Origin of the sequence: Agrobacterium sp. AGB01 (genome assembly GCF_014851585.1) — a bacterium.
GTDB lineage: Bacteria > Pseudomonadota > Alphaproteobacteria > Rhizobiales > Rhizobiaceae > Agrobacterium.
This window is the reverse complement of record NZ_JACVAB010000002.1, coordinates 862,916-919,137: the sequence shown is the minus strand read 5'-3', so window position 1 is coordinate 919,137 and position 56,222 is coordinate 862,916. Positions and strand designations below refer to the sequence as shown.

Sequence of the window (56,222 nt, the reverse complement as noted above, 5' to 3'; positions counted from 1 at the left end):
GCCGATTTGCATGAGCCGTTTGGTGGTTGTTCTCGTCGTACTGGGCATCGGTCTTGCACTGCTTATTCTCAACAATGACACCGGCCAAACCTTCGGAATTGAAAACGACCAGTTCGGCCGCCTGCTCTATTTGCTGCCGATAGCCGGACTTCTGTCGGTCGGCGTCCTCAATGCCAGCCGCGGCAACCTGCCGCTTGTACTGCGCCAGATCGCCATCTGGCTGGCCATCATACTCGCACTGGTATCGGGTTATCTTTACCGCGATGATTTCCGCCGTTTCGGCGAACGCCTGCTGGCCGGCCTGATGCCGGGCCGCGCCGTTGTGGTAACCACCAGCGAAGGCGGACAGGAAATCATTCTGCACAAATCAATGAATGGCCATTTTGAAGCCAACACGCAGGTCAACGGCATCGCGGTACATATGCTGGTTGATACCGGTGCAAGCTCGGTTGTGCTGTCAGCCAATGATGCTCGCAAGATTGGCTTGCACCCGGAAAATCTGAATTATACCGTCACCGTCATGACGGCGAATGGACGCACCACTGCCGCCCATGCCATGCTTTCGGAACTGTCCATCGGTCCGATTTCCCGCTCCAACATTCCGGCCCTTGTCGCAGGCGATGGTCAACTTGACCAAAGCCTGCTGGGCATGAGCTTCCTGTCTACCCTCGGCTCCCTGCAAATGCAGACCGATGAACTGCGGCTTAGGGACTGGTAAACCGCAGAAGCGGGTTGTCAGTTGCGCAGCTTGTAGCCGGTGTGGAAAATCCAGCCGACAACCGCAAGGCATGCCGACAGGAACAGCGTAATCATCACAAGGCTGATGATAGGGTTCACATCGGCAATCTCATAAAAACTCCAGCGGAAGCCGCTGATGAGATAAAGCACAGGATTGAAGTGGCTGACCGTCTGCCAGAATGGCGGCAGCATATCGATGGAATAGAAACTGCCACCGAGGAATGTCAGCGGTGGCACCACCAGCATCGGAATAAGGTTCAACTGTTCGAAGTTGGTGGCCCATATGCCAATGATAAAACCGAACAGGCTGAAACTGACCGCCGTCAGCACAAAGAACAGCACCATCATGCCCGGGTGGGCAATCGATATATCCACAAAGAATGATGCGGTGATCAGAATGATCGTACCGATCATCAACCCCTTGGTGGCCGCCGCCCCGACATAACCGAGCAGGATCTCCACCATCGACACCGGAGCCGAGAGGATCTCATAGACCGTGCCGGTGAATTTCGGGAAATAGATACCGAAGGAACCGTTGCCGATACACTGGGTCAACAGCGTCAGCATGATCAGTCCTGGCGTGATGAAGGCACCGTAGGAAACGCCACCAACCTCTTGAATCCGCGAACCGATCGCCGTTCCGAAAACAATGAAATAAAGCGATGTCGAGATGACGGGAGACACGACACTTTGCAGAAGCGTGCGGCGAGTACGCGCCATTTCAAACAGATAGATGGATTTGACCGCTTCAAAATTCATTTCGCGTCCTCCAAAAGTGCCACGAATATATCTTCCAGAGAGCTTTGCCGTGTTGAGATATCGCGAAACTGGATGTTTTCGGCCGACAGCATCGACAGCAGGCCGGCAATACGCCCCTGCTCGCCATTGCCGTCATATTCATAAGTCAGGCAGGAGCCATCGGCAGACAGCAGCAGATTGAACGAACCAAGACTGTCAGGAATGACTGTTATCGGCGTCGTCAGTTCAAGCGACAGCTGCTTGCGGCCAAGTTTGCGCATCAGGGCCGTCTTTTCTTCCACCAGCAACAACTCACCGCCATTGATGACGCCAACCCGGTCGGCAATTTCTTCGGCCTCTTCAATATAGTGCGTGGTCAAAATGATGGTAACGCCATTGGCACGCAGTTTTTCCACCACCCGCCACATGTCACGACGCAGCGCCACGTCGACACCTGCCGTCGGTTCATCCAGGAACAGCACCTTGGGTTCATGCGCCAGCGCCTTGGCAATCAGGACTCGACGCTTCATGCCGCCGGACAGTTCACGCAGCATGTTGTTGCGTTTTTCCCAGAGCGACAGCGATTTTAGGATACTTTCGATCAGCTCCGGATTGCTTTTCTTGCCGTGCAAACCACGTGAGAAGCTGACCGTGTTCCACACCGTTTCAAACTGGTCGGTTGTCAGTTCTTGTGGCACGAGGCCAATCAGTTCGCGGGTCTTGCGAAACTCGCGCACCACGTCATGACCCGCCACCAGAACCTGGCCGTCGCCGGGGTTCACAAGGCCGCAAATAATGGAAATCAGCGTCGTTTTGCCGGCACCATTCGGCCCAAGCAGCGCCAGGATTTCACCTTCAATGATGTCGAGATTGACGCCCTTCAGCGCCTGAAACCCATTGGCATAGGTTTTCGTCAGGTTCCGGATCGAAACAATGGCATTCATGATGATTCTTTCGCAGGATAGATTGTCGATTGCCATATAGGGCTTCGTATCGCGCAAAACCACCCTGACACGAAATCATCGCATAGCGATCATCTCAACCATACACGCTGTAGAAAAACTGCGCCGCGACAACGACCAGAAACACGCCGAACGCGCGTTCCAGCTGCTTTTTGCTCAGCGCATGTGCCAGCCGCGCACCATAGGGTGCAACAATCAGCGTGATCGGGATCAGCAATGCCACCGCAATCCAGTTGATGTAACCGGTCGATAGCGGTGGCAAACCGGCAGCACCCCACCCCGCCCAGATGTAACCCGCAAGACCCGGCAGCGAAATCAGCACACCGACACCAGAAGACGTGGCAACTGCCTGATGGATGGAGCGACCATAAAGCGTCATGAAGGTGTTGTTGAGCACGCCGCCGCCAACCCCCATCAGGCCTGAGAGAATGCCGATTGATGTGCCGACCAGAAACTTGGCAGGATTTGGCGGCAGGTCATTGCCCAGATGCCAGCTTGAGCGGTTGGCAATCATGCGGAAGGCCAGCACCAGCGCAATACAGGCAAAGATCAGCCGCAGCGCGACACTGGACGCATAGGCAGCGATCGCAGAGGCAATCAGCGTGCCGAGCGGCACCGCGATAATCCAGCCTTTCAACAGCGCGGTATCAACGGCACCTTTCTGCTTATGCGTCATGAATGAGCGAATGGATGTCGGAACGATGATGGCCAGCGACGTTCCAAGTGACAGATGCATGCGCACCGCCTCCGGCACATCCAGCAGGCCAAACACATGGTAAAACACCGGCACCAGAACCGCACCGCCGCCAATGCCGAACAAACCGGCCAGCAAACCGGCAACAACTCCTGCCGTGGCGAGGGCTGCGGCAAACATGGCAATCTCGGTGACAGGCGGCACGGCACTCTCCTGATATTTGGAATTTTGAAAAACGGGTTTTCAAGGAAACGGGGCAAGGACTGTCATCAATATGTGATGCTCTTACCGTATAGAACACCCGTCGCAAGCACACTGATCAGGCTTGCGGTACGACTACAAGGTTTCAGTACGAAAATATATTCGGTGGCGAATGTGTTTTGAATATCGTCACGGATTATTGGTTTTATCATTTCAGCGGCAGCGACACCCCGCGTCACTGCTTCATCATGATGCCGGCCTCAGCGCCGGCATTTTTTTATAACCTCGAAAGCATGTCGTTATCGCAAGATCGCAGCACACTTCTTTGCCACATTAAGTTAGTCGCAGTGGCGATAACCGGATTTGCGGGTGCGTAGATCAAAGTGGAAATGGTTCCAGTGGTCCTTGTCACTGCCAGGCCCAAGCACCGTCGAGAAATATTTGCAGCTGTCGCTGCGTACCGCTTTCAACAGACCCTTTTCGCGGAAGGCAAAGAAGCCCTTTTTGCGAACATCGATTTCCTTGCCGTTCTTCAACGTGATCGTGCCGATATCGATGGCATTGCCCTTGGCATGTTCAGACCACGGATTGCTAGCACGCGAATTCATCTTGCGGCAGGAATAACCGCCCATCGGCGTAATGCGCCCGACACCGGACATGTAGCGGAAACGCGACGACGGCACGAGTTCGAACTTCACCCATTTGGCAAAGGCAAGCGTCACCTGGCAATTGAGCTTGACCGCAGGTTTGATCGCCACACCGCTGGCGAGACCATTGAGCTCCAGCGGGTAATCGATACCGCAGGTTGGGCCGTCGGCAATACGAGCAACGTCACGGAACGATACACCCAGACGACGAAGCTCCGACCGGCAGGCCACTTCCGACTGCGGCATCATGCCGGGAGGTGCGGAAGAACGGTTTGACTGCGCCGGGTTTTGCGGCATCAACATCGCCACGTCCTGTACCGGCTGACCAGATGATTGCGGGCGTGGAGACGCGGCACGTGATGGCATGCCCCAGCCCGCAGGCAAAACGTTACCACTCGTCTGCACCGGATTGTCGGTGCCAATGCCATCCACAACCGGCTGGTTGGTCATGCCTTCGGCCAGCTGATTGTCACGAATCTGGTTTTGCTGTTCTTCAGCAAGGCCTGTAACCGGCTCGCCCCCCAGCATCGCGTCCATGTTGACGCCATCCTGTGACGTGCGCAGCACGCCAAGCGACCCATTGCCGGGATTTCCATTCGACGCAGAGGAGACACCCATGGCCTCATCGCTATCGATGCGCGGCAAAGGCTGCTGCGTTGGCGCCGACATCAACTGCGGCTCACGATACGTGCCGTCATTCATGTGCATGGCCGAACCGGAAGAGGCGACACCATTGGCGGGATAAGCCTGCCGCGCAGGTTCACGGGATGGCTGAATCGCACCGACACGAGTGGTGCCGTCAATCGACGCAGGCGGCACCAGGCCCTCTGCCGAGCAGGCCGTCAATACCGTCGATATCATGAGCAACGCCACTGGGCGGCGCGGAAGGGAAATAAACGCCATACGATGACCACTTCTGCGGCCGCACAATGCGGCAATCGCTAAAATATTAACGAAACGAGGTAAACGAAACCTTTCACCCCCGACCGTAAATCCACCCGGCATAATTTAGGACAAACAAAAAAGGCGGCAAAAGCCGCCTTTTTGCTGTTTCGAAACCAGTGTCAGGCGGCGCGCGACGTTGCGCCATAACGTTCCTGCTCCAGCACAAAACCTGATAGCAGCGAGCGTAGTTCACGGCTTTCATTGGCCAGCGTCTGGCTTGCAGCCGTGGTTTCCTCCACCATTGCCGCATTCTGCTGGGTCATCTGGTCCATGTGGTTGACGGACGTGTTGATCTCATGCAGGCCGGTTGCCTGTTCGCGGGCAGCAGTGGCAATGGTGTTGACATGTTCGTCTACCCGGTTGACCAGCTTGACAATCTCCACCAGCGCCTCACCGGTGGAACGCACCAGCGACACGCCGTTTTCAACTTCATTGGCAGAGCTGTTGATCAGCGTCTTGATTTCCTTGGCAGCGTTGGCGGAACGCTGCGCAAGTTCACGCACTTCCTGGGCCACCACGGCAAAACCACGACCGGCCTCACCGGCACGTGCGGCTTCGACACCGGCATTCAGCGCCAGCAGATTGGTCTGGAAGGCAATCTCATCGATAACGCTGATGATCTGGTTGATCTGGCGCGACGAGCCCTCGATGCGGCCCATGGCATCAACGGCATTGCGAACGATATCACCTGAGCGACCAGCACTCAGCTTGGTCTCACCCACCATGGTGCGCGCTTCATTGGCACGGTCCGATGCGGTGCGAACGGTGGCGGTGATTTCATCCAGTGCAGCAGCGGTTTCTTCCAGTGCGGCCGCCTGCTGTTCGGTACGACGAGACAGGTTACCCGTTGCCTCATTGATGTCGCTTGCGCTGTCACTGACCACGTGGCTGGTGCGCGAAATCGACGAAATGACCTGATGCAAGGCACTGGACGCCTTGTTGAAATCGGCGCGTAGCTTTGCATATTCGACACCGATATCGTCGACATGCACAGTCAGATCGCCATTAGAAAGACGCTCCAGCGCAGAACCGAGGGCGTCCATGGCATAGGCCTGTTTCTCCGACACCGAGCGCAGCGCCAGCTCATTGCCGTGCCGGGCCTCTTCTATCTGCTTTTGCTGGGCGACTTCGCGTTGCTGCAAGGCGCTGCGTTCATTGACGGAATCGCGCAGCACCAGCAAGGTCTTGGCCATGGAGCCAATTTCATTGGTACGATCCAGGAACGGTACATCAACAGCGCCATTGCCGTCAGCAATGCTTGTCATCACGTCACGCACGCGGGCGATTGGCCCGGTGACGCTGCGGACGATAAAATAGGCGCCAGCAATGATGGCGGCCGAGCCGATGACGCAGATGGCAATATAAAGCTGAGCTTCCTTCCAGAAGATCGCAGCAAGGTCATCAACGTAAACGCCGGTGCCGATAACCCAGCCCCATGGCGAAAAGCCGGCCACATGTGAGAACTTCTCGACAGGATCAGGCGAACCCGGCTTTGGCCAGTAATAGTCGACAAAGCCCTGCCCGCTGGCCTGAACAGTTTTAACGAATTCCACGAACAGGAACTTGCCATTCGGGTCCTTGTCACCGGTCAGGTTCTTGCCATTCATTTCCGGCTTGATGGGGTGCATGACCATGGTTGGCACCATGTCATTGATCCAGAAGTAACCGCTGCCCTTGCCGTAGCGCATGGTGGCAATCGTTGCTTTGGCCTGTTCCTGAGCGGCTTCGCGAGTCAAAGCGCCGCTTTGCTCCATTTTGTAGTATTGCTCAAGAATAGCGATAGCGGTGTGGTTCAAGGATTCAAGTCCTGCCTTCCGCTCCCGCTCCATTCCGCGGTAACTTTCAAACAGGCTAAATGTTAAAGCAGCCGCCAGCAGTGTAAGAAACAAAGCGACAAGCATATAAAAGCGCATGGATATCGTTGTGTTTTTCATATGTCGGACCACTTGAATATATTTCGATAGATAAAGTGATCATCCGGAAACATTTATTATGAATAAATTTAAATTAGACATAAGTAATGCGCCACGGTCAAACAAACGCAAAAATAAACACTACAGAATGCAAGCAACTGTAAATATTAATACCGCAATGCACAAAAATACAAATTATGACAGGTAATTTTTACCTACGTCAAAACCGGGTAATTAGCACTCTAAGCGATCAGTCATCCACGATTGGAGGCTTATTTCTGTGCCAGACCGGCACAAAAGCCCGGCCTGCCCTGTCATCTAAAGACCTCGTTAATGATCCGCGCTTACGATGATGGGACGTAACTATTGCAAGCAGACACGAGTAATAAAATGGCAAAGCCAAGCTTCCGCTTTACCCATTACGACCTGAAAGAACTTCGCGCGGGTTCGACAATTGAAGTGAGCCTCAACGGCGTCAACAATGTCCGGCTGATGACAGCTGTAAACTACCAGCGGTTTACTGAACTGCTTGATTTCAAGTATCTCGGCGGTGTCGCCAAGAAATCACCTGTTCGCATTGCCATTCCCGAAAGCGCGCACTGGCACCTGATCGTCGACATGGAAGGCCATGCCGCCCTGGCGGAATCCTCGGTAAAAATGCTGCCTGCCATACCCCAGCAGGTACAGCGCAAGGCTTCCTGATGATCTGCCTGCGGCTAAGTGATCTGCCCAGCACAAAAAGCTGCCGGAAGAGCCACTCTTCATAAATTTAGCCTGTCCGGACGTGTCGCGTCGAACGCACCATTTTCCGTTAATCACGCTGCTACTCCGGTGGCGCTGGGTGGGACGTAGGATAAAGCGCATCTTGGAGGCCGGTTTTAGTGACGTAACACCTCACTCACCACTCGCCAGATGTCCATGTGCAGCAAGCTTCACGGGATGACAACCATCACCATCACAAGGCATTGCGGCGCGTACAAAAGCCTCTATTCTGCAACGTGAAACGCTAAGACATCGGGAGGTCGGCATGAAATTTATTCTGGCAGCCGCATATATCGGTGTGATCGTCACACCTGCCTACGCGGATCAAAATTGTGGCGACCTGACGGATCAGACGGCGATGAATGTGTGCGCACAGAAAGCCTTCGAAAAGTCAGATGGAGAGCTCAACAAACTCTACAAGCAGATACAAACCAGGCTGAAGGATGATGCGGACACGACAAAGCTGCTCGTGGCAGCACAGCGCGCCTGGATTGCTTTTCGAGATGGCGAATGCAGCTTCTCAAGCTCCATGGTCGCACAGGGAACTGTCTATCCATTCGTTCGGAATTCATGTCTGGACGGACTGACGCAAAATCGGATCAAAGACCTCAACGGCTATCTGTCATGCGAAGAAGGCGACATGAGTTGCCCAGTCCCGGCCAAATAAGTCAAACCGGGCGATAGCACTATTCAAACGACATGCGTCGTGAGTGACATTATCGGTAAAGGCCCGGTTTGAGCATTATTCAGGCTTCTGACTTTTGCGCCTGCTCCAGAACTGCACCCGCTTTAAAAGCTCTCGTTCAAAGCCGCGTTCATTCGGCTGATAAAACTCAAGATTTTGATCGCTCAGTTCTGCCGGAAAGAATGACTGGCCGCTAAAGGCATCCGGGTAGTCATGGTCGTATTTATACCCCTCATGATACCCCAGCTCCTTCATCAGCTTAGTCGGGGCATTGAGGATGTTTTTGGGCGGAGGCACAGACCCGGTCTGCCGGGCAAGCGCCGTTGCCGCATCAAAGGCACGGTACGCGGCATTGGATTTGGGAGCCGTGGCCACATAAACGATAGCTTGTGCCATGAACAGCCGTGCTTCGGGCCATCCGATACGCTCAAAGGCTTCCCATGCGGTAATCACCTGCTGCAACGCTTGCGGATCCGCCAGACCTACATCTTCAGACGCCGCACAGGCCAGCCGTCGGAACAGCACATTCGGGTCCTCACCACCCTCGATCATGCGTGCCGCCCAATAGAGCGCCGCATTCACATCGCTGCCACGCAGGCTTTTATGGAAGCAGCTCAACAGATTGTAGTGACCGTCATTGGCCTTGTCGTAGAGCGGCATTCTCTTTTGCAGAAGGGAAGCCAGATCGCTGCGCGACAGCGTTTGGCCGGCACCGGCCCGCAAAACCTCTTCGACCATACCGATGAAATAACGGCCGTCGCCATCAGCCAGATCAAAAAGGCTTTCCTTGGCCTCCTCATCAAGCGGCAGCGGTTTGCCGATATGCGCTTCGGCCCGTTCGAGCAGACGCGACAACGCCTCCTTACCCAGCGGGTTGAGGGTGAAGACACGGGCACGCGACAGCAACGCGCCCACAAGGCTAAAACTTGGGTTTTCTGTGGTGGCACCCACAAGAATGATCAGGCCGCTCTCAACATGCGGCAACAGCGCGTCCTGTGTTGAGCGATTGAAGCGGTGAAGCTCATCAATGAACAGAATGGTTTGCCGACCGAGCGTGCGTTCTTTCTTGGCTTCCTCGAACACCTTGCGCAGGTCGGCAACACCAGACATGACAGCAGACAGCTGCACGAACTGCGCCTGCGCATCGGCGGCAACAATTCTGGCGATGGTGGTTTTACCAACGCCGGGAGGCCCCCACAAAATGAAGGATGACAGCACACCTGACTTGGCCATGCGGCCAATCGGGCCGTCATCTGCCAACAGGTGATCCTGCCCGACAACTTCTGAAAGCGTGTTCGGACGCAAGGCTTCTGCAAGCGGTCGTGGCATTTCCCGATCAAAAAGCGACACCCGCACCTCCGAAACTGCGTTCATAAGGACGGCGGCCGAAGCCGCCAGTTATTCAACAACAGATTATCATCTCAAGCCCCATCGGGGCAAAATCCCCTCTCCGCTTGGCCGGATGTATCCGGGCGGTGACGTCAGTAAATTCGTCACCGTTCATAAGCGGAGAGGCATTTCATTTACCGCAGGAACTGCCGGATACGCTGGCCATCGCGCATGATTTCAACGCGCCAGAAACCGGGGTTCTGATCCATCGCGTCGGCAAGCGTCTTGGTGGAGGTAATGTCATTGCCGTTGATGACAAGCACAACATCCTTTGGACGGAAACCGACGCGGGACGCCGGCGAACCGCGGGCCACATCCGTCACCACCACACCGGTCGTCTGGGTTGGCATGCGCAGCTCATCCGCCAGCTTGGGCGAAAGATTGGCAATCTTTGCGCCAGCAAACGGATTGCGGCCTTCAATGATACGCTCATCGCGCGGCTTGGTTTCCGGTGCGGTATCAAGCGCGATTTCAATCTCGCGGCTCTTGCCCTTGTCGATAACGGTCAGCTTGGCAGACTTGCCGATGCCAGCCGTCGTCAGGCGATAACCCAGAGCGTCAGGATGTTCGACAGCAATACCATCGACCGCAATCACCACCTGCCCCGGCTCAATGCCGGCCTTTTCTGCCGGGCCATCCTTCACCACGCCGACCACCAGCGCACCACGGGCACGGTCGAGACCAAGCGCCTCGGCCACATCTGATGTTACCGGATCAAAGGTCGCGCCGACATAAGGACGCTGGAAGCTCTCGTCGCCCTTTTCAGCAGACGCCAGGAATACCCGCACGAGGTTGGCCGGAATGGCAAAACCGATACCGTTGGAACCGCCACCACGCGAGAAGATCGCGGTGTTGATGCCGATCAGTTCGCCATTCATGTTCATCAGCGCACCACCGGAGTTACCCGGGTTGATCGAGGCATCCGTCTGGATGAAGAAACCGAAATCGCCCTGTACGACCTGATTGCGCGCCAGGGCCGAAACGATACCGCTGGTCACCGTCTGTCCGACGCCAAACGGGTTACCGATGGCCAGAACCAGATCACCCACCTCAACCGCATCCGAATTACCAAGTGACAAGGCCGGGAACTGTTCTTTCGAATCGATCTTCAACACTGCCAGATCAAGGCGATCGTCCTTCAGGAGGATCTTAGAGGCAAATTCGCGACCATCGGCCAGCGCAACCTTGATTTCGTCCGCACCTTCAATGACGTGGTTGTTGGTCACGACAAGGCCGTTCGCCGCAAGGATCACGCCCGAACCAAGCGACGACTGCTTTTCACTGCGGTTTGGCAATTGCTGGCCAAAAAACTGTTCAAAGAATGGGTCGCCGGCAAAGGGCGAAGCCCGCCGCTGCACCATGCGCTCTGCATAGACATTCACCACCGCGCCTGCGGTCTGCTTGACCAGCGGAGCAAAGGAAAGCTGCATTTGCGTATGACTGGATGGCACCGTCTTGGTGTCTTGCGCATGAAGTGTGGCGGGAGCCAGCATAATAAGCGCAGTTGCCGTCAGACAGGCGCGTTTGAACATACGGTCCATTTGATTCCCTTGATGCTGTTTCAAACTGGTTTTAATGCCTGAAATTAAAAACGAAAATAGGCGGAAACATGGAAAATAAGGCAGGCGCGAACAGCGTGATTTTCACACGCTACACGGCCTGAATGATACTTTCCATAAGACCGTGCAACTGGTCGCGATAGCCGGTTCTGGCAGATGGCGCATCCTCGCGCGAGGTCATGACGACACTGAGCTTTCGTGACGGTACGATGTATAACATCTGCCCACCAAAACCCCAGGCATAGATTGTCTTTTCACCCGCCATATCGCGCATGAACCAGCAGTAACCGTAGCCATCGCCATTGAACACGGAATTGGTCCGCTGCGTCCAGGACTGGTCGATCCAGCCTTGCGAAACCAGCCTGTCACCGGATGGTGTCACGCCACCATTGCGGTACAGTTCACCGAAGGCCAGCAGCGAACGCGCCGTCATCGCCATCTGGTTTCCACCGAGATAGATGCCCTGGGGATCGCGGTCCCAGGCGCCGATCCTGAAATCATCAAGCGGCCGGAACCACTCTCGCGCCAGCGCCAGCGTGTTCTTACCCGAGGCCTTGGTCAAAATGGCAGACAGAAGATGCGTGGACCCGGTGGAGTACAACATGCCACCGCCGGGTTCACCGTCGAACCCGGACCCAAGTGCAGTTCTTACCCAGTTGCGGCTGGCAACCCACCGGCCGTAATTGGGGCCAGACATACGCGCCAGACCGGACTGCATGGACAGCAGATTGCCAATCGTCACCCGCTCCAGCCTTGGATCGGGGTTTTGTGGAAACTCGCTGCGCAACACACTGGCAATCGGCTGATCGGCACTTTCCAGCACCTTGCGATCAATCGCCATGCCGACCAACGCCGAGACGACAGATTTGGACGCCGACTTGATGTTAACAGAACCGTTTAGGGCGTTGCCGTTATAGGCACGTTCGGCCACCCGTCTTCCATCAACGCTGACAAGAACGGTTTTTAGTGTCGCAAGCTCCTGTGCCTGCCGAAGGACAGGGTCCAGACGCGACGAAGTGGCTGGACTGGCCAAGGCGGAAGCCGCCCCAGAGGACTGTGCCCGCACACTGTGAGCCAATGGGAGGGATGCGATCAATGCAAGAGCGGTTCTTCTTTTCATGGACTTTATCTATGTTGCGAAAATCGCTGTAAAAGAGGCACCACAGCATGTCACTCAAACGTGACAGGATATTTTATCGCATCACACTGCAATATCGCATGATGTCCACGTCCCTGCACTACATGAAAAACGCCGCTCCGGACTGTCCAGAGCGGCGTTTAAAACTTAACGAAGGAACCAGATTTTATTCCGGCAGAATGCGCACGGCACCCTTGTCGGCGCTAGATGCGAAGGCGGCATAGGCCTTCAGCGCCGTGGTGACATTGCGCTTGCGCGGTGCGGCCGGCTTCCAGCCCAGCTTGTCCTGCTCGGCGCGACGTTCTGCCAGTTCCGACTCCGAGATCACCAGATTGATGGTGCGGCCCGGAATATCGATGGCGATGGTGTCGCCCTGACGCACCAACCCAATTGCACCACCCTGGCCGGCTTCTGGCGAAGCATGGCCAATGGACAGGCCGGAGGTGCCACCGGAGAAGCGACCATCGGTGATCAGCGCGCAGGCCTTTCCGAGGCCCTTGGACTTCAGGTAGCTGGTTGGATAGAGCATTTCCTGCATGCCAGGACCGCCCTTTGGACCTTCGTAACGGATGACAACAACGTCGCCAGCCTTGACTTCATTGTTGAGAATGCCCTTTACCGCAGCATCCTGGCTTTCGAACACAACGGCCGGACCGGTGAATTTCAGGATGGATTCATCCACACCGGCGGTTTTGACGATGCAGCCTTTCAGCGCAATGTTACCGAACAGAACGGCCAGACCGCCATCCTTGGAGAATGGATGCTCGACATTGCGGATGATGCCGGTTTCGCCATCGGTATCCAGCTCATCCCAACGCGACGACTGGCTGAAAGCCACCTGTGTCGGAACGCCACCGGGAGCCGCCTTGAAGAACTGTCGAACGGTTTCGCTGTTGGTTCGGGTAATATCCCAACGGTCGATTGCGTCGCCCAGCGTTGCCTCATGGACGGTCGGGCAATCACGGTTGATCAGACCACCACGGTCCAGCTCACCGAGAATACGCATGATGCCGCCAGCGCGGTGAACGTCTTCCATGTGTACGTCCTGCTTGGCAGGCGCGACCTTGGACAGGCAAGGAACCTTGCGCGAGAGACGGTCAATGTCTTCCATAGTGAAATCGACGCCGCCTTCATAGGCAGCTGCCAGAATGTGCAGAACCGTATTGGTGGAACCACCCATGGCAATGTCCAGGGACATGGCGTTTTCAAACGCCTGCTTGCTGGCAATGGTGCGCGGCAGAACGGATGTATCGTCCTGCTCGTAATAACGGCGGGTGATGTCAACGATCAGATGACCGGCCTCAACGAACAGGCGCTTGCGGTCGGAGTGCGTGGCAAGTGTCGAGCCGTTACCGGGCAGTGACAGGCCAAGAGCCTCGGTCAGACAGTTCATGGAGTTGGCCGTGAACATGCCGGAGCACGAACCGCATGTCGGACAGGCGGCACGTTCGATCGCGCTGACTTCTTCATCCGAGATCTTGTCATCCGCTGCAGCAACCATGGCGTCGACCAGATCAAGCGCAACGGTCTTGCCGTGTAGAACGACCTTGCCCGCTTCCATCGGACCGCCGGACACAAACACAACAGGAATGTTGAGGCGCATGGCGGCATTCAACATGCCGGGGGTGATCTTGTCGCAGTTGGAAATGCAAACCATCGCGTCGGCACAGTGTGCATTGACCATGTATTCAACGGAATCAGCAATGATTTCGCGCGATGGCAGCGAATACAGCATGCCATCGTGGCCCATGGCGATACCGTCATCCACGGCAATGGTGTTGAATTCCTTGGCAACACCGCCAGCCGCTTCGATTTCGCGCGCCACGAGCTGGCCGAGATCCTTCAGGTGTACGTGACCCGGTACGAACTGCGTAAATGAATTGACCACGGCAATGATTGGCTTGCCGAAATCGCCGTCCTTCATTCCGGTCGCGCGCCACAGGCCGCGAGCACCGGCCATGTTACGGCCATGGGTTGTCGTTCTGGAACGGTAAGCAGGCATGGTGTTTTCCTCGATCTTCAAGCCTTGCGGGAAGCAAAACGCATAAGGAAGCGCAAAACTGCCCGACTTTTTGATAGTTCTCTAGCGCATCTCCACCGATGTGTCACTGTCACCTTTGCCAAATACAGTACGGTTCGGTACGGTACGCATATTTCTTTGGATCAAGGAGTTCCGCCTCAATCACGAATACGCGATGTACGCCCATTCGACCTATTTTTTCCATCGGCCGTGAAACATATCTTGTTTATGCAACGTAGTAGGCATCATAACATGAAATGATGCCGGCGGGCTCGGCGCGGAGGAGATTAAAATGGCTGTTTACCGTCCACCCCATATTGCTGCACGTGATGTTACTCCGCGTGACGCCTACATGAACCGCCGCAAGTTTATGGGCGCTGCCGCAGGTCTTGCTTTCGCCGGAGGTGCCGCAGGCAGTGCCTTTGCCGCTCCCCTCACCGCAAAACCCGGCCCCTACAAGATCGATGAACAAGTAACACCGCTGGATGCCATCACCAGCTACAACAATTTCTATGAATTCGGCGTCGGCAAATCCGACCCGAAGGACAACTCCCAGCATTTCAAGCCGACGCCTTGGACGGTGAAAGTCGATGGTCTGGTTGGCAAGCCCAAGGAATTCGGCCTCGAAGAACTGATGAAACTTCAGCTGGAAGAGCGCACCTACCGCATGCGCTGTGTCGAGGGCTGGTCGATGGTGATTCCGTGGATCGGTTTTCAACTCTCCGCCTTGCTGGATAAGGTCGAGCCGCTGGGCAGCGCCAAATATGTCTCGTTTGAAACGGTCGTGCGGCCAGAAGAAATGCCGGGCCAGACCGGACTTTTCCAACCGCTGAAATGGCCCTATGTCGAAGGCTTGCGCCTTGATGAGGCCCGCCATCCGCTGACAATCCTTGCCGTTGGCCTCTACGGTGAAACCCTGCAAAACCAGAATGGTGCGCCCATTCGTCTGGTCGTGCCGTGGAAATACGGCTTCAAGGGCATCAAATCCATCGTGCGCATATCACTGACGGAAACTCAGCCGGAAACGACCTGGAAAAATTCCAATGCCCGCGAATATGGTTTCTATTCCAACGTCAATCCAAACGTCGACCACCCCCGCTGGAGCCAGGCGAGCGAACAGCGCATTGGTGAAGGTGGCTTCTTTGGCACGCAGAACCGCCCAACCCTGATGTTCAACGGATATGACGACGTCGCCAGCCTCTATAGCGGCATGGACCTCAAGGCGAATTATTGACATGGCTGCCAAGCTGCCCATTCCCGCACTTCCACGCCGTTTCCATGCGGCCAGCATCTGGTTGCTCTACATCATCGGCCTTTGTCCGGCCGCCTGGTATTTCTACCTGGGTGCGAGCGGCCAACTTGGCCCCAACCCCGTCAAGGATTTCGAACACCTGCTTGGCATCTGGGCGCTGCGCTTTCTGATTGCCACCCTGGCCATCACCCCGTTGCGTGACTTTACAGGCATCAACTGGATACGTTACCGGCGCGCCCTCGGCCTTCTGGCGTTCTATTATGTCGTCATGCATTTTGCCACTTACATGCTGCTCGACAAACGGCTGGACATGCTGTCGATCTTTGCTGACATCGCGCGCAGGCCCTACATCACCATCGGCATGGCCTGTCTTGTGTTGCTAATTCCCCTGGCAGTGACATCCAACAATCTGTCGATCCGAAAGCTCGGCAAAAACTGGATCAGGCTGCACAAGCTTGTCTATCTGATCATCCTGGGTGGCGCCCTGCACTACTCGATGGCCGTCAAGTCCATCACGCTGGGGCCTTTCATCCACATGGCGCTGCCGGTTCTGCTGGTTGCCTACCGGCTGATGCGACCAAGGATCATGGCATGGAAGAAACGTAGCACCGTTGCCACCAGCCAGAAAGCCGTACGGCAATAAATGCGGCCGCCACTATACCGGTGATGTAACAGGCAATATTCCACAGCGAGAATACCCGCCCCAGCAACAAAGTGCCGACCGCAGTATCGCGGAAGGCATCAAGCGCCGGAAAGTGAACAAGGCGGACCAACTCCACCGCGATTGCCACACCAACGGCAATCAGCGTCCTCTGGCGCAGCGGATGATGGGCAAGCAATGTGGCAATCAGCAGATAGACCATGGAGCCCCACAGGATCGAGCCGCCATATTTCACCACAGCAAAGGGCAGACCAACGGCGTAACCAAATTTGCGCAACGCCAGCCCGAGAATGATCACCAGACAGGCGCCCGAAAAATGCCCTACACGCACTGAATAAAACCGTGAAAACGGCGGCAAGGCCATGTCGATTCCCTCAAGGGTTGCTATAGCTTCTGAACGAAAAGATTGGCCGCAAACGGAAACAGCCTATGAGCACAGACACAACATGGACCGGTGGCCGGCTTTCCGCCTTTGATGGTTATCTCTGCGATACCCATCCTTGGGGCGAACTTAAAGGCATAAAACGATTTATCGTCGAGTTTTTATATTTCGGCATCAAGGAGGCACGCGCCTGCCTGTTTGCTGGCCTGTTTTTCCTGTCGATTTTTCTGGTGCCGAGAGACGGCCTGTTTGGCCTGCCACGTTATGACGTGCTGCTGGTCATCGCGCTTGCCATCCAGTTTTTCATGATCTGGAGCAAGCTCGAAACGCTGGATGAAGCAAAGGCCATCTTCCTGTTCCACATTGTTGGTTTTGCTCTGGAAGTTTTCAAGACATCTGGCAGCATCCAGTCTTGGTCCTATCCGGATTTTGCCTATAGCAAGCTGTTTGGCGTGCCGCTGTTTTCCGGTTTCATGTACGCCGCCGTCGGCAGTTACATCATTCAGGCCTGGCGCCTGTTTGATATCCGCATCCGCCACCACCCCAGCTACTGGATGGCGACGCTCATCGGCATTGCGATCTACGCCAACTTCTTCACCCACCATTATATTGGTGATTACAGGTGGTATATCGCGGCCTGTGCGCTCGGCCTTTACGCCCGCGCCACCGTCGTCTACCGCCCCTATGACCGTGACCGCCGCATGCCACTGCTTCTGGCCTTTGTGCTAATCGGCTTTTTTGTCTGGCTGGCGGAAAACATCTCAACCTTTTTCGGCATATGGGCCTACCCCAACCAGCTTGGCGCTTGGTCCATGGTGCATCTTGGCAAATGGAGTTCCTGGTCACTGCTTGTCATCATGACCTTCACCATCGTTTCGCATCTCAAGCACATCAAGAGCCGCATTTCCGTACCGGATTAGTTTATGTCTCCGCAAGGAGACTTCTTGTTTCGAACGACCAAAGCAAAAACGAGACGGATGTCGCCCATGAAGATTGCCGCAGCCCAGAGCATCATAACCTCTGACATCCGCGAAAATGGTCGCACCATCCGTGAGCTGATCGTACAGGCAGCGACGCAAGGCGCCCGCCTCGTCAACTTCTGTGAAGGAGCATTGTCAGGTTACGCCAAGGCGCAAATCAGCTCACCCGAGAGCTGGCTAGATCTCGATTGGACCACGCATGACGCCGAGCTTGCGGCGATTGCCGAGACCTGCAAACGCCACAACATCTTTGCTGTGATCGGCTCCGCCCATGCCCTGCCCGCACCACCGCCGCCATGTAACAGCCAGTATATAATCAGCGACACTGGAGACCTCACCGGTCGCTACGACAAACGTTTTCTCTCAAACACCGAACTGTCAGGCTGGTACACGCCGGGCATCCATCCTGTGACGTTCGAGGTCGATGGTTACCACTTCGGCTGCCTGACCTGCATCGAGGTCCAGTTCCCGGAATTATGGATGGAGTACGAGCGCCTCGGCGTCGACGTGATCCTGTTCTCCTCTTACGGCATCAGAAGCTTCTTCCAGATTGCGCTGCGCGCCCATGCCGGTTTCAACTGCCTGTGGATCAGTGGTGCGACCCCAGCGCAGACCGCCCATGAAGGCCCGGCCGGCATTATCGGCCCTCACGGCAAGGTCATTGCCCATTGCGCGGCAGAGCAGCGCAGTCAGCTGGCCTTTGCAACGTTGGACCGTAATGATCCACTCTTTGATGAGGCCCTGCACAAGGCAAAGCCATGGCGTCGTCTGGCGCGACAGGGCGATATCTACCGGGACAAACGGATCAAGTCTGAGGGCTGAAACTCACTGGCCTGCAGGATAGCGCTCCGCCTGCGGGAAACTCTTCCAGAGAGACAACGCCCAGACAAAAAATACAACAGCCGAACACAAAAAAGTCCGGGTGATTGCTCACCCGGACTTTTATCAGTTTGACGTTTTAACGCGTCAGAACTTATGCAGCTTCTGCAGCTTCTGCTTCAGCAGCTACGCGAGCCTTGTCAGCAGCGCCCTTGGCATTAACATCGCGTTCAACGAATTCAATAACTGCGAGAGCAGCATTGTCGCCCTGACGGAAGCCAGCCTTCATGATGCGCAGGTAGCCGCCGTTACGGTTTGCGTAACGAGCTGCGATTGCGTCGAACAGCTTGCGAACAGCGTCCTGATCCTTGATCTGCGAGAGAGCCTGACGACGAGCGTGCAGGTCGCCGCGCTTGCCGAGGGTTACCAGCTTCTCAACGATCGGGCGAATTTCTTTCGCCTTTGGCAGAGTGGTTACGATCTGCTCATGCGTGATGAGCGAAGCAGCCATGTTGGCAAACATTGCCTTGCGGTGGCTGGCAGTTCTATTGAGCTTGCGGCCTGAATTTCCGTGGCGCATTGCTATTCTCCTTTAATGCAGGTTCCTGATCTTCAGGCCTGCCGTTTCCTGGCACATGCAGACGACCTGTCTGCTGTTTGACGGGGAAAGGCAGTCTTTAAAGGGCCTGCCTCTGTCTGTATTAGTATTGGTCTTCGTAACGCTTTGCGAGATCTTCGATGTTCTCTGGTGGCCATGCCGGTACTTCCATACCGAGGTGCAGACCCATGGAAGCGAGAACTTCCTTGATTTCGTTCAGCGACTTGCGACCAAAGTTCGGAGTACGAAGCATTTCGGCTTCGGTCTTCTGGATCAGGTCGCCAATGTAGACGATGTTGTCGTTCTTCAGGCAGTTTGCCGAACGAACGGAAAGCTCCAGTTCGTCGACCTTCTTGAGAAGAGCCGGGTTGAACGCCAGTTCTGCAACGGATTCTTCTTCGGCTTCCTTCTGCGGTTCGTCGAAGTTGACGAATACGCCGAGCTGGTCCTGGAGAATACGAGCAGCAAAAGCAACTGCATCTTCACCGGAAACAGAGCCGTTAGTCTCGATGGACATAATCAGCTTGTCATAGTCGAGAACCTGACCTTCACGGGTGTTTTCCACCTTGTAGGACACTTTCTTGACCGGGGAGTAGAGGCTGTCCACGGGAATGAGGCCAATCGGGGCATCTTCCGCGCGGTTACGCTCTGCCGGTACATAACCCTTGCCGTTGTTGACGGTGAATTCCATGCGGATTTCAGCGCCTTCGTCGAGGGTGCAGATAACGTGTTCCGGGTTCAGGATTTCAATGTCGCCAACTGTCTGGATATCACCAGCAGTAACGGCACCTGGGCCCTGCTTACGCACAACCATGCGCTTGGAGTCGTCACCATCCATCTTGATGGCGATTTCCTTGATGTTCAGCACGATATCCGTCACGTCTTCCCGAACGCCGGGAATGGAGGAGAACTCGTGCAGAACGCCGTCAATCTGCACGGCCGTCACAGCAGCACCACGCAGAGAAGACAGCAAAACGCGGCGAAGCGCGTTACCAAGCGTAAGACCGAAACCACGCTCCAGAGGCTCGGCAACAAGCGTTGCCTTCGTGCGGCTCGAAGACGTGAACTCGACCTTGTTCGGCTTGATGAGTTCCTGCCAATTCTTCTGAATCATGTTTAAACCTTCCGTTCGCCGCCACCATCCAATCGTGGCGGTCCGAGCATGAACACTGAGAGGAACCGGGGTTCATCAGCGGGTTTGTCGCATAAAAGCCGGAAGACCGGAAGTTATGCGGTAAAACGCGAAAATTCCGCCTGACCAGAGGAAAGGCGGAACCACGAAGCAGCCTGCGTTAGACGCGGCGCTTCTTGCGCGGACGGCAACCGTTGTGCGGGATCGGCGTCACATCGCGGATAGAGGTAATCATGAAACCAGCAGCCTGCAGAGCGCGAAGAGCGGATTCACGACCAGAACCTGGACCGCAAACTTCGACTTCAAGCGACTTCATGCCGTGTTCCTGAGCCTTCTTGGCGCAGTCTTCAGCAGCGATCTGGGCGGCAAACGGCGTAGACTTACGCGAACCCTTGAAACCCTTTGCACCAGCAGACGACCAGGCAATTGCGTTGCCCTGTGCGTCAGTGATGGTGATCATGGTGTTGTTGAACGTGGAGTTTACGTGAGCAACACCAGAGGTGATGTTTTTACGTTCGCGACGCCGAACGCGTGTGGCTTCCTTTGCCATAGTATCCCTTTCATTGATCTCTTCACCGCCGTAACACCAGCGGCTACACCGGCGCCGAGCCGTTCAAGGCCCTTCGCCAAATTCAAAGAGGCCGGCGCGTGCACCAGCCTCCCCACCCCGGTTTCCCGGAAATTACTTCTTCTTACCTGCGATCGCCTTCGCTGGACCCTTACGGGTACGAGCGTTGGTGTGCGTGCGCTGACCGCGGACCGGAAGGCCACGACGGTGACGCAGACCACGGTAGCAGCCGAGGTCCATCAGACGCTTGATGTTCATCGAGGTATCGCGGCGAAGATCGCCTTCTACCTGATAATCACGGTCGATGGTTTCGCGGATCTGAAGAACTTCAGCATCCGTCAGCTGATGAACGCGCTTTTCAGCCGGCAAGCCGACCTTGTCCATGATTTCCTGCGCGAATTTTGGACCAATCCCGTGAATGTAGGTCAGCGCGATAACAACGCGCTTCGCAGTCGGGATGTTGACGCCAGCGATACGTGCCACGTCTATTCTCCTTGCGTTCCAGTTGCCATCCGGCAAGTGGTGCTTCCATTAGAGCGGTAACAAGACCGCCAGTTCAAATTAATATCCGCCGCAAGCCGAAACGACTGCACCCGGATCTCCCTTGGGAAATCCGCGCCAGTCGCTGGATTGTCGCGAGTTGGCGCGGTGTTTAGCGGAATCAGCGCGAAAAAGCAACCGGCTCCGCCAAGATTCTTTAGCGATCCAGAAGAACGCAAAACTCAGGCAGATGCTTTCTCAAGCACGTGCTCTATCTCTGCAGTCACAGAATCGACGCCTGCCATTCCATCAAGCGTTACCAACTGTCCCTGTTCGCTGTAATATTGCGACAGGGGAGCCGTCTTTTCATGGTATTCAACCATGCGCTTGCGGAAAGTTTCCGGATTATCATCAGGACGAACCTTACCACCGGCAGCAATGGTTTCTGCTACGCGGTTTTCGATTCGGCGAATCAGGGCTTCCTCATCCACTTTCAACTCGATGACAGCATCAAGTCTCAGGTTCTTCGCCTGCATGTTCTCTGCCAAAGCCTTGGCTTGAGGAACAGTGCGCGGATAACCGTCGAGGATGAAGCCCTTCGCACAGTCAGGCTCCACGATACGGTCCGACACGATCTGGTTGACGATATCGTCAGACACCAGACCACCGGCATCCATAACAGCCTTTGCACGTATGCCGACTTCAGTACCGGCGCTCACAGCCGCTCTCAACATGTCCCCCGTTGAAAGCTGCGGAATACCGTATTTGTCCGTCAAACGCTTGGCTTGGGTTCCCTTACCAGCACCTGGTGGTCCCAGAAATATCAGTCTCATCGTCCCCTCTTTCCTCCACGCAATTTAGATTTCTTGATCAGCCCTTCATACTGCTGGGCGATCAGGTGTCCCTGGATCTGGGCAACAGTATCTAGGGTTACACTGACAACGATCAAAAGCGAAGTACCACCAAGGGCTAATGGGATACCTGTCCGAGCAATAAGTGTCTCAGGAAGGATACACACGAACACGAGATAAACGGCGCCGATGACGGTGATGCGTGTCAGAACGTGGTCAATATACTCGGCTGTGCGTTCACCTGGGCGAATGCCCGGAATGAAGCCGCCGTGCTTTTTCAGATTGTCAGCCGTATCCTTCGGATTGAAAACAATCGCGGTGTAGAAGAATGCGAAGAAGGCAATCAGCAGACCATAAAACAGCATGAACAATGGCTGACCGTGCTGCAGCGACGCAATGATCGTTGTCGCCCAGTTCGGCAGATTGCCGTTACCGGCAAAACCGGCAGCAGTCGCTGGCAAAAGCAGCAGCGAGGAAGCGAAGATCGCAGGGATAACACCGGCAGTGTTCAGCTTCAGTGGCAGGTGCGATGTATCGCCCTGGAACATGCGGTTGCCAACCTGACGCTTCGGATACTGGATCAGAAGACGACGCTGTGCACGTTCCACGAACACGATCAGCGCAATAACGCCAATAGCCACCACGACCACAGCCAGGATAAGCGGTGTGGACAGAGCGCCTGTACGGCCCAGTTCCAGCGTACCGGCAAGAGCTGTCGGCAGACCGGCAGCAATACCGGCAAAAATGATCAGGGAAATACCGTTACCGATACCACGCGAGGTGATCTGTTCACCCAGCCACATCAGGAACATTGTACCGCCGAGCAGCGTAATGACGGTAGAAATGCGGAAGAACCAGCCGGGATCGATCACAAGCCCGCTGCCGCTTTCCAGACCAACGGCAATACCGTAGGCCTGCAGGGTGCCGAGCAGCACAGTGCCGTAACGGGTATACTGGTTGATGATCTTGCGACCAGCCTCCCCTTCTTTCTTCAGCGCTTCAAGCGACGGCACAACGGACGTCATAAGCTGCACGATGATCGAAGCAGAGATGTAAGGCATGATGCCGAGCGCGAAAATCGCCATGCGCTCTACAGCGCCGCCCGCAAACATGTTGAAAAGACCCAGGATACCGCCCGCTTGACCGCGGAATGCCTGTGCATAGGCCTCTGGGTTGAGACCCGGAAGCGGAATATGCGTACCAAGACGGTATACGAGAAGTGCTGCGAGGGTGAACCACAATCTCTTTTTCAGATCTTCCGCTTTCGCGAAAGTTGAAAAATTCAGGTTTGAGGCCAGTTGTTCCGCTGCTGAAGCCATAAAATTCTCCGCGCGACCCTTGCCAGCAGCCCGAAACCGGCAGTTCCGGAAAAGGTCAAAAAGATACTGGTTCAAAAACCGGGCTTCGGACGGACGCGGACGAACCGCAATCTTGCCTCACCCCTGTTTCCATGTGTCCCGGTCACAAACATTACGTTCGTCGTCGGGACTGTGAGGCTCTCATAAGGGAGCGCGAACGCCCGGAGTGAACCACTCCGGGCGTTCGTAGTCTATATATTACTCAGCAGCTTCAGCTGCAACAACCAGAAGCTTGATAGAGCTGCCAGCTTTTTCGATCTTTTCAACAGCAGCCTTGGAGGCGCCGGCTACTTCAATCGTTACCTTGGTGGTCAGTTCGCCACCGGACAGAACGCGAACGCCGTCCTTTTCGCGGCGAATGACGCCAGCAGCCTTCAGAGCAGCCGAATCGATCGTTGCCTTAGGGTCGAGCTTCTTGGCATCGATTGCAGTCTGGATACGGCCGAGCGAAACGGTTGCGTATTCAGAAGCGAAGATGTTGGTGAAGCCGCGCTTTGGCAGGCGACGGTAGATAGGCATCTGACCGCCTTCGAAGCCGTTGATAGCAACGCCCGAACGAGCCTTCTGACCCTTAACACCACGACCACCGGTCTTGCCCTTGCCGGAACCGATACCGCGACCTACGCGGATACGATCCTTGGAAGAACCTTCGTTGTCTTTAATTTCATTGAGTTTCATGATGACTTCCCCGGTCTTACTTCTCGTCTACGACGCGAACGAGATGCTGGACAGCACGGATCATGCCACGAACCGATGGAGTATCTTCCAGGGTACGCTGACGGTGCATCTTGTTGAGACCCAGGCCGATCAGCGTCTGACGCTGTACTGCCGGGCGGCGATTGGCACTGGCGATCTGTTCGACCGTAACAGTCTTCTTGGATTCAGTAGCATTCTTGGCCATGATCCAGCTCCTTATTCTTCAGCAGCGTTGCCGGAAGCGGCGCGGCGTGCCTGAAGAGTTGCATACTTGAGACCACGCTGTGCAGCGACGTCCTTCGGATGAACCTGGTGCTTCAGAGCGTCGAAAGTTGCGCGAACCATGTTGTACGGGTTCGAAGAACCTGTCGACTTGGCGACGACGTCGTGAACGCCGAGCGTTTCGAAAACAGCGCGCATTGGACCACCGGCGATGATACCAGTACCAGCCTTTGCAGAGCGCAGCAGAACCTTGCCAGCGCCGTGACGGCCGTTAACATCGTGGTGCAGCGTGCGGCCATCGCGAAGCGGAACGAAGATCAGATCGCGCTTTGCGCTTTCAGTTGCCTTGCGGATAGCTTCTGGAACTTCACGAGCCTTGCCGTGACCGAAACCAACGCGACCCTTCTGGTCGCCAACAACAACGAGAGCAGCGAAGCCGAAACGACGGCCACCCTTAACAACCTTTGCAACGCGGTTGATTGCAACCAGCTTGTCAACGAATTCGCTATCGCGCTCTTCGCGGTTCTGGCGATCGTCGCGAGAACCTCTTTTATCCTGTGCCATTGTCCTTTTCCTTTTTCTTTTGCGGGTAGAACGGCAAACGAGAGAAGGACCACCGGCTCCATTTCTGGAACCCGCATGGTCCGGTGAAAACCGCCCGGACGGATCCGGGCGGAAGCTTTTTAGAAGTTCAGACCGCTTTCGCGTGCTGCATCTGCCAGGGCCTTAACGCGGCCGTGATAGATGAATGCGCCACGATCGAATACAACATCCTTGACGCCAGCCTTGCCGGCGCGCTCTGCAACCAGCTTGCCAACAACGGCAGCTGCTGCAACGTCTGCACCAGTCTTCAGCGACTTGCGCAGATCTGCTTCGAGTGTCGAGGCAGACGCAAGCGTCGTGCCGGCAACATCATCGATGACCTGTGCATAGATGTTCTTCGACGAGCGATGAACCGACAGGCGCGGGCGACCGTTAGCAACCGCCTTGATCTGGCGGCGTACACGGTTCGCACGGCGTGAAAGTGCTTCTTTCCTGCTAGCCATTTCGCGAGTTCCTTACTTCTTCTTGCCTTCTTTGCGGATGATCCGTTCTTCAGCGTACTTGACGCCTTTGCCCTTGTAGGGCTCGGGACCACGGTATTCGCGGATTTCCGCGGCAACCTGACCGACCTGCTGCTTGTTAATGCCGGAAACGATGATTTCCGTCGGCTTAGGAACGGCAATGGTGATACCGACCGGAGGCTCATAAACAACATCGTGAGAGAAACCGAGCGCCAGCTGCAGGTTCTGGCCCTGCATGGCTGCACGATAACCAACGCCGTTGATTTCGAGCTTACGTTCGTAACCGTCCTTAACACCCTTGAAGATGTTCTCGATCATCGTGCGGGACATGCCCCACTTCGAACGAGCTTCCTTGGTGTTGTTGGCCGGCTGAACCGAAACCGAGTTTTCTTCCAGCTTCAACTGAATGTCGTCATTAGCGACGAAAAACAGTTCACCCTTCGGACCCTTTGCAGTGATCTTCTGGCCATCAACCGTGGCCGTGATCCCTGCTGGTACCTGAACGGGCTTTTTACCGATACGAGACATATTTTTATCCTGCCTGTTTCGCCAGGAGACCCCTGCCCGATCTTAGAAGACCGAGCAAAGAACCTCGCCACCAACGTTCTGTTCACGAGCCTGGTGATCAGCCATCACACCCTTCGGAGTCGAAAGGATAGTGATGCCGAGACCGTTCGCGACCTGCGGAATGGACTTTACCGAGACATAAACCCGGCGGCCCGGCTTGGATACGCGGCCGATCTCACGGATCACGGACGCGCCTTCGTAGTACTTCAGTTCGATCGTGAACTCGGCCTTGCCGTTTTCAAAATCGGACTTGGAATAACCGCGAATGTAGCCTTCAGCCTGCAGCACGTCGAGAACGCGCGCACGGAGGCTGGAAGCAGGAGTGCTAACCGACGACTTGCGACGAGCAGCACCATTGCGGATGCGGGTGAGCATATCACCCAACGGATCAGTCATTGTCATGTGCCCGTCTCCTTACCAGCTCGACTTGACAATACCCGGCACCTTGCCGGAATTGCCCAACTCGCGAAGCGCAATACGCGACATCTTGAGTTTACGATAGAACGCGCGCGGACGGCCCGTTACTTCGCAGCGGTTGCGGATACGTGTCTTCGAGCCGTCACGCGGCAGCGAAGCGAGCTTCAGTGTTGCCTGGAACCGCTCTTCGATCGGAAGGGACTGGTTCATGACGACAGCTTTGAGCGCGGCACGCTTGGAAGCATGCTGTGCAACTGTCTTGCGGCGGCGCTTGTTCTTTTCAACTGCGCTTGTTTTCGCCATATCAGAGTTCCTTTTCTACGCTCGTCGTTACGGTTACTGACGGAAAGGGAAGTTGAACTCTGTCAAAAGAGCCCGAGCTTCGTCGTCCGAAGTCGCCGTCGTGCAAACGATGATGTCCATGCCCCACATCTGATCAACCTTATCGTAGTTGATTTCTGGGAACACAATGTGCTCCTTGATGCCCATGGCGAAGTTGCCACGGCCGTCAAAGCTTTTCGGGTTCAGGCCCCGGAAGTCGCGAACGCGCGGAAGCGCGATGTTGATCAGACGGTCAAGGAACTCATACATGCGAGCGCCACGAAGAGTAACCTTCGCACCGATTGGCATGCCTTCACGAACCTTGAAGCCAGCAATGGAATTGCGAGCCTTGGTAACAACCGGCTTCTGACCAGCAATAGCGGCCAGATCGGCAGCAGCAACTGTTGGCTTCTTCGAATCAGCCGTTGCTTCACCAACACCCATGTTGATAACGATCTTGTCGAGCTTAGGGATCATCATCACGTTAGAGTAGGAGAACTTCTCCTGCATAGCGCCGCGAATACGGGAAACGTATTCAGCCTTGAGACGCGGCTCGTACTTGGACTCAGCCATCGATCACTTCTCCCGAACGCTTGGCCACGCGGACCTTCTTGCCGTCTACAACCTTGAACCCAACGCGGGTCGCCTTACCGTCCTTGTCGACGATAGCAAGGTTAGAGATGTGCAAGGATGCTTCCTTGTTGATGATGCCAGCTTCTTGGCCCTGGGTCTGGCGCTGGTGACGCTTCACCATGTTTACGCCACTCACGAAAGCCCGATCTTCTTTTGGCAAGACCTGAGTTACTTCGCCGGTACGGCCCTTGTCCTTACCGGTCAATACGACAACTTTGTCGCCTTTGCGAATTTTCTGCATCGCTATCGCTCCTTACAGTACTTCTGGAGCCAGCGAGATGATCTTCATGTGGTTCTTTGCGCGAAGTTCGCGTGGAACCGGTCCGAAGATACGGGTGCCGATAGGCTCTTTCTTGTTATCGATAAGAACAGCTGCGTTGTTATCGAAACGGATGACGCTGCCGTCAGCGCGACGAATGTCCTTGGCGGTACGCACTACAACCGCCTTCATCACGTCGCCCTTCTTGACGCGGCCGCGCGGAATAGCTTCCTTGATCGAAACGACAATAATGTCGCCAACGGAAGCATACTTACGCTTCGAGCCGCCCAGCACCTTGATGCACATGACACGACGTGCGCCGGAATTATCCGCCACGTCGAGGTTTGTTTGCATCTGAATCATGTCAGGTCGCCTTCTTGTTGTTACTGGACCGGTTGGGCAGCCTCATAGAGAAAGCCCCCTGCTCCAGCTTATGAAAAGTCTCTGTTTTCGCGCGGAAGAAATCTTGCCAGGGTGGTTTCCATAACGGACCTTCCGTGCGCATCAAAGCAAAAGACGCCCGGTGACGAGCGTCCTTGCGCTGCTTCATACAGGTTTTCGCGCCGATAGCAAGAGCCCGGCGCGAAACTGTTTGAATTAAGCCTGTGCGGAAACAACCGTCCAGCGCTTATCCTTGGAGATTGGTGCGCATTCCTCGATGGAAACCACATCACCAACCTTGTACTGGTTGTTTTCGTCGTGGGCCTTGTACTTCTTCGAACGACGAACGGTCTTCTGAAGCAGTGGGTGAGCGAATCGACGCTCGACCTTGACTACAACGGTCTTCTCGTTCTTGTCGGAAACTACGACGCCCTGCAGAATGCGTTTCGGCATATTATTCTTCCTTTAGGCCTTGGCTTCTGCCGCCTTCTGGCGGGCAATGGTTTTCACGCGGGCGATGTCCTTACGGACTTCGTTGATGCGCGAGGACTTTTCCAACTGACCGGTAGCCTTCTGGAAGCGCAGGTTGAACTGCTCTTTCTTCAGGTCGGCAAGCTTGTCCTTGAGCTGATCGGCGCTGAGGCCGCGAACATCTTCGGCTTTCATTGTGCCTGCTCCTTACTCTGCGATGCGCTGTACGAAGCGCGTCTTAACCGAGAGCTTGGCAGCGCCGAGACGAAGCGCCTCGCGGGCGATCTCCTCGGAAACACCGTCGATCTCGAACATCATACGACCAGGCTTGACCTTGCAAGCCCAGTATTCGACCGAACCCTTACCCTTACCCATACGAACTTCGGTCGGCTTGGCCGTAACCGGAGTGTCTGGGAATACGCGGATCCACACACGACCTGCGCGCTTCATGTAACGCGTGATCGCGCGGCGGGCCGCTTCGATCTCGCGTGCATTAACGCGGTTCGGTTCCTGCGACTTCAAGCCGTATTCACCGAATGCAAGGTCAAAGCCGCCCTTGGCCACACCTTTGATGCGACCCTTGAACTGCTTGCGGTACTTAGTACGCTTTGGCTGCAACATTTTCTTACTTCTCCGAGCTTATCTTTCGCCAGCGTCAATCAAGCGTTTTCGCGACGACGATCGCCACGATCACCGCGCTCACGGCTTGCCGGACCCTGGGCATCGCCTTCGAGCGCACGACGCTCGGAAGCCATCGGATCGTGCTCAAGGATTTCGCCCTTGAAGATCCAGACCTTGATGCCGCAAATACCGAATGCGGTTTCAGCTTCAGCTGTACCGTAGTCGATGTCTGCACGCAGGGTGTGAAGTGGCACGCGACCTTCGCGGTACCATTCGGTACGAGCGATTTCCGCGCCGCCGAGGCGGCCGCCGCAGGTGATCTTGATGCCTTCGGCGCCAAGACGCATAGCGGACTGAACAGCACGCTTCATCGCACGGCGGAAAGCCACGCGGCGTTCGAGCTGCTGGGCAATCGACTGTGCTACGAGTGTAGCGTCGACTTCCGGCTTGCGCACTTCAACGATGTTGAGGTGCGTTTCGCTGTCGGTCATCTCCGAGATCTTCTTGCGAAGCTTCTCGATGTCTGCACCCTTCTTGCCGATGATCAGACCCGGACGAGCCGAGTGGATGGTCACGCGGCACTTCTTGTGCGGACGTTCGATGACAACCTTGGCGATGCCTGCCTGCTTCAATTCCTTGATCAGGTAAGCACGGATCTTGAGATCTTCGTGGAGCAGCTTGCCGTATTCGGCAGTGTCTGCATACCAGCGGCTATCCCAAGTGCGGTTGATACCGAGGCGGAAGCCGATTGGATTAATCTTCTGACCCATTATGCGGCCTCCCCTTTTTCCTCGACTTCGCGAACAACGATAGTCAAGTGTGCAAACGGCTTTTCGATACGCGAGGCGCGACCACGGCCACGAGCGTGGAAACGCTTCATGGTGATGGACTTGCCAACGTAGGCCTCGGCGACGACGAGAGCGTCGACGTCGAGGTCATGGTTGTTTTCTGCGTTCGCAATAGCCGATTCCAGCGTCTTCTTGACGGTGGAAGCGATACGCTTGCGGGAGAATTCGAGCTCGGCGAGAGCACGATCAACCTTCTTGCCACGGATAAGAGCGGCAACCAGGTTCAGTTTCTGTGGGCTGACGCGAAGCGTACGGGCAATAGCCTGAGCCTCGTTGTCCTTCAGCCGGCGTTCGGTCTTAGCCTTCGCCATGATTACTTCCTCTTTGCCTTCTTGTCCGCGCCATGACCGTAGTAGGTCCGGGTCGGAGAGAATTCACCGAACTTGTGACCGACCATGTCTTCATTGACATTGACCGGCACATGCTTGCTGCCGTTGTAAACGCCGAAGGTCAAGCCTACGAACTGCGGCAGGATCGTGGAGCGACGGCTCCAGATCTTGATTACTTCATTACGTCCGCTTTCGCGTACCTTCTCAGCCTTTTTGAGAAGATAGCCGTCAATAAACGGACCTTTCCATACTGAACGAGCCACTTGGACTACCTCTCTTACTTCTTACGCTGATGGCGCGAACGCATGATGAACTTGTCGGTCGACTTGTTGGAGCGTGTACGCTTGCCCTTTGTAGGCTTGCCCCACGGAGTCACCGGATGGCGACCACCAGACGTACGACCTTCACCACCGCCGTGCGGGTGATCGACAGGGTTCATAACAACACCGCGAACGTGTGGACGCTTACCGCGCCAACGCGAACGACCGGCTTTACCGTCGTTGGTGTTGCCGTGGTCGGCGTTGGAAACAGCACCGATGGATGCAAGGCAAGAGCCGTGCACGAGACGCTGTTCACCAGAGTTCAGACGAAGGATCGCCATACCCTGGTCACGACCGACGAGCTGCACATATGTACCTGCCGAGCGAGCGATCTGACCACCCTTACCAGGCTTCATCTCGACGTTATGGATGATCGAACCAACTGGGATGTACTGAAGCGGCATTGTGTTGCCTGGCTTCACGTCGACAGCCTTGTCGGAGGCGATCACCTTGTCACCAGCAGCAAGACGCTGTGGCGCGAGAATGTAAGCCTGTTCACCGTCAGCGTAAGTTACGAGCGCGATGAATGCAGTGCGGTTTGGATCGTATTCCAGACGCTCAACCGTACCCTCAACGTCAAACTTACGACGCTTGAAGTCAATGAGACGGTATGTGCGCTTGTGACCGCCACCCTGGAAACGGACAGTGATCCGGCCCTGGTTGTTACGGCCACCCTTCGAGCTGAGACCTTGGGTCAGCGCCTTAACCGGCTTGCCCTTGTAGAGCGAAGAACGGTCGACAATGACCAGCTGGCGCTGGCTCGGAGTGGTTGGATTGAAACTTTTCAATGCCATTTTATTGTTCCCTTTTGGGTCTTTGCCCGCGTGGGCCTAACCTTTAGAGTCCGGTGGACACGTCGATGGATTGACCTTCGGCGAGCGTGACGACGGCTTTTTTGACGTCCTTCTGCTTACCAGCGAACCCACGGAAACGACGGGTCTTACCCTTGCGGATAAGCGTGTTCACAGCCGTGACTTTGACGCCGAAGAGAGCTTCGATAGCAGCCTTGATTTCAGGCTTCGAAGCGTCTTTGGCGACGTTGAATACGACCTGGTTCTGTTCGGATACCAGCGTCGACTTTTCCGTGATCGAAGGAGATACGATCACATCGTAGTGGCGAAGATCCGTCATTTGAACCGCTCCTCCAGAGCCTCTACAGCAGCCTTGGAAAGCACCAGCTTGCCACGACGCAGGATGTCGTAAACATTGATGCCCTGAACCGGCAGAACGTCCACGTTTGGAATGTTCTGAGCAGCAAGCTTGAAGTTGCCATCAAGCTCGGCGCCGCCGATAACAAGAGCGTTGGTCAGGCCGAGCGAGGCGAAATTGCCCAGCAGAGCCTTTGTCTTTGCTTCAGATGCAACGAGCTGATCAACGATGATCAGGTCTTCAGCCTTCAGCTTTGCAGAAAGCGCGTGACGCAGAGCGAGAGCGCGAACCTTCTTCGGCAGGTCATGAGCGTGGCTGCGAACAACCGGGCCATGAGCCTTACCACCACCACGGAACTGCGGAGCGCGAGCCGAATGGTGACGAGCGCGGCCCGTACCCTTCTGCTTGTACATCTTCGCACCGGTGCGGGAAACTTCCGAACGGTTCTTGGTCTTGTGCGTACCCTGCTGCTTCTTAGCAAGCTGGTAGCGAACCATACGCGCCAGAATGTCCTGGCGTGGGTCGAGGCCGAAAATTTCGTCCGACAGGGATACCTTGCCGGCGTCTTTTCCCTCGAGGGTCGTGACGTTCAATTCCATAATAAGGCTCCCTTACTTCGCAGCCGACTTGACGGCATCACGGACGATGATCCAGGAACCTTTGGAACCAGGAACGGCGCCCTTCACGAGGATCAAACCGCGATCCTCATCGGTCGAAACCACTTCCAGATTCTGGGTCGTTACGCGAGTCTGGCCCATATGACCAGCCATGCGCTTGCCCTTCCAAACCTTACCAGGATCCTGGTTCGAACCAGTCGAACCATGCGCACGGTGCGAAACCGAGTTACCGTGCGAAGCGCGACCACCACCGAAGTTGTGACGCTTCATAGCACCGGCAAAACCCTTACCGATCGTGGTGCCGGTTACGTCAACCAGCTGACCAGCGGCAAAATGGCTTGGCGTCAAAGTCGCGCCAACATCGATGAGGTTTTCTTCGGAAACACGAAACTCAACAAGCTTAGCCTTAGGCTCAACGCTTGCAGTTGCGAAGTGACCACGAAGAGCCTTCGATGTATTCTTGACCTTCGACTGGCCAGCACCGAGCTGAACTGCGATATAGCCATTCTTTTCTTCAGTGCGCTGCGAAACAACCTGAACGTTGTCCAACCGCAACACTGTAACTGGGATGTGCTCACCAGCGTCATTATAGACGCGGGTCATTCCCACTTTCTGTGCAATCACACCTGAACGCATTGGTTCAATCCTCTTGCGAGCCTTGAAGGGAAACCCCTCTCCGCCCTTTGTTTGGGAGTTCCCGTAGACGTCTCACGACGCGTCCGGTCTCCGGTTTAGAAGTCGTTGGATTACTCCACGTACCTTCCTTGTTATATCCGGCTTTCGCCGGGGCCTTAGAGCTTGATTTCGACGTCAACGCCAGCCGCAAGGTCGAGCTTCATCAAAGCATCAACAGTCTGCGGAGTAGGATCAACGATATCGAGAAGACGCTTGTGCGTACGCATTTCGAACTGTTCACGGCTCTTCTTATCTACGTGAGGAGAGCGGTTAACGGTAAATTTTTCGATGCGTGTTGGGAGCGGAACCGGGCCGCGAACGCTGGCGCCGGTGCGCTTGGCGGTCGACACGATTTCGCGAGTAGAGGCATCGAGGATCCGGTGATCGAACGCCTTGAGGCGGATACGGATATTCTGGCCGTTCATTCGACTTGTCCTTGTTCTTAGTTATTCAATTTCCGCACGCGGAAATACATGAACCTATGTTGATCGTGGCGCCGCAGATTTTCAAAAATCGAGAGGAATGCAAGGCGCACCCCAATCATTTCGTTAGTCTGGATTACTTGAACGCCATGGTTCGCAAACACCTGCGAATCTCATAACAGCTCTGACTGCGCGTTTACGCGCTTTCACTGTAATTATCAAGCATTAAAAATGCCTCGTCGTCACGGTTTTTACCGATAGACAAATTGGCGACCCCGAGAGGTCGCCAATTCAATGTCTTCAATGAGGGCCGAAGCCCACATTAATTACTCGATGATCGAAGCAACGATGCCAGCGCCGACGGTACGGCCGCCTTCGCGGATAGCGAAGCGCAGCTTTTCTTCCATCGCGATTGGAACGATCAGCTCGACTTCAACAGTAACGTTGTCGCCTGGCATAACCATTTCCGTGCCTTCTGGCAGCGAAACGATACCGGTAACGTCAGTTGTACGGAAGTAGAACTGAGGACGGTAGTTCGTGAAGAACGGTGTATGACGGCCGCCTTCTTCCTTCGTCAGGATGTAGGCTTCTGCCATGAATTTCTTGTGAGGCTTAACAGAACCTGGCTTGCAAAGGATCTGACCACGCTCAACGCCGTCACGGGTAACGCCGCGAACCAGTGCACCGATGTTGTCGCCAGCCTGGCCCTGATCGAGCAGCTTGCGGAACATTTCAACGCCGGTAACAGTCGTCTTCGACGTCGCCTTGATGCCGACGATTTCAACTTCTTCACCAACCTTGACGATACCGCGCTCAACGCGACCGGTAACAACAGTACCACGGCCAGAGATCGAGAACACGTCTTCTATTGGCATCAGGAACGGCTGGTCGATTGGACGCTCTGGTGTTGGGATGTAGGCGTCAACCTGAGCCATCAGCTCACGAATAGCGTCTTCACCGATCTTCTTGTCAGAATCGTTAAGAGCAGCAAGAGCCGAACCCTTAACAACAGGAACGTCGTCGCCTGGGAAGTCGTAGGACGAAAGAAGTTCACGAACTTCCATTTCTACGAGCTCGAGCAGTTCTTCGTCGTCGACCTGGTCAACCTTGTTGAGGAACACGACCAGAGCAGGAACGCCAACCTGACGAGCAAGCAGGATGTGCTCGCGGGTCTGTGGCATTGGACCGTCAGCAGCCGAGCAAACCAGGATCGCGCCGTCCATCTGGGCAGCACCGGTGATCATGTTCTTCACGTAGTCGGCGTGGCCGGGGCAGTCAACGTGTGCGTAGTGACGGTTAGGCGTCTCATACTCAACGTGGGCTGTCGAAATGGTGATACCACGAGCCTTTTCTTCAGGAGCGGCGTCGATTTGGTCATACGCCTTGAACTCGCCGAAGTACTTGGTGATTGCGGCTGTCAACGATGTCTTGCCGTGGTCAACGTGACCGATCGTGCCGATGTTAACGTGAGGCTTATTGCGCTCAAACTTGCTCTTTGCCATTATTGGCTCTCCATTCTTATCCCTGAAAGGGAATAAACCTTAAAACTTTTGTGTGGGTATTCCGGTCACTTCTGACCGGAATACTTTGCCTGGATTTCAGCAGCTACGTTGCTTGGAACAGGCGAATAGTGATCGAACGTCATCGAGTACTGTGCGCGACCCTGCGACATGGAGCGAAGGTTGTCGACGTACTTGAACATGTTCGCGAGAGGAACATGCGCGCTGATCACGATCGTGATGCCACGCGATTCCTGACCCTGGATCTGACCGCGACGCGAGTTCAGATCGCCGATAACGTCACCGACGTAATCTTCTGGGGTAACAACTTCGACCTTCATCATCGGCTCGAGAAGCTGTGCACCAGCCTTCTTTGCTGCTTCACGGAAGCAAGCACGCGATGCGATTTCGAACGCCAGAACAGACGAGTCAACATCGTGGTATGCACCATCGATGAGAGTTGCCTTGACACCCAGCATCGGGAAGCCAGCCAGAGGACCGGAGGACAGAACGCTTTCGATACCCTTCTGAACGCCTGGGATGTATTCCTTAGGAACAGCACCACCAACGATCTTGGACTCGAACTTGAAGTCTTCGCCTTCTGGGTTCGGTTCGAAGATGATCTTCACACGAGCGAACTGACCGGTACCACCGGACTGCTTCTTGTGTGTGTAGTCTTCTTCGTGCAGCTTCGTGATCGTTTCACGGTAAGCAACCTGCGGAGCACCAACGGTCGCTTCAACCTTGAACTCGCGACGCATACGGTCAACGAGAATGTCGAGGTGAAGTTCACCCATGCCAGCGATGATTGTCTGACCGGATTCTTCGTCAGTCTTAACGCGGAACGAAGGATCTTCAGCAGCCAGGCGGTTGAGCGCGAGGCCCATCTTTTCCTGGTCGCCCTTGGTCTTCGGTTCGATCGCGATCTGGATAACAGGCTCAGGGAATTCCATGCGCTCGAGGATAACCGGCTTCAACGGATCGCAAAGCGTGTCGCCCGTTGTGGTTTCCTTGAGGCCAGCCAGAGCAACGATGTCGCCAGCAAAGGCTTCTTCGATGTCTTCACGGCTGTTGGAGTGCATCTGAAGCATACGGCCGACGCGCTCACGCTTGTCCTTGACCGTGTTGATAACAGATGTGCCCTTTTCGAGCTTGCCCGAGTAGATACGTGCGAAGGTGAGCGAACCAACGAATGGGTCGTTCATGATCTTGAACGCGAGCATCGAAAGCGGCTCGGAATCATCAGCGTGACGCTCGATTTCAGCTTCGGTCTTGAAGTCGATACCCTTGATCGCAGGAATGTCCAGCGGAGAAGGCAGGTATTCAACAACAGCGTCGAGAAGTGGCTGAACGCCCTTGTTCTTGAACGCGGTACCGCAGAACATTGGGTGGAACTTCACGTCGATGGTGCCGCGACGAACGAGAGCACGAATCTTGTCGTTGTCTGGGTAGTTACCTTCGAGGTAAGCTTCCATTGCTTCTTCGTCGATCTCGACAACAGTCTCGATCAGCTTCTCGCGATATTCTTCAGCCTTGGCCTTCATATCTTCTGGGATCTCAACAACGTCCCACTGAGCGCCGAGCGATTCGTCGCGCCATACGAGAGCGTTCATTTCGATGAGATCGATCACGCCCTTGAATTCGGTTTCTGCACCGATTGGCAACTGCATGACAACAGCTGTCGCGCCGAGACGGGTCTTGATCATTTCTACCGAGCGGTAGAAGTCAGCACCGGTCTTGTCCATCTTGTTGCAGAAGATCATACGCGGAACGTTGTACTTCTCAGCCTGACGCCATACGGTTTCAGTCTGCGGCTCTACACCAGCGTTGGCGTCGAGCAGAGCAATAGCACCGTCGAGTACACGCAGCGAACGCTCAACTTCAATCGTGAAGTCAACGTGGCCGGGGGTGTCGATGATGTTGAAACGACGCATCTTGCCATCGCGACCCTTCCAGAAGGTCGTGGTAGCAGCAGAAGTGATGGTGATACCACGCTCCTGCTCCTGTTCCATCCAGTCCATCGTGGCAGCGCCATCATGAACTTCGCCGATCTTGTGCGACTTACCGGTGTAGTAAAGAATACGCTCGGTTGTGGTCGTCTTGCCGGCGTCGATGTGCGCCATGATACCGAAATTGCGGTAGTCTTCGATTTTATATTCGCGAGCCATAACGGACTGCCTTTCGGATCGGTTAGATTACCAACGGTAATGCGAGAATGCGCGGTTAGCGTCAGCCATCTTGTGCGTGTCTTCACGCTTCTTGACAGCCGAACCGCGGTTGTTCGCAGCATCCATGAGTTCGCCGGACAGGCGATCGACCATGGTTGTTTCGTTGCGCTTACGAGCAGCAGCGATCAGCCAGCGGATTGCGAGGGCCTGACGACGCTCAGGACGAACATCAACAGGAACCTGGTATGTCGCACCACCAACGCGGCGAGAACGAACTTCAACGTGCGGAGCAACGTTATCGAGGGCCGAATGGAACACGCCGAGCGGCTCCTGCTTCGTCTTGCCCTGAACGGCGTCGAATGCGCCGTATACGATGCTTTCAGCAACGGACTTCTTGCCATGAAGCATGATAGCATTCATGAACTTGGTGACGATCAGATCGCCGAACTTTGGATCCGGGTTGATCTCACGCTTTTCTGCACTATGGCGACGGGACATACTGTTTGTCTCTCAAATGTTATTGACGCTCAACCACGCGGAGAACCTCGCGCAGCGCCGAATTTGTTAATTGCCGAATTACTTCGGACGCTTCGCACCATACTTGGAGCGGCGCTGCTTACGGTTCTTTACACCCTGCGTATCGAGAACGCCGCGGATGATGTGGTAACGAACACCTGGCAAGTCCTTTACGCGGCCGCCGCGGATCATGACTACAGAGTGTTCCTGAAGGTTGTGGCCTTCACCAGGAATGTAGCCGATGACTTCGAAGCCATTCGTCAGACGGATCTTGGCAACCTTACGAAGAGCCGAGTTAGGCTTCTTAGGGGTTGTCGTGTAAACGCGTGTGCAAACGCCGCGCTTCTGTGGGTTTTCCTGCAGAGCAGGAACCTTATTACGCTTTACCTGTGCCTGGCGTGGCTTGCGGATAAGCTGGTTTACGGTAGGCATACAACCATCCCTTAGTATCTATCGCCCTCTCGGGCCGACGTTATGCCGTTTCCGGCGGTGGCACACGCTATACTTCATGCGCAAAACGTGGCCCAATCCGAATGATCGGATGGACCACAAAGGCAGAGGACGTATCACTACGTCGTGCGTGCAGCATTCGTGTCTTCAACGTGCGTTGGACCCAGTTTGAGCAGATATCCGGAACGAGTCATTCCGAACGGCCAAACCTCATACAGGTTCCGATGGGCGGCGTACTACTGTTTTACCCCTACTTCGTCAAGGGTGAATCCACATTTTGTCCCGCAGCACCGGCCTTCTCGGGCTTTCGTTTAGCATATTTACCGCTGCTGTTAATCTGTTTCATCAATATATCGGCCAAAACACGTATTCCGTATTGGGCTTTATACCAAAGCCGTCTATTGATTCTTCAAACGACGCTTGGTGACACCATCACCGTGGCTGTTCGTCAGCACACAGCAAAAAAACGGCCTTCAGGAGCAAGGAGAACACCATGACCCTCCCCCATAATGATAACGACAACGGATCGGTTGACCCCATGGTATTCATCGTCATAGGCAAGGCTTATGAACGGGATGGCGACGAAGGCATCGACATCCACGTGATCCTACGTGCACCCGATGATGACACAGCCGTCCGCGACACGCTGAATGCACTTTCGGAGGAAGGTTTCCTCGAGGCCGACCTTGACCAGATCGGCATGCTGACGGAAATACCGGATGAAGAGCCGCATGCATCGGCCTATCAGGGCGCATTGGAAGGCGAAGTCGCCATTATCCGCTTCGCATAATCCTTTCTGACCAAAACAGACAAACCGCCTGTCACCAGGCGGTTTGCTTTTTTTTAAACAGGTCACATCAGTTGCTGATATTGGCCGTTGGCTTCGGCGTCGCGGCCGTTTCAGCCGGCAGGATCGGATAGATGATGTCGGGAGCCTTGCCGGTCAGCGATCCCAGAAACGCCACGATCAGATCGACATCCCGATCATTCAGCTCCTCGCCCAGCTGCGCAGTACCCATCACCGCCACCGCCTGTTTCAGGTCCCAGACCTTGCCCGAATGGAAGTAAGGCGCGGTCAGCGCCACATTGCGAAGTGGTGCAGCACGGAACACATATGAGTCATCAGCCGTGTTTGTCACCGCAAAGCGACCTTTGTCATTTTCAGGCAAAACATCGGCACCTGGCTTCTCCACCAGACCGAATGGATAGTACCCTTCCCCGCCGACATTGATGCCGCCGTGGCACGAGGCGCAGCCCTTGTCCATGAACAGTTGCAGGCCCTGTTTTGCCTCCAGCGTCAGTGCGTTCTCATCCCCATTCAGATAAGCGTCGAATGGTGCCGGCGTGATCAGCGTGGCTTCAAAGGCTTCAATAGCCTTGGCAAAATTATCGAAGGTAACCGGGTCGTCCTCACCGGGGAATGCCGCCTCGAACCACGCGACATATTGCGGCATTGAATTGAGCGTCGCGACCACCTGCACTGGCGTGTTGGCCATCTCTACACCGGCCTGTACCGGCCCTTTCGCCTGTGCCTTCAGGTCATCCGCACGGCCATCCCAGAACTGCGCAACGTTGAACACCGCATTGAACACGGTCGGTGAATTGCGCGGTCCCTTCTGCCATCCGTGGCCGATCGACGTCTCGAGGTTGTCGTCACCGCCGGTTCCGACATTGTGGCATGAGTTGCATGAAAACACCCCCGAGGCCGACATGCGCGGATCAAAGAACAGTGCCTTGCCGAGCGCTATCTTTTCGGCCGTGATCGGGTTGTCCTTGACCGCTGGAATGGTTGAGGGCAGCGGCCTGAATATCTCAAGTGCGCTTTGCCGCAACTCGGCCGGAACCGGGTCCGCCGCATAACCGGCCGTGGTTGCCAAAACTCCGGCAGCCAATGTGTATAGAAATTTCCTCATAACAGCCTCCGTTCGCCGACCCTGCCTTCCTGGTTTTAAGCAACAGGGCCGGCCCTTTAGTTGGGAGGCAAATCCCCTGCCCTTGCGGGCTCCTGGTTGGGAGGATCTGCGTCCTGTGAACGGATTAAAATTAGAATAAATAAAAACTGGTCCTTTGCGATGGATCAACGGCAAGAGGCCACCAAACGCAAAAACGCCCGAATTGCTTCGGGCGTTTAGGTTTATCAATTCTGGAGGGTGCGGCAAATTGGCACCCGTTAGACCATCTATCCGAAGTAGGTATCGTGCACCGAAATGATGCACGACACCCGGATCGAATTATTCGCCGGCAGGAACCGTTTCGTCCTTGGTCATGTCGCGCAACATCTGCGTTGCGGAGTCCGAACCAGTGGACTTCTTGCGCTCTTCAATGATCAGCTCGTCGCGTGTCGTCGCGATGCGGCGGATCTGGGTCATGGTACCGCCCGTACCGGCCGGAATAAGGCGACCGACGATAACGTTTTCCTTCAGACCCTGCAGCGTGTCCATCTTGCCGGCGATTGCAGCTTCCGTGAGAACCTTTGTGGTTTCCTGGAACGAAGCAGCCGAGATGAAGGACGGCGTCTGCAGCGATGCCTTGGTGATACCCAGAAGAACTGGTTCGCCGTAGGCAGGCTTCTTGCCTTCCTCGATCAGACGATCATTCATGTCGTCCATTTCGATGCGGTCGACATTGTCACCCACGATGTACTGGCTGTCGCCAGCATCCGTGATTTCAACCTTCTGCAGCATCTGGCGAACGATCACTTCGATGTGCTTGTCGTTGATGACAACGCCCTGCAGACGATAGACTTCCTGGATTTCGTTCACGAGGTAGGAAGCCAGAGCCTCTACACCCTTGATCGCCAGAATGTCGTGCGGAGCTGGGTTACCGTCGAGGATGTAGTCACCCTTTTCGATATAGTCGCCTTCCTGAAGGTGGAAGGGCTTGCCCTTCGGGATCAGGTATTCGACTGGCTCTACACCGTCTTCAGCAGGCTCGATGATGACGCGACGTTTGTTCTTGTAGTCGCGGCCCAGACGGATCGTACCATCGATTTCGGCGATGATAGCGTGGTCCTTCGGACGACGGGCTTCGAACAGTTCAGCAACGCGTGGCAGACCACCCGTGATGTCCTTGGTCTTGGCGCTTTCCATTGGCGAACGTGCAAGCACATCACCCTGGGAAACCTTCGTGCCCGGCTCTACGGACAAAATTGCGTCAACCGACAGCAGGAAGCGGGCTTCACCACCACGAGAAAGCTTGGCAATGTTGCCGGAAGCATCCTTGATAACGATGGCAGGCTTGAGGTCCGAACCGCGAGGTGTCGAACGCCAGTCAATAACCTGACGCTTGGTGATACCGGTGGATTCGTCGGTCGCTTCCAGAACCGAAAGACCATCGACCAGGTCTTCGAACTGAACAGTACCTTCGACTTCCGTCATCATTGGGCGTGTGTACGGGTCCCACTCGGCGAAACGCTGACCGCGCTTAACCTTGTCACCGTCATCCACGAAGATCTTCGAACCGTATGCAACGCGCTGCGAAGAACGCTCAACGCCACGCTCATCGAGAATGGTGATGGCCATGTTACGGCCCATCGCGATGAGGACGCCTTCAGAGTTGCGCAGCATGTTGCGGTTCTTGATCTGGATCGTACCTTCGTACGACGCTTCAAGGAACGACTGGTCAACCACGTTCGCAGTACCACCAAGGTGGAACGTACGCATGGTCAGCTGGGTGCCCGGCTCACCGATGGACTGAGCAGCGATAACGCCCACTGCTTCGCCCATGTTAACAGGAGTACCGCGTGCAAGGTCACGACCGTAGCAAACGCCGCAAACGCCAACCTGGATTTCGCAGGTCAGAGCCGAACGGATACGAACGGACTGGATGCCAGCCTTTTCGATGATTGCCACTTCAGCTTCGTCGATCAGCTTGCCAGCCTTGACGATGTTCTCGCCAGTGACCGGGTTGTCGATGTCGTCGAGAGCCGTACGACCAAGAATACGTGCGCCGAGCGAGGCAACAATCTGACCGGCATCGACGATGGCAGTCATTGTCAGGCCCTTGTCGGTGCCGCAATCGTTGGAGTTGACGATGCAGTCCTGCGCGACGTCAACGAGACGACGTGTCAGGTAACCGGAGTTAGCCGTCTTCAAGGCAGTATCTGCAAGACCCTTACGGGCACCGTGTGTCGAGTTGAAGTACTCGTTCACGGTCAGGCCTTCCTTAAAGTTCGAAATGATCGGCGTTTCGATGATTTCGCCCGAAGGCTTGGCCATCAGACCGCGCATACCACCGAGCTGACGCATCTGGCTTGGCGAACCACGGGCGCCGGAGTGCGACATCATGTAAATGGAGTTCATTGGCTTCTGGCGACCGGTTTCCGGATCGAACTCAACAGCCTTAATGCGAGCCATCATCTCTTCGGCGACCTTTTCGGTAGCCTTGCCCCAAGCGTCAACAACCTTGTTGTACTTTTCGCCCTGGGTGATGAGACCATCATTGTACTGCTGTTCGTATTCCTTCACCAAGGCTTCCGTTTCACCAACGATTTTCACCTTGGTATCCGGGATGACCATGTCGTCCTTGCCGAACGAAATACCGGCGCGGCAAGCATGGGAGAAGCCGAGCTGCATGATGCGGTCGCAGAAAATGACCGTGTCTTTCTGACCGCAATGACGGTAGACCGTGTCGATCATCTTGGAGATGTTCTTCTTGGTCATTTCCTGGTTGCAGGTGTCGAATGGCACGTTGACATTCTTCGGCAGCAATTCACCAATCAACATACGGCCAGGCGTTGTTTCATGGATCTTCGAAACCGGCTTGCCATCGGCATCAACGGTCTTGAAGCGACCGCGAATTTTCGAGTGCAGCGTTACAACCTTGTTTTCAAGGGCGTGATGCAGTTCGCCGATGTCGGAGAAGGCCATGCCTTCGCCCGGCTCATTCTGGTTCATGATCGACAGGTAGTACAGGCCGAGAACCATGTCCTGCGAAGGAACGATAATCGGGTGACCGTTTGCCGGATGCAGAATGTTGTTGGTCGACATCATCAGAACGCGGGCTTCAAGCTGCGCTTCCAGAGAAAGCGGAACGTGAACAGCCATCTGATCACCGTCGAAGTCGGCGTTGAAGGCCGTGCAGACGAGCGGGTGCAGCTGAATGGCCTTGCCTTCAACCAGCATTGGTTCGAAGGCCTGGATACCCAGACGGTGCAGCGTCGGTGCGCGGTTCAGAAGAACCGGATGCTCGCGGATAACCTCGTCGAGGATATCCCAAACTTCTGGCTTTTCTTTTTCAACCAGCTTCTTGGCCTGCTTGACGGTCGAGGAGTAACCCTTTGCGTCGAGACGGGCGTAGATGAACGGCTTGAACAGCTCGAGCGCCATCTTCTTCGGCAGGCCGCACTGGTGCAGCTTCAGTTCTGGACCGGTCACGATAACCGAACGACCGGAATAGTCGACGCGCTTACCGAGAAGGTTCTGACGGAAGCGGCCCTGCTTGCCCTTGAGCATGTCGGACAGCGACTTCAGCGGACGCTTGTTGGCGCCGGTGATGACGCGACCGCGACGACCGTTGTCGAACAACGCATCGACGGATTCCTGCAACATGCGCTTTTCGTTACGGATAATGATACCCGGCGCACGAAGCTCGATCAGGCGCTTCAGACGGTTGTTACGGTTGATAACGCGGCGATACAGGTCGTTCAGGTCGGAGGTCGCAAAGCGGCCACCATCCAGCGGAACCAGCGGACGCAGGTCCGGAGGAATAACTGGAACAACCTTCATGATCATCCACTCGGGACGATTGCCTGACTCCATGAAGTTCTCAACGATCTTGAGACGCTTCATCAACTTCTTCTGCTTGAGGTCCGAAGTGGTTTCGGCAAGCTCAACGCGCAGATCGCCAGCGATCTTCTCAAGGTTCATCGAAGCCAGCATTTCGTAGATGGCTTCAGCGCCGATCATGGCGGTGAACTGATCTTCCCCGAACTCGTCGACGGCAATCATGTACTCTTCTTCGGACAGAAGCTGGTTCTGCTTCAGAGAGGTCAGGCCTGGCTCGGTCACGATGTAGTTTTCGAAGTACAGAACGCGCTCAACATCTTTCAGCGTCATGTCGAGCAATGTCGAGATACGCGAAGGAAGCGACTTCAAGAACCAGATGTGGGCAACAGGTGCTGCCAGTTCGATATGGCCCATGCGCTCACGGCGAACGCGCGACAGCGTAACTTCAACGCCGCACTTTTCGCAGATGATGCCCTTGTACTTCATACGCTTGTACTTGCCGCACAAGCATTCGTAGTCCTTGATCGGTCCGAAAATACGCGCGCAGAAAAGACCGTCGCGTTCCGGCTTGAAGGTACGATAGTTGATGGTCTCTGGCTTTTTGATTTCGCCATAGGACCAGGAGAGGATCTTCTCAGGCGACGCAATCGAAATCCGGATGGAATCGAAATGCTGCGCTGGCACCTGAGGATTGAACAGATTCATGACCTCTTGGTTCATGCCTTGTCTCCTTGAGAGGCTTGTTGTCGCCTCTGTTTGCATCTGGACCAGTCGTTCCCGGGATAACTGGTCAGTGCCTAAAACACGATTAACCGCGAAATGCGGCGAAACTATCCGCCTAAGGGCATCGCCCTTTTGGAAGAAACCGGCAGGCGCCGCTTTCGGCGCCTGCCTTGGTCATCTTTATTCCGCCGCGTCAGGCAGTTCGGAGCCTTCCTGCGCTTCGAGCTTGGAGTTCTCCAGCTCAACGGACAGACCGAGCGACCGCATTTCCTTGACGAGAACGTTGAAGCTCTCAGGAATACCGGCTTCGAAGGTGTCGTCGCCGCGGACGATCGCTTCGTAAACCTTGGTACGGCCGGCCACGTCGTCCGACTTGACGGTGAGCATTTCCTGCAAGGTGTATGCTGCGCCGTAAGCTTCCAGTGCCCAGACTTCCATTTCCCCGAAGCGCTGTCCGCCGAACTGCGCCTTACCACCAAGCGGCTGCTGGGTGACGAGCGAGTATGGACCGATCGAGCGAGCGTGGATCTTGTCGTCGACAAGGTGGTTCAGCTTGATCATGTACATGTAGCCGACGGTCACCTTACGGTCGAACGTCTCACCTGTACGGCCATCATAGAGAACCGACTGGCCAGAGTCGTGCAGACCAGCTCTGGTCAGCATCTCCGCAACGTCAGGCTCATGCGCACCGTCGAAGACCGGCGTCGCAATCGAAACGCCCTTCTTGGACTGCTCGGCAAGTCTGAGCAGGGACTCGTCGTCAAAGTAAGCGACTTCATCCTTGGCATCAGACGCATACACTTCCGTCAGCTCGCGCTTCAGGTCAGTGATATCAAGCGTCTTGTGATACTCATCCAGCATCTCGCCGATTTTCTTGCCCATACCGGCGCAAGCCCAGGCAAGGTGCGTTTCGAGAATCTGGCCGACATTCATGCGCGATGGCACGCCCAGCGGGTTCAAGCAGATGTCGACATGCGTACCGTCTTCCAGGAACGGCATATCTTCAACAGGCACGATACGCGAGACAACGCCCTTGTTACCGTGACGGCCGGCCATCTTGTCGCCTGGCTGGATCTTGCGCTTAACAGCAACGAAGACCTTGACCATCTTCATGACGCCTGGAGGCATTTCGTCGCCACGCTGAACCTTTTCGACCTTGTCCATGAAGCGCTGTTCAAGGCGCGACTTGGATTCGTCGTACTGGCCACGCAGAGCTTCGAGTTCGGCCTGGGCCTTCTCGTCCTCAACGGCAAACATCCACCACTGCGAACGCGGGTATTCAGAAACAACGAGATTTGAAAGCTCGGTGCCCTTCTTGAAGCCCTTCGGTCCAGCAATCGAAACCTGACCACGCAACATGTCGATCAGACGGCCATAGACGTTACGGTCCAGGATAGCCTGTTCGTCGTCACGGTCCTTGGCCAGACGTTCGATTTCTTCGCGTTCGATAGCCATTGCACGTTCGTCTTTTTCAACGCCGTGACGGTTGAACACGCGGACTTCAACGACCGTACCAAACGTGCCTGGAGGCATGCGCATGGAGGTGTCGCGAACGTCGGATGCCTTTTCACCGAAGATGGCGCGCAGAAGCTTTTCTTCCGGCGTCATCGGGCTTTCACCCTTCGGCGTGATCTTGCCAACCAGGATATCGCCAGGCTGAACTTCCGCACCGATGTATACGATACCGGCTTCGTCGAGGTTCTTCAGCGCTTCTTCCGAAACGTTCGGAATATCGCGCGTGATTTCTTCAGGACCAAGCTTGGTGTCGCGGGCCATCACTTCGAATTCTTCGATGTGGATGGAGGTGAACACGTCGTCGGAAACGATGCGTTCGGACATCAGGATGGAGTCTTCGTAGTTGTAGCCGTTCCAAGGCATGAACGCGACGAGCGCGTTGCGGCCAAGTGCCAGGTCACCGAGATCGGTCGATGGACCGTCAGCGATGATGTCACCCTTGTTCAGAACGTCACCGACAGTCACCAGCGGACGCTGGTTGATGCAGGTGTTCTGGTTCGAACGCTGGAACTTCTGCAGACGATAGATGTCAACGCCGGACTTGCCAGCATCGAGATCTTCCGTTGCACGGATAACGATACGGGTCGCGTCGACCTGATCGACAACACCGCCACGACGGGCTGCGATAGCAGCGCCAGAGTCACGGGCAACGATCGGCTCCATACCAGTTCCGACGAACGGAGCCTCGGCACGGACGAGCGGAACGGCCTGACGCTGCATGTTCGAGCCCATCAGAGCGCGGTTGGCGTCGTCGTTTTCCAGGAACGGGATGAGAGCCGCAGCAACCGAAACGAGCTGCTTCGGCGAAACGTCCATCAGGTTGATGTTGTCGCGTGGCGCCAGCATAACTTCGCCCGAGTGACGGCAAACAACGAACTCTTCCGAGAACGAACCATCAGTTTCAAGCGACGAGTTAGCCTGTGCAACGTAATACTTGGCCTCTTCCATAGCGGAGAGGTAGATCACGTCTGTTGTCACCTTGCCGTCAACGATCTTGCGGTACGGGCTTTCGATGAAGCCGTACTTGTTGACGCGGGCAAAGGTGGCCAGCGAGTTGATCAGACCGATGTTCGGGCCTTCTGGCGTTTCAATCGGGCAAATACGACCGTAGTGGGTCGGGTGAACGTCGCGGACTTCAAAGCCTGCGCGCTCGCGGGTCAGACCACCAGGTCCAAGAGCCGAAAGACGGCGCTTGTGGGTGATTTCCGAAAGCGGGTTCACCTGGTCCATGAACTGCGACAGCTGCGAAGAACCGAAGAACTCACGAACAGCAGCAGCGGCTGGCTTTGCGTTGATGAGATCCTGCGGCATCACGGTGTCGATTTCGATCGAGGACATACGTTCCTTGATCGCACGTTCCATGCGCAGCAGACCCAGACGGTACTGGTTCTCCATCAATTCACCAACCGAACGAACACGGCGGTTGCCGAGGTTGTCGATGTCGTCGATTTCGCCCTTGCCGTCACGCAGTTCGACCAGCATCTTGACCACGGCCAGGATGTCTTCCTTGCGTAGTGTACGCACGGTGTCTTCTGCATCGAGGTCGAGACGCATGTTCATCTTCACGCGGCCAACTGCGGAAAGATCGTAACGCTCAGCATCGAAGAACAGCGAGTTGAACATCGCTTCAGCCGAATCCATGGTCGGCGGCTCGCCCGGACGCATGACGCGGTAGATATCGAACAGAGCGTCCTGACGGTTCTCGTTCTTGTCAGCAGAAAGCGTGTTGCGGATGTAGGCACCAACATTGACGTGGTCGATGTTGAGAACCGCAATTTCTTCCAGGCCAGCGTTCAGAATAACACCGAGGGTCTTCTCGTCGATTTCATCACCAGCTTCGAGGTAGATTTCACCCGTTGCGTAGTTGACGATGTCTTCGGCCAGGAAGTTACCGTACAGGTCTTCGTCGGTTGCCTTGAGAGCCTTGAGGCCCTTCTCGGACAGCTGACGCAGCAGACGCGGGGTCAGCTTCTTGCCGGCTTCAACAACAACTTCGCCCGTGTCGGCATCAACCATTTCGGTGATGACCTTGGCGTTCTTCAGCACTTCAGGCTGGAACGGAATACGCCAGCCATCGCCTGCACGCTTGTAATCAGAGCTTGTGTAGAACGTCGACAGAATTTCTTCGCCGTCCATACCGAGCGCCATCAGCAGCGAGGTAACAGGCAGCTTGCGGCGACGGTCGATACGCGCGTAAACGACATCCTTGGCATCGAATTCGATATCGAGCCAGGAACCGCGGTAAGGAATAACGCGAGCAGCGAACAAAAGCTTGCCGGAAGAGTGGCTCTTGCCCTTGTCGTGATCGAAGAATACGCCCGGAGAACGGTGCATCTGAGACACGATAACGCGCTCGGTACCGTTGACAATAAACGTACCGTTGTTGGTCATGAGCGGCATGTCGCCCATGTAAACCGACTGTTCCTTGATGTCCTTGATGGACTTCGCGCCTGTATCCTCGTCAATATCAAACACGATGAGGCGCAGCGTCACCTTCAGCGGCGCTGCGTAGGTCAGGTCGCGCTGACGGCACTCTTCAGTGTCGAATTTTGGCTGTTCGAATTCGTAGGATACGAATTCAAGCATGGATGCGCCTGAGAAGTCTGTGATTGGGAATACAGACTTGAAAACAGCATTCAATCCCTCGTCGGGACGACCGCCCTTAGGCTCGTCAACCATGAGAAATTGGTCATACGAAGCCTTCTGAACCTCAATGAGGTTTGGCATTTCCGCTACTTCTGGAATTTTGCCGAAAAACTTGCGTACGCGCCTGCGACCGTTAAACGAAAGGGTCTGAGCCATCGTCGCTCCTTTAATAATTGCATCCGGGCCTGCAACGGACGGGGTTCGCTGGCCAGTCGATCCCGTCAATTAATGGATATAATCAATCTCGTTTCACGTCCCGAACGGTAAGGCCGGATTGCCTGTACAGCGCGGTTCGAAACTATTCTCTTGAAGAACCCATTACCCAAAAGCCATTTTCACGCGGCTTTTGGGTAATTGGTTTCAGCGGAACAGCAAACGGGAGACGGCTTTTGCCATCTCCCGTAAGTAGTACCGATATTACTTAACGTCAACCTTGGCGCCAGCATCCTCAAGTTTCTTCTTGAGGTCAGCAGCTTCTGCCTTGGAAACAGCTTCCTTAACAGCCTTAGGAGCACCTTCAACGAGGTCCTTAGCTTCCTTCAGGCCGAGACCTGTGATAGCGCGGACTTCCTTGATGACGTTGATCTTGTTGGCGCCAGCGTCAACCAGGATAACGTCGAATTCTGTCTTTTCTTCTTCAGGAGCAGCAGCAGCAGCACCGCCGCCAGCAGCAGCAACTGCTACAGGAGCAGCAGCAGAAACGCCCCACTTTTCTTCGAGAAGCTTAGACAGTTCTGCAGCTTCCAGAACGGTCAATGCGGAGAGGTCGTCAACGATCTTTGCGAGATCAGCCATTTTTTAGTTCCTTTAATTCGGTTTGAACCGGTTTGAATATTTACAGCGAAAAACCGCCTTAAGCGGCTTCGTCCTTCTTTGAGTAAGCCGAGAACACGCGGGCAAGCTGGCTTGCCGGTGCTGCAACAACCGTAGCGACGCGAGTTGCTGGGGCATTGAGAAGGCCCAACAGCTTTGCGCGCAGCTCGTCCAGCGAAGGCAGGGTCGCAAGCGACTTTACTGCGTCCGCGTTGAGCGCGGTTGCACCCATGGCACCGCCGAGAATAACGAGCTTGTCGTTAGTCTTTGCGAAGTCCATGACGACTTTCGGAGCGATCATTGGATCAGTGCTGTATGCAATCAGCGTCTGTCCTTTGAAAAGATCAGTGATCTCTTCTGACTCCGTACCCTGAAGAGCGATCTTGGCCAGACGGTTCTTCGCGACTTTAACTGTGCCGCCCGCAGCACGCATTTTTGAACGGAAGTCGTTCATCTGCGCAACGGTGACGCCAGCATAGTGGGCCACGACAACCGAACCGGAAGCCTTAAAGACTTCGTTCAGCTCCGTGACGAATTCGCGTTTTTCCGCTCTTTCCACTGTCTGTCTCCAGTTGACAGGACCGCAATCATGCAGGCCCCATCGGGTTTGCCTTTGCCCCAAGAAACCTTGATAAATCAAAGTCCCGAGTGACGCTCGAGGATCCTGTCCCCCTGCTCTCTCACCCGAAGGCTGAAGGCACAAGGCACACCAGGTTCAAACCAGATTATTAAGCACCACAGGGATGCGAAAATCGGGCTCGTACCCGTCTCATGTAGGTTAACGTGATTAAGGCCAAATTCCTGAAAAGGAAAAAGGCCACCTACAATCTCGGACAGGAATTCCGGATTTCTCCGGAAACTTCCGGCCGGTGAGGCCGGAAATTCTTGTATAACAACCCCAAGCGGGGATTGTCGAAATTATGCAGTAACCGACGACGGGTCGATGCGAACCCCAGGACCCATGGTCGAGGAGATCGCTACGCGCTTGACGTAGTTACCCTTTGCACCAGCAGGCTTGGCCTTGATGACCGCGTCAGCAAATGCCTTGATGTTTTCTTCAAGAGCCTTGGCGTCGAAGGAAGCCTTGCCGATACCAGCATGGACGATACCAGCCTTCTCAACACGGAACTCGACAGCGCCGCCCTTGGAAGCCTTAACGGCACCAGCAACATCCATCGTAACCGTACCAACCTTCGGGTTAGGCATCATGCCACGTGGGCCGAGAACCTTACCGAGGCGACCGACCAGCGGCATCATGTCCGGAGTGGCAATGCAACGATCGAAGTCGATCTTGCCGCCCTGAACGATTTCGAGCAGGTCTTCTGCACCAACGATGTCAGCGCCAGCAGCCTTGGCTTCGTCAGCCTTTGCGCCACGAGCAAAAACAGCAACGCGAACGTCACGGCCTGTGCCGTTTGGCAAGTTGACAACGCCACGAACCATCTGGTCAGCGTGACGTGGGTCAACGCCGAGGTTCATCGCAACTTCAACGGTTTCGTCGAACTTGGCTACAGCCCGTTCCTTAACCATCGAGATGGCGTCGGTGAGGACGTAGAGCTTGTTAGCATCAACGCCTTCGCGTGTCTTCTGTACGCGCTTTGCAAGCTTTGCCATGATCAACCTACCACTTCCAGGCCCATGGCGCGGGCAGAGCCCTCAACCATTGCCATTGCGCCTTCGATATCGGCAGCATTGAGATCCTTCATCTTGGCTTCTGCGATCGTCTTGACCTGAGCCTTGGTGATGGAACCAGCCTTTGCGCCCTTACCCGGAGTCTTGGAACCGGACTGAATCTTAGCTTCCTTCTTGAGGAAGTAAGTTACAGGAGGCTGCTTCATCACGAATGTGAAGGACTTGTCCTGGTAGTAGGTGATGACGACCGGAATCGGCATACCCTTTTCCATTTCCTGCGTAGCAGCGTTGAACGCCTTGCAGAATTCCATAATGTTAATGCCACGCTGACCAAGCGCAGGACCAATTGGCGGGGACGGGTTAGCCGATCCTGCCTTGACCTGAAGCTTGAGCTGGCCTGCAACTTTCTTAGCCATATCTCTCTGCCTTTCAAATCGAACCGGTTGCCCGGCTCATATGCCGGAAACTCCGGCGGCTGCGGTTGCGTGGTACGATGCTGACCCGGCTAGAGCCAGCAGGTCTTCCACGCGATTAGAGCTTTCGCTCTTCCAATCAGACCTTCTCGACCTGACTGTATTCCAGCTCGACCGGCGTAGCGCGGCCGAAAATCGAAACTTCCACCTTGAGGCGCGAACGCTCTTCGTCGACGTCCTGAACAACACCGTTAAACGATGCGAACGGACCGTCGGAGACGCGAACCTGCTCACCAATCTCGTAAGAGATCGAGGACTTCGGACGCTCTACACCCTCCTGAACCTGACCGAGAATACGATCAGCTTCAGAATCAGGGATAGGAACAGGCTTATTGTCCGAACCCAGGAAACCCGTAACCTTCGGGGTATTCTTGATGAGGTGATAAGCTTCATCCGTCAGGTTTGCGCGAACCATCACGTAACCTGGGAAGAACTTGCGTTCGCTATCGACCTTGCGACCGCGACGAACCTCAACAACCTTTTCAGTCGGAACGAGAATCTTTTCAAAGAGATGCTCAAGCCCCTTCTGGCGAGCTTTCTCCTCGATCGACTCAGCGACCTTCTTTTCAAAATTTGAATATGCGTGAACGATATACCAGCGCGCTGCCATCTTTATCTCCGGAAATCCGTTACTGACCGACGCTCAGCACAAGGCGAAGCAACCAGCCGATGAGTTGGTCAGCTGCGAAAAAGAAAAGCGCAGCCACAATAACCATGACGAGCACCATGGCCGTCGAAATCATGGTCTCGCGGCGCGATGGCCAGGTAATTTTTGACGCTTCCGAGCGAACCTGCTGAAGAAACGCAAATGGATTGGTTTTGGATGCCATTGACTGCCCACGCAATTACGGCACGTAAAGCCGATAAATCAGCCCCACGCACCGCGTGTCTGTTTTACCCTACATAAACGCCGATTCTCAATTTAACAAGAGGAAATCGACATTCAATGAACTCCACCGGAAATCCCATCCGGCCCTTCCAGCCAACATGCCGCAAATTAAACGCGCTTGTCATTGCTGGAAAATGGCAGGGGCAACCGGGCTTGAACCGATGACCTGCGGTTTTGGAGACCGCCGCTCTACCAACTGAGCTATACCCCTTCAGTCCGATCAACCGTGGATGTTTCCATCTCCGTAATCGGTATGCGGCTCTTTAAGACGCCCTGAAACGAATGGCAAGGGTGTTTTTTCTTTTTCCTGCAAAGAGTAACGGGAAAACTTCCTAGCCCTTATTTTTTCGTTCCGATTTCAGGGCGCATTCCCGGTTCTCTCCAGTGCCCGGCGCATTTTCAAATGTGCAGCGCGTCTCCGGTGGATTGCCGCACACCTTGTGAAGCACCTTGAAACCAACGCATTTGCCGTCCGGCCCGCGATAACCCGGGCCACCTTTACAACCACAGCCCTTGCAGGCCGGTCGATCCGGGCAACTTTGTGCAACGACTGGCGGCGCAAAGGCAGGCCCCACCAGAAACCCGGCCAGAATCACAGTTCTCAGCATTCCCAGCAAATGATTCGCACCCCAAAACCCCGTGTCACCACGGATAGACACATCATTTCAAGGAGATGCAATAGAACTTTGTATCAACAGCCATCACAGGGAAGCGCTTTGGCAGCATCTCTTTTGCCACCTCGGCAAAGCCATTCTTTTCATAGAATCGATGAGCGGCCAGAAATTTGTCCGTCGTGCCGAGGTAGATTTGTGTAATGCCGCTGCGCCTTGCCTCCTCAAGCAGGCGACCGAGCAGCTTCGCCGCAACACCCAATTCCCTGCCGCGCGCCTGCTCCGCCACGAACATCTTGCGCAGGGCGCCCTGCCCCTCACCAATATCCTTGAGGGCAATCGTACCAACGATGTCGCCGTCGAGCTTCGCCACCCAGAAACCGCCCGCACCGGATTGATAGAAGTCAGGGATATCACTGAGATCAGGCTGGTCTTGCGCCGTGATCGCAATACCAAACTCGTCTTGCTGGATCTTGACGATAAGCGCTGTTACCGCGTCACGCTCGGTTGGTGCAAATGCGCTGATTTCGACAAATTGCATCATGCTGTTCCCCCTGCTCTGCCCAAAACAAAAAAGCCCCGCTGTTTCCAGCGGGGCTCTCAATCCATCCCTTACGGGAAAGAATTACTCGATGATCGAGGCAACGATGCCAGCGCCGACGGTACGGCCGCCTTCGCGGATAGCGAAGCGCAGCTTTTCTTCCATCGCGATTGGAACGATCAGCTCGACTTCAACAGTAACGTTGTCGCCTGGCATAACCATTTCCGTGCCTTCTGGCAGCGAAACGATACCGGTAACGTCAGTTGTACGGAAGTAGAACTGAGGACGGTAGTTCGTGAAGAACGGTGTATGACGGCCGCCTTCTTCCTTCGTCAGGATGTAGGCTTCTGCCATGAACTTCTTGTGAGGCTTAACAGAACCTGGCTTGCAAAGGATCTGACCACGCTCAACGCCGTCACGGGTAACGCCGCGAACCAGTGCACCGATGTTGTCGCCAGCCTGGCCCTGATCGAGCAGCTTGCGGAACATTTCAACGCCGGTAACAGTCGTCTTAGACGTCGCTTTGATGCCGACGATTTCAACTTCTTCACCAACCTTGACGATACCGCGCTCAACGCGACCGGTAACAACAGTACCACGGCCAGAGATCGAGAACACGTCTTCAATTGGCATCAGGAACGGCTGGTCGATTGGACGCTCTGGTGTTGGGATGTAGGCGTCAACCTGAGCCATCAGCTCACGAATAGCGTCTTCACCGATCTTCTTGTCAGAATCGTTAAGAGCAGCAAGAGCCGAACCCTTAACAACAGGAACGTCATCGCCTGGGAAGTCATAGGAAGAAAGAAGTTCACGAACTTCCATTTCTACGAGCTCGAGCAGTTCTTCGTCGTCGACCTGGTCAACCTTGTTGAGGAACACGACCAGAGCAGGAACGCCAACCTGACGAGCAAGCAGGATGTGCTCGCGGGTCTGTGGCATTGGGCCGTCAGCAGCCGAGCAAACCAGGATCGCGCCGTCCATCTGGGCAGCACCGGTGATCATGTTCTTCACGTAGTCGGCGTGGCCGGGGCAGTCAACGTGTGCGTAGTGACGGTTAGGCGTCTCATACTCAACGTGGGCTGTCGAAATGGTGATACCACGAGCCTTTTCTTCAGGAGCAGCGTCGATTTGGTCATACGCCTTGAACTCGCCGAAGTACTTGGTGATTGCGGCCGTCAACGATGTCTTGCCGTGGTCAACGTGACCGATCGTGCCAATGTTAACGTGTGGCTTGTTCCGCTCAAACTTGCTCTTTGCCATGTGAATTGCTTCCTGTGAACGTGAAGTAGTTTCCCCGGCGAACCGGTTTGGTGTCGCCGTTTAAGGCTTTGTAAGCGAATGCGCAAGACTTAATTGTCAAACAGAAATACCGTTTGACGCTCAACGCGCGATATAAGCGTGCTTACGTGCCGTTAAGGGCCCTATATAAGAAGAAGAGTGCGCGGTGCAAGCACGAGGGAGCGGCGACTTTAGCACCCCCTGCTCACCCAGATGATTCCCTGCCACAAAATGACTTTATTGTGATTTGCCATGCAAGATATGGTTTACGGCAAGTTTCCGATGTCATATGACGCCAGTTAATCGCCTTGGGGAGAAAGGCGACGGGCCATGCCCGAAATCACATTTCCTGCCTTCACTGACATTGTTAGACGCATTCTCCTGCGCCGCCCCATCATCCGCTTCAGGATATATCCATGGAAATTTTCACCGCTGCCGGATTTACGGCATTCATTCAGGTTATCGCCATCGATCTCGTGCTCGCCGGCGACAACGCTATCGTTATCGGCCTTGCTGCAGCCGGCCTTCCTGCCCATCTGCGCCGTAAAGCCATTCTGATCGGCATTATCGCCGCAACCGTGCTGCGTATCGGTTTTGCCGCCGTAACCGTACAACTCCTCGACATTGTTGGCCTTCGTCTCGTCGGCGGTCTGTTGCTGGCTTGGGTATGTTGGAAGATGTGGGTCGAACTGCGCGAGCAGAACGGTTCAATGGAAGACGAGGTCACGGACGATGAAGCCGACCTGACCAAGGGACACAAGACGTTCTTCCAGGCAGCCATGCAGATCGTCATTGCAGACGTTTCCATGTCGTTGGACAACGTGCTGGCTGTGGCAGGTGCGGCACAGGAACACCTGACGGTTCTGGTAATCGGCCTCGTCGTTTCCATCGCCCTGATGGGTCTGGCAGCAAACTTCGTTGCGAAGCTTCTGCACCGCTACCGATGGATCTCCTATCTCGGCCTGATGGTCATCATCTATGTTGCCCTTAACATGCTCTACCATGGCGGCATTGAAGTCTGGCCTTACGTCCAGCCATATCTTGGCCAGTAATCAGCAATAAATGCCTCGTTTTCGGCAAACCAAACAGTAAACAACTGGTTTGCCGGAAACATTTATCAGGCATTTATCGCTGTGGTTTCGAAACAAAACGGGACGCGACGTGCATACCGTCAATTTTTTGTCCCGCATTTTAACGGCAAAAGAATAAGTCGTTAACTGAACTTGTTCAGCAAGCCTCAACAGATATTCGACAATAT

The 56,222-nt window shown here is 55.2% G+C and carries 61 protein-coding genes and 1 tRNA gene; 9 read left to right on the top strand and 53 right to left on the bottom strand.

Translation table 11 applies throughout. The annotated features are described in order from the left end of the window. The first annotated feature begins 10 nt into the window (after positions 1-10). The gene (locus IB237_RS11080; protein WP_192488667.1) at positions 11-718 is read left to right on the top strand and encodes a TIGR02281 family clan AA aspartic protease; all 708 of its coding nucleotides are present in this window, start codon (positions 11-13) and stop codon (positions 716-718) included. Positions 719-735: 17 nt separating this feature from the next. Here IB237_RS11080 and IB237_RS11075 read toward each other — a convergent pair whose 3' ends face one another. The 5 genes from IB237_RS11075 to IB237_RS11055 form a co-directional block, all read right to left on the bottom strand. Further along, positions 736-1,497: an ABC transporter permease gene (locus IB237_RS11075; RefSeq protein ID WP_192488666.1), complete on the bottom strand. Its 762-nt coding sequence runs from the start codon at positions 1,495-1,497 to the stop codon at positions 736-738. Further along, positions 1,494-2,420, bottom strand: a complete 927-nt coding sequence (locus tag IB237_RS11070) for an ABC transporter ATP-binding protein (RefSeq protein ID WP_192488883.1) — start codon at positions 2,418-2,420, stop codon at positions 1,494-1,496. The genes IB237_RS11075 and IB237_RS11070 overlap by 4 nt, the downstream gene beginning before the upstream one ends. Positions 2,421-2,514: 94 nt before the next feature. After that, a complete protein-coding gene (locus IB237_RS11065; RefSeq protein WP_192488665.1) occupies positions 2,515-3,336 on the bottom strand; it encodes a sulfite exporter TauE/SafE family protein in 822 nt (273 codons plus the stop codon). Between the two features lie 335 nt (positions 3,337-3,671). Continuing rightward, positions 3,672-4,883 (bottom strand): extensin family protein, encoded by a 1,212-nt coding sequence (locus tag IB237_RS11060; protein ID WP_192488664.1) that lies wholly within the window; start codon positions 4,881-4,883, stop codon positions 3,672-3,674. Positions 4,884-5,044: 161 nt separating this feature from the next. Next, positions 5,045-6,859 (bottom strand): methyl-accepting chemotaxis protein, encoded by a 1,815-nt coding sequence (locus IB237_RS11055; RefSeq protein ID WP_192488663.1) that lies wholly within the window; start codon positions 6,857-6,859, stop codon positions 5,045-5,047. Between the two features lie 369 nt (positions 6,860-7,228). On the opposite strand from IB237_RS11055, the gene IB237_RS11050 reads away from it, so the two are divergent. Beyond that, the gene (locus tag IB237_RS11050; protein WP_192488662.1) at positions 7,229-7,540 is read left to right on the top strand and encodes a DUF1883 domain-containing protein; all 312 of its coding nucleotides are present in this window, start codon (positions 7,229-7,231) and stop codon (positions 7,538-7,540) included. 325 nt (positions 7,541-7,865) lie between these two features. Next, positions 7,866-8,267, top strand: coding sequence for a lysozyme inhibitor LprI family protein (locus IB237_RS11045; RefSeq protein ID WP_192488661.1), 402 nt, complete (start codon positions 7,866-7,868; stop codon positions 8,265-8,267). Between the two features lie 75 nt (positions 8,268-8,342). On the opposite strand, the gene IB237_RS11040 is transcribed toward IB237_RS11045, so the two are convergent. The 4 genes from IB237_RS11040 to ilvD all read right to left on the bottom strand — a co-directional run bounded on the left by IB237_RS11040 (position 8,343) and on the right by ilvD (position 14,373). Then, positions 8,343-9,659: a replication-associated recombination protein A gene (locus IB237_RS11040; RefSeq protein WP_192488660.1), complete on the bottom strand. Its 1,317-nt coding sequence runs from the start codon at positions 9,657-9,659 to the stop codon at positions 8,343-8,345. A gap of 149 nt (positions 9,660-9,808) precedes the next feature. Continuing rightward, a complete protein-coding gene (locus IB237_RS11035; protein ID WP_192488659.1) occupies positions 9,809-11,215 on the bottom strand; it encodes a DegQ family serine endoprotease in 1,407 nt (468 codons plus the stop codon). Positions 11,216-11,324: 109 nt separating this feature from the next. Next, positions 11,325-12,353, bottom strand: coding sequence for a serine hydrolase (locus tag IB237_RS11030; protein WP_192488658.1), 1,029 nt, complete (start codon positions 12,351-12,353; stop codon positions 11,325-11,327). A gap of 184 nt (positions 12,354-12,537) precedes the next feature. Then, complete coding sequence (ilvD, locus tag IB237_RS11025; RefSeq protein ID WP_192488657.1) at positions 12,538-14,373, bottom strand: dihydroxy-acid dehydratase; 1,836 nt, start codon at positions 14,371-14,373, stop codon at positions 12,538-12,540. A 310-nt stretch (positions 14,374-14,683) separates the two neighbouring features. Between ilvD and msrP the strand changes: the two genes are divergently transcribed. Continuing rightward, the gene (gene msrP / locus IB237_RS11020; RefSeq protein WP_192488656.1) at positions 14,684-15,625 is read left to right on the top strand and encodes a protein-methionine-sulfoxide reductase catalytic subunit MsrP; all 942 of its coding nucleotides are present in this window, start codon (positions 14,684-14,686) and stop codon (positions 15,623-15,625) included. Position 15,626: 1 nt separating this feature from the next. Further along, on the top strand, positions 15,627-16,286 hold the full coding sequence (msrQ, locus tag IB237_RS11015; protein ID WP_192488655.1) for a protein-methionine-sulfoxide reductase heme-binding subunit MsrQ: 660 nt from the start codon (positions 15,627-15,629) through the stop codon (positions 16,284-16,286). Here msrQ and IB237_RS11010 read toward each other — a convergent pair. Continuing rightward, positions 16,228-16,668 (bottom strand): DUF2809 domain-containing protein, encoded by a 441-nt coding sequence (locus IB237_RS11010; protein ID WP_192488654.1) that lies wholly within the window; start codon positions 16,666-16,668, stop codon positions 16,228-16,230. The genes msrQ and IB237_RS11010 overlap by 59 nt on opposite strands. A gap of 65 nt (positions 16,669-16,733) precedes the next feature. On the opposite strand from IB237_RS11010, the gene IB237_RS11005 reads away from it, so the two are divergent. After that, positions 16,734-17,606: a DUF817 domain-containing protein gene (locus IB237_RS11005; protein WP_192488653.1), complete on the top strand. Its 873-nt coding sequence runs from the start codon at positions 16,734-16,736 to the stop codon at positions 17,604-17,606. A gap of 66 nt (positions 17,607-17,672) precedes the next feature. Further along, positions 17,673-18,488, top strand: a complete 816-nt coding sequence (locus IB237_RS11000; protein WP_192488652.1) for a carbon-nitrogen hydrolase family protein — start codon at positions 17,673-17,675, stop codon at positions 18,486-18,488. A 151-nt stretch (positions 18,489-18,639) separates the two neighbouring features. Here IB237_RS11000 and rplQ read toward each other — a convergent pair whose 3' ends face one another. From rplQ to rpsL, 31 genes are all read right to left on the bottom strand, one after another. After that, positions 18,640-19,065 carry a 50S ribosomal protein L17 gene (gene rplQ, locus IB237_RS10995; RefSeq protein ID WP_192488651.1) on the bottom strand — a complete coding sequence of 142 codons (426 nt, stop codon included), beginning with the start codon at positions 19,063-19,065 and terminating at the stop codon, positions 18,640-18,642. A gap of 121 nt (positions 19,066-19,186) precedes the next feature. Then, a complete protein-coding gene (locus IB237_RS10990) occupies positions 19,187-20,197 on the bottom strand; it encodes a DNA-directed RNA polymerase subunit alpha (RefSeq protein ID WP_192488650.1) in 1,011 nt (336 codons plus the stop codon). A gap of 178 nt (positions 20,198-20,375) precedes the next feature. After that, a complete protein-coding gene (gene rpsK / locus IB237_RS10985; protein ID WP_007766864.1) occupies positions 20,376-20,765 on the bottom strand; it encodes a 30S ribosomal protein S11 in 390 nt (129 codons plus the stop codon). A 132-nt stretch (positions 20,766-20,897) separates the two neighbouring features. After that, on the bottom strand, positions 20,898-21,266 hold the full coding sequence (gene rpsM, locus IB237_RS10980) for a 30S ribosomal protein S13 (protein WP_192488649.1): 369 nt from the start codon (positions 21,264-21,266) through the stop codon (positions 20,898-20,900). 239 nt (positions 21,267-21,505) lie between these two features. Further along, positions 21,506-22,096: an adenylate kinase gene (locus IB237_RS10975; RefSeq protein WP_192488648.1), complete on the bottom strand. Its 591-nt coding sequence runs from the start codon at positions 22,094-22,096 to the stop codon at positions 21,506-21,508. Beyond that, the gene (secY, locus tag IB237_RS10970; protein ID WP_192488647.1) at positions 22,093-23,433 is read right to left on the bottom strand and encodes a preprotein translocase subunit SecY; all 1,341 of its coding nucleotides are present in this window, start codon (positions 23,431-23,433) and stop codon (positions 22,093-22,095) included. Before secY ends, IB237_RS10975 begins: the two co-directional genes overlap by 4 nt. 237 nt (positions 23,434-23,670) lie before the next feature. Next, a complete protein-coding gene (gene rplO, locus IB237_RS10965; protein WP_192488646.1) occupies positions 23,671-24,150 on the bottom strand; it encodes a 50S ribosomal protein L15 in 480 nt (159 codons plus the stop codon). Positions 24,151-24,166: 16 nt separating this feature from the next. After that, positions 24,167-24,373, bottom strand: coding sequence for a 50S ribosomal protein L30 (rpmD, locus tag IB237_RS10960; protein WP_192488645.1), 207 nt, complete (start codon positions 24,371-24,373; stop codon positions 24,167-24,169). An 11-nt stretch (positions 24,374-24,384) separates the two neighbouring features. Next, positions 24,385-24,954: a 30S ribosomal protein S5 gene (rpsE, locus tag IB237_RS10955; RefSeq protein ID WP_192488644.1), complete on the bottom strand. Its 570-nt coding sequence runs from the start codon at positions 24,952-24,954 to the stop codon at positions 24,385-24,387. 119 nt (positions 24,955-25,073) lie between these two features. After that, positions 25,074-25,436, bottom strand: coding sequence for a 50S ribosomal protein L18 (rplR, locus tag IB237_RS10950; protein ID WP_192488643.1), 363 nt, complete (start codon positions 25,434-25,436; stop codon positions 25,074-25,076). Between the two features lie 12 nt (positions 25,437-25,448). Next, complete coding sequence (gene rplF, locus IB237_RS10945; RefSeq protein ID WP_192488642.1) at positions 25,449-25,982, bottom strand: 50S ribosomal protein L6; 534 nt, start codon at positions 25,980-25,982, stop codon at positions 25,449-25,451. Positions 25,983-26,024: 42 nt separating this feature from the next. After that, entirely contained in the window at positions 26,025-26,423 is a 399-nt protein-coding gene (gene rpsH, locus IB237_RS10940) for a 30S ribosomal protein S8 (RefSeq protein WP_045024690.1), read from the bottom strand. 12 nt (positions 26,424-26,435) lie between these two features. Then, a complete protein-coding gene (rpsN, locus tag IB237_RS10935; protein WP_192488641.1) occupies positions 26,436-26,741 on the bottom strand; it encodes a 30S ribosomal protein S14 in 306 nt (101 codons plus the stop codon). A 33-nt stretch (positions 26,742-26,774) separates the two neighbouring features. Next, a complete protein-coding gene (rplE, locus tag IB237_RS10930) occupies positions 26,775-27,332 on the bottom strand; it encodes a 50S ribosomal protein L5 (RefSeq protein ID WP_192488640.1) in 558 nt (185 codons plus the stop codon). Next, the gene (rplX, locus tag IB237_RS10925) at positions 27,325-27,633 is read right to left on the bottom strand and encodes a 50S ribosomal protein L24 (RefSeq protein ID WP_192488639.1); all 309 of its coding nucleotides are present in this window, start codon (positions 27,631-27,633) and stop codon (positions 27,325-27,327) included. The genes rplE and rplX overlap by 8 nt, the downstream gene beginning before the upstream one ends. Positions 27,634-27,645: 12 nt before the next feature. Then, complete coding sequence (gene rplN, locus IB237_RS10920) at positions 27,646-28,014, bottom strand: 50S ribosomal protein L14 (protein WP_003495199.1); 369 nt, start codon at positions 28,012-28,014, stop codon at positions 27,646-27,648. A gap of 234 nt (positions 28,015-28,248) precedes the next feature. Continuing rightward, positions 28,249-28,485 carry a 30S ribosomal protein S17 gene (rpsQ, locus tag IB237_RS10915; protein WP_192488638.1) on the bottom strand — a complete coding sequence of 79 codons (237 nt, stop codon included), beginning with the start codon at positions 28,483-28,485 and terminating at the stop codon, positions 28,249-28,251. A gap of 12 nt (positions 28,486-28,497) precedes the next feature. Further along, a complete protein-coding gene (gene rpmC, locus IB237_RS10910) occupies positions 28,498-28,698 on the bottom strand; it encodes a 50S ribosomal protein L29 (protein ID WP_138790874.1) in 201 nt (66 codons plus the stop codon). A gap of 12 nt (positions 28,699-28,710) precedes the next feature. After that, positions 28,711-29,124, bottom strand: a complete 414-nt coding sequence (gene rplP, locus IB237_RS10905) for a 50S ribosomal protein L16 (RefSeq protein ID WP_192488637.1) — start codon at positions 29,122-29,124, stop codon at positions 28,711-28,713. Between the two features lie 38 nt (positions 29,125-29,162). Next, positions 29,163-29,894, bottom strand: a complete 732-nt coding sequence (gene rpsC / locus IB237_RS10900; protein ID WP_192488636.1) for a 30S ribosomal protein S3 — start codon at positions 29,892-29,894, stop codon at positions 29,163-29,165. Further along, the gene (gene rplV, locus IB237_RS10895) at positions 29,894-30,283 is read right to left on the bottom strand and encodes a 50S ribosomal protein L22 (protein WP_045230773.1); all 390 of its coding nucleotides are present in this window, start codon (positions 30,281-30,283) and stop codon (positions 29,894-29,896) included. The genes rpsC and rplV overlap by 1 nt, the downstream gene beginning before the upstream one ends. 2 nt (positions 30,284-30,285) lie before the next feature. Further along, positions 30,286-30,564, bottom strand: a complete 279-nt coding sequence (rpsS, locus tag IB237_RS10890; RefSeq protein ID WP_192488635.1) for a 30S ribosomal protein S19 — start codon at positions 30,562-30,564, stop codon at positions 30,286-30,288. A 14-nt stretch (positions 30,565-30,578) separates the two neighbouring features. After that, a complete protein-coding gene (rplB, locus tag IB237_RS10885; RefSeq protein ID WP_192488634.1) occupies positions 30,579-31,415 on the bottom strand; it encodes a 50S ribosomal protein L2 in 837 nt (278 codons plus the stop codon). A gap of 43 nt (positions 31,416-31,458) precedes the next feature. Further along, complete coding sequence (locus IB237_RS10880; protein ID WP_192488633.1) at positions 31,459-31,752, bottom strand: 50S ribosomal protein L23; 294 nt, start codon at positions 31,750-31,752, stop codon at positions 31,459-31,461. Then, positions 31,749-32,369, bottom strand: a complete 621-nt coding sequence (rplD, locus tag IB237_RS10875; RefSeq protein WP_192488632.1) for a 50S ribosomal protein L4 — start codon at positions 32,367-32,369, stop codon at positions 31,749-31,751. Before rplD ends, IB237_RS10880 begins: the two co-directional genes overlap by 4 nt. 12 nt (positions 32,370-32,381) lie before the next feature. Then, positions 32,382-33,023: a 50S ribosomal protein L3 gene (rplC, locus tag IB237_RS10870; RefSeq protein WP_192488631.1), complete on the bottom strand. Its 642-nt coding sequence runs from the start codon at positions 33,021-33,023 to the stop codon at positions 32,382-32,384. Between the two features lie 155 nt (positions 33,024-33,178). After that, positions 33,179-33,487 (bottom strand): 30S ribosomal protein S10, encoded by a 309-nt coding sequence (rpsJ, locus tag IB237_RS10865; protein ID WP_003507767.1) that lies wholly within the window; start codon positions 33,485-33,487, stop codon positions 33,179-33,181. A gap of 323 nt (positions 33,488-33,810) precedes the next feature. Further along, the gene (gene tuf, locus IB237_RS10860; RefSeq protein ID WP_192488619.1) at positions 33,811-34,986 is read right to left on the bottom strand and encodes an elongation factor Tu; all 1,176 of its coding nucleotides are present in this window, start codon (positions 34,984-34,986) and stop codon (positions 33,811-33,813) included. Between the two features lie 65 nt (positions 34,987-35,051). Further along, a complete protein-coding gene (fusA, locus tag IB237_RS10855) occupies positions 35,052-37,151 on the bottom strand; it encodes an elongation factor G (RefSeq protein WP_192488630.1) in 2,100 nt (699 codons plus the stop codon). 27 nt (positions 37,152-37,178) lie between these two features. Beyond that, positions 37,179-37,649, bottom strand: a complete 471-nt coding sequence (gene rpsG, locus IB237_RS10850; RefSeq protein WP_192488629.1) for a 30S ribosomal protein S7 — start codon at positions 37,647-37,649, stop codon at positions 37,179-37,181. A gap of 78 nt (positions 37,650-37,727) precedes the next feature. Next, complete coding sequence (gene rpsL / locus IB237_RS10845; protein WP_003507760.1) at positions 37,728-38,099, bottom strand: 30S ribosomal protein S12; 372 nt, start codon at positions 38,097-38,099, stop codon at positions 37,728-37,730. A gap of 511 nt (positions 38,100-38,610) precedes the next feature. On the opposite strand from rpsL, the gene IB237_RS10840 reads away from it, so the two are divergent. After that, a complete protein-coding gene (locus IB237_RS10840; RefSeq protein WP_192488628.1) occupies positions 38,611-38,907 on the top strand; it encodes a transcriptional regulator in 297 nt (98 codons plus the stop codon). A gap of 67 nt (positions 38,908-38,974) precedes the next feature. On the opposite strand, the gene IB237_RS10835 is transcribed toward IB237_RS10840, so the two are convergent. From IB237_RS10835 to tuf (IB237_RS10780), 12 genes are all read right to left on the bottom strand, one after another. After that, entirely contained in the window at positions 38,975-40,030 is a 1,056-nt protein-coding gene (locus IB237_RS10835) for a cytochrome-c peroxidase (RefSeq protein ID WP_192488627.1), read from the bottom strand. 318 nt (positions 40,031-40,348) lie between these two features. After that, entirely contained in the window at positions 40,349-44,563 is a 4,215-nt protein-coding gene (gene rpoC, locus IB237_RS10830) for a DNA-directed RNA polymerase subunit beta' (protein WP_192488626.1), read from the bottom strand. A 183-nt stretch (positions 44,564-44,746) separates the two neighbouring features. Continuing rightward, the gene (rpoB, locus tag IB237_RS10825) at positions 44,747-48,883 is read right to left on the bottom strand and encodes a DNA-directed RNA polymerase subunit beta (protein ID WP_192488625.1); all 4,137 of its coding nucleotides are present in this window, start codon (positions 48,881-48,883) and stop codon (positions 44,747-44,749) included. 261 nt (positions 48,884-49,144) lie between these two features. After that, complete coding sequence (rplL, locus tag IB237_RS10820; protein WP_192488624.1) at positions 49,145-49,522, bottom strand: 50S ribosomal protein L7/L12; 378 nt, start codon at positions 49,520-49,522, stop codon at positions 49,145-49,147. A gap of 58 nt (positions 49,523-49,580) precedes the next feature. Then, complete coding sequence (gene rplJ, locus IB237_RS10815; protein ID WP_192488623.1) at positions 49,581-50,099, bottom strand: 50S ribosomal protein L10; 519 nt, start codon at positions 50,097-50,099, stop codon at positions 49,581-49,583. A 359-nt stretch (positions 50,100-50,458) separates the two neighbouring features. Next, positions 50,459-51,154 (bottom strand): 50S ribosomal protein L1, encoded by a 696-nt coding sequence (gene rplA, locus IB237_RS10810; RefSeq protein WP_192488622.1) that lies wholly within the window; start codon positions 51,152-51,154, stop codon positions 50,459-50,461. Between the two features lie 2 nt (positions 51,155-51,156). Next, entirely contained in the window at positions 51,157-51,588 is a 432-nt protein-coding gene (rplK, locus tag IB237_RS10805; protein ID WP_138790887.1) for a 50S ribosomal protein L11, read from the bottom strand. A 136-nt stretch (positions 51,589-51,724) separates the two neighbouring features. Next, the gene (nusG, locus tag IB237_RS10800; protein WP_192488621.1) at positions 51,725-52,255 is read right to left on the bottom strand and encodes a transcription termination/antitermination protein NusG; all 531 of its coding nucleotides are present in this window, start codon (positions 52,253-52,255) and stop codon (positions 51,725-51,727) included. A gap of 19 nt (positions 52,256-52,274) precedes the next feature. Continuing rightward, positions 52,275-52,475 carry a preprotein translocase subunit SecE gene (secE, locus tag IB237_RS10795; RefSeq protein ID WP_192488620.1) on the bottom strand — a complete coding sequence of 67 codons (201 nt, stop codon included), beginning with the start codon at positions 52,473-52,475 and terminating at the stop codon, positions 52,275-52,277. 194 nt (positions 52,476-52,669) lie between these two features. Then, positions 52,670-52,745, bottom strand: a tRNA-Trp gene (locus IB237_RS10790). 449 nt (positions 52,746-53,194) lie between these two features. Continuing rightward, positions 53,195-53,686 carry a GNAT family N-acetyltransferase gene (locus tag IB237_RS10785; protein ID WP_192488882.1) on the bottom strand — a complete coding sequence of 164 codons (492 nt, stop codon included), beginning with the start codon at positions 53,684-53,686 and terminating at the stop codon, positions 53,195-53,197. 84 nt (positions 53,687-53,770) lie between these two features. Continuing rightward, on the bottom strand, positions 53,771-54,946 hold the full coding sequence (gene tuf / locus IB237_RS10780; protein WP_192488619.1) for an elongation factor Tu: 1,176 nt from the start codon (positions 54,944-54,946) through the stop codon (positions 53,771-53,773). A gap of 434 nt (positions 54,947-55,380) precedes the next feature. On the opposite strand from tuf (IB237_RS10780), the gene IB237_RS10775 reads away from it, so the two are divergent. Beyond that, complete coding sequence (locus tag IB237_RS10775; RefSeq protein WP_192488618.1) at positions 55,381-56,016, top strand: TerC family protein; 636 nt, start codon at positions 55,381-55,383, stop codon at positions 56,014-56,016. Positions 56,017-56,222: the final 206 nt, after the last annotated feature.

Excerpts from the sequence above, each read along its gene's own strand:
- nusG (WP_192488621.1), bottom strand. The coding sequence starts at position 52,255 with ATGGCAGCGCGCTGGTATATCGTTCACGCATATTCAAATTTTGAAAAG.
- IB237_RS10775 (WP_192488618.1), top strand. The coding sequence starts at position 55,381 with ATGGAAATTTTCACCGCTGCCGGATTTACGGCATTCATTCAGGTTATC.
- msrP (WP_192488656.1), top strand. The coding sequence starts at position 14,684 with ATGGCTGTTTACCGTCCACCCCATATTGCTGCACGTGATGTTACTCCG.
- rplV (WP_045230773.1), bottom strand. The coding sequence starts at position 30,283 with ATGGCGAAGGCTAAGACCGAACGCCGGCTGAAGGACAACGAGGCTCAG.
- fusA (WP_192488630.1), bottom strand. The coding sequence starts at position 37,151 with ATGGCTCGCGAATATAAAATCGAAGACTACCGCAATTTCGGTATCATG.
- rpsC (WP_192488636.1), bottom strand. The coding sequence starts at position 29,894 with ATGGGTCAGAAGATTAATCCAATCGGCTTCCGCCTCGGTATCAACCGC.
- rplL (WP_192488624.1), bottom strand. The coding sequence starts at position 49,522 with ATGGCTGATCTCGCAAAGATCGTTGACGACCTCTCCGCATTGACCGTT.
- rplC (WP_192488631.1), bottom strand. The coding sequence starts at position 33,023 with ATGCGTTCAGGTGTGATTGCACAGAAAGTGGGAATGACCCGCGTCTAT.
- rplR (WP_192488643.1), bottom strand. The coding sequence starts at position 25,436 with ATGGCTAGCAGGAAAGAAGCACTTTCACGCCGTGCGAACCGTGTACGC.
- IB237_RS11040 (WP_192488660.1), bottom strand. The coding sequence starts at position 9,659 with ATGAACGCAGTTTCGGAGGTGCGGGTGTCGCTTTTTGATCGGGAAATG.
- rpmD (WP_192488645.1), bottom strand. The coding sequence starts at position 24,373 with ATGGCCAAGAATGCTACTGAATCCAAGAAGACTGTTACGGTCGAACAG.
- rplA (WP_192488622.1), bottom strand. The coding sequence starts at position 51,154 with ATGGCAAAGCTTGCAAAGCGCGTACAGAAGACACGCGAAGGCGTTGAT.
- IB237_RS10785 (WP_192488882.1), bottom strand. The coding sequence starts at position 53,686 with ATGCAATTTGTCGAAATCAGCGCATTTGCACCAACCGAGCGTGACGCG.
- IB237_RS11075 (WP_192488666.1), bottom strand. The coding sequence starts at position 1,497 with ATGAATTTTGAAGCGGTCAAATCCATCTATCTGTTTGAAATGGCGCGT.
- IB237_RS10990 (WP_192488650.1), bottom strand. The coding sequence starts at position 20,197 with ATGATTCAGAAGAATTGGCAGGAACTCATCAAGCCGAACAAGGTCGAG.
- IB237_RS11055 (WP_192488663.1), bottom strand. The coding sequence starts at position 6,859 with ATGAAAAACACAACGATATCCATGCGCTTTTATATGCTTGTCGCTTTG.
- IB237_RS11070 (WP_192488883.1), bottom strand. The coding sequence starts at position 2,420 with ATGAATGCCATTGTTTCGATCCGGAACCTGACGAAAACCTATGCCAAT.
- secY (WP_192488647.1), bottom strand. The coding sequence starts at position 23,433 with ATGGCTTCAGCAGCGGAACAACTGGCCTCAAACCTGAATTTTTCAACT.
- IB237_RS11005 (WP_192488653.1), top strand. The coding sequence starts at position 16,734 with ATGAGCACAGACACAACATGGACCGGTGGCCGGCTTTCCGCCTTTGAT.
- rplK (WP_138790887.1), bottom strand. The coding sequence starts at position 51,588 with ATGGCTAAGAAAGTTGCAGGCCAGCTCAAGCTTCAGGTCAAGGCAGGA.
- rpsE (WP_192488644.1), bottom strand. The coding sequence starts at position 24,954 with ATGGCACAGGATAAAAGAGGTTCTCGCGACGATCGCCAGAACCGCGAA.
- IB237_RS11010 (WP_192488654.1), bottom strand. The coding sequence starts at position 16,668 with ATGGCCTTGCCGCCGTTTTCACGGTTTTATTCAGTGCGTGTAGGGCAT.
- IB237_RS11035 (WP_192488659.1), bottom strand. The coding sequence starts at position 11,215 with ATGGACCGTATGTTCAAACGCGCCTGTCTGACGGCAACTGCGCTTATT.
- IB237_RS10880 (WP_192488633.1), bottom strand. The coding sequence starts at position 31,752 with ATGACGGATCTTCGCCACTACGATGTGATCGTATCTCCTTCGATCACG.
- rpsJ (WP_003507767.1), bottom strand. The coding sequence starts at position 33,487 with ATGAACGGCCAGAATATCCGTATCCGCCTCAAGGCGTTCGATCACCGG.
- rplF (WP_192488642.1), bottom strand. The coding sequence starts at position 25,982 with ATGTCTCGTATCGGTAAAAAGCCCGTTCAGGTACCAGCAGGGATCACG.
- rpsK (WP_007766864.1), bottom strand. The coding sequence starts at position 20,765 with ATGGCAAAGGAAGCCACACGCGTTCGGCGTCGCGAACGTAAAAACATC.
- IB237_RS11060 (WP_192488664.1), bottom strand. The coding sequence starts at position 4,883 with ATGGCGTTTATTTCCCTTCCGCGCCGCCCAGTGGCGTTGCTCATGATA.
- rpsQ (WP_192488638.1), bottom strand. The coding sequence starts at position 28,485 with ATGCCGAAACGCATTCTGCAGGGCGTCGTAGTTTCCGACAAGAACGAG.
- ilvD (WP_192488657.1), bottom strand. The coding sequence starts at position 14,373 with ATGCCTGCTTACCGTTCCAGAACGACAACCCATGGCCGTAACATGGCC.
- secE (WP_192488620.1), bottom strand. The coding sequence starts at position 52,475 with ATGGCATCCAAAACCAATCCATTTGCGTTTCTTCAGCAGGTTCGCTCG.
- rpoC (WP_192488626.1), bottom strand. The coding sequence starts at position 44,563 with ATGAACCAAGAGGTCATGAATCTGTTCAATCCTCAGGTGCCAGCGCAG.
- rplQ (WP_192488651.1), bottom strand. The coding sequence starts at position 19,065 with ATGCGCCACGGAAATTCAGGCCGCAAGCTCAATAGAACTGCCAGCCAC.
- rplD (WP_192488632.1), bottom strand. The coding sequence starts at position 32,369 with ATGGAATTGAACGTCACGACCCTCGAGGGAAAAGACGCCGGCAAGGTA.
- IB237_RS11045 (WP_192488661.1), top strand. The coding sequence starts at position 7,866 with ATGAAATTTATTCTGGCAGCCGCATATATCGGTGTGATCGTCACACCT.
- rpsH (WP_045024690.1), bottom strand. The coding sequence starts at position 26,423 with ATGACAATGACTGATCCGTTGGGTGATATGCTCACCCGCATCCGCAAT.
- IB237_RS11050 (WP_192488662.1), top strand. The coding sequence starts at position 7,229 with ATGGCAAAGCCAAGCTTCCGCTTTACCCATTACGACCTGAAAGAACTT.
- IB237_RS11030 (WP_192488658.1), bottom strand. The coding sequence starts at position 12,353 with ATGAAAAGAAGAACCGCTCTTGCATTGATCGCATCCCTCCCATTGGCT.
- rplE (WP_192488640.1), bottom strand. The coding sequence starts at position 27,332 with ATGGCTGAGTCCAAGTACGAGCCGCGTCTCAAGGCTGAATACGTTTCC.
- msrQ (WP_192488655.1), top strand. The coding sequence starts at position 15,627 with ATGGCTGCCAAGCTGCCCATTCCCGCACTTCCACGCCGTTTCCATGCG.
- IB237_RS11000 (WP_192488652.1), top strand. The coding sequence starts at position 17,673 with ATGAAGATTGCCGCAGCCCAGAGCATCATAACCTCTGACATCCGCGAA.
- IB237_RS11080 (WP_192488667.1), top strand. The coding sequence starts at position 11 with ATGAGCCGTTTGGTGGTTGTTCTCGTCGTACTGGGCATCGGTCTTGCA.
- rpsL (WP_003507760.1), bottom strand. The coding sequence starts at position 38,099 with ATGCCTACCGTAAACCAGCTTATCCGCAAGCCACGCCAGGCACAGGTA.
- IB237_RS10835 (WP_192488627.1), bottom strand. The coding sequence starts at position 40,030 with ATGAGGAAATTTCTATACACATTGGCTGCCGGAGTTTTGGCAACCACG.
- rplN (WP_003495199.1), bottom strand. The coding sequence starts at position 28,014 with ATGATTCAGATGCAAACAAACCTCGACGTGGCGGATAATTCCGGCGCA.
- rplO (WP_192488646.1), bottom strand. The coding sequence starts at position 24,150 with ATGAAACTCAATGAAATTAAAGACAACGAAGGTTCTTCCAAGGATCGT.
- tuf (WP_192488619.1), bottom strand. The coding sequence starts at position 34,986 with ATGGCAAAGAGCAAGTTTGAGCGCAATAAGCCTCACGTTAACATCGGC.
- rpoB (WP_192488625.1), bottom strand. The coding sequence starts at position 48,883 with ATGGCTCAGACCCTTTCGTTTAACGGTCGCAGGCGCGTACGCAAGTTT.
- rpsG (WP_192488629.1), bottom strand. The coding sequence starts at position 37,649 with ATGTCCCGTCGCCATAGTGCAGAAAAGCGTGAGATCAACCCGGATCCA.
- tuf (WP_192488619.1), bottom strand. The coding sequence starts at position 54,946 with ATGGCAAAGAGCAAGTTTGAGCGGAACAAGCCACACGTTAACATTGGC.
- rplX (WP_192488639.1), bottom strand. The coding sequence starts at position 27,633 with ATGCAGAAAATTCGCAAAGGCGACAAAGTTGTCGTATTGACCGGTAAG.
- IB237_RS10975 (WP_192488648.1), bottom strand. The coding sequence starts at position 22,096 with ATGAGACTGATATTTCTGGGACCACCAGGTGCTGGTAAGGGAACCCAA.
- rpsN (WP_192488641.1), bottom strand. The coding sequence starts at position 26,741 with ATGGCGAAAACAAGCGCAGTTGAAAAGAACAAGCGCCGCCGCAAGACA.
- rplB (WP_192488634.1), bottom strand. The coding sequence starts at position 31,415 with ATGGCATTGAAAAGTTTCAATCCAACCACTCCGAGCCAGCGCCAGCTG.
- rplP (WP_192488637.1), bottom strand. The coding sequence starts at position 29,124 with ATGTTGCAGCCAAAGCGTACTAAGTACCGCAAGCAGTTCAAGGGTCGC.
- IB237_RS10840 (WP_192488628.1), top strand. The coding sequence starts at position 38,611 with ATGACCCTCCCCCATAATGATAACGACAACGGATCGGTTGACCCCATG.
- rpmC (WP_138790874.1), bottom strand. The coding sequence starts at position 28,698 with ATGAAAGCCGAAGATGTTCGCGGCCTCAGCGCCGATCAGCTCAAGGAC.